The organism is Streptomyces sp. NRRL F-525 (assembly GCF_000716605.1).
Classification (GTDB): Bacteria; Actinomycetota; Actinomycetes; order Streptomycetales; family Streptomycetaceae; genus Streptomyces.
The window spans coordinates 170,047-226,177 of the sequence record NZ_JNXE01000012.1; the positions used below are offsets into that span (position 1 = coordinate 170,047).

Genomic DNA, 56,131 nt, shown 5'->3' on the forward strand with positions numbered 1-56,131 from the left:
TGACGAACTCGCTGAACAGTTCGCCGTCGAAGATCGCTTCCAGGTCGAACTCGACGTACGACGTGGTGGCCAGCGCGTTGGAGTCGCGCAGCAGGCGCAGTTGGCGGCCGTTGGTGAGCAGGGCCCACAGGTGGGCGTCCGTGCGGTTCAGTGCTTCCTGCAGCAGCGACTGCGGAGCGGGGGAGCCGGCGCCCTGACGCTTGTCGAGGGAGGCGTTCCAAGTCACCACGTGGACAAGGGTGTTGTCGCGGCGGTGGCTTACCGGGAATGTCTTTGTGCCGTCGTCGGCCGCGATGCCCCCTTCGCCCACCTCGGCGAGATGACCGAATCCGAGTGCCTCGAACAGCGGCTTCACCCAGTTGGCGTCGGCGTAGCCGGTGCTGTCCGGGCGGACAGATGCCTCCGGCTCGGCGGGCAGCTTCTCGCGGAGTTCGCGCCACAGCGACTTGAGGTCGTCCCATTGCCGCTCGGCCTGATCGCGTACCGAACGGGAGCCCGGGATGCGGTAGTCCGCCGGTGCGAGGCCCTTGAGGTCCTTGGTGACCTTGCCTTCGGAGATCCGCACCAAAATGTCGGCCGGCAACAGCCCCCCGACCGTGTGGACAGCGGTGAACACCTGGTGGCGAGTGGTGGCGGACATCAGGTGGACACTCCCGGGGCGATCGCGACGGCAGGGGCGGCGGTGGTGGGCAGGTAGACGTACACACCGAGCACGTCGGCGGGCTTCTGGGCCGTCACGGACAGACCGCGGACGATCTCACCGGACGCGGCCCGCACCCGGCGGTGCGATGCGTCCAGCTCGACGGCCAGCTCCTCGCCGTACGCCGCCAAGTGGTCGTTAACACCGGGGAGTTGACTGAGGACCCGGGTCATCGTGCGTTCGCCGAAGTACGGGTCCGTGCTGATGGACGCCTTCGCGTCGAGCAGTTCCGCCGCCCGCTCGGCGGGCAGCCACACGGCGTTCTTCGCGGAGCCCTCGAAGGCCAGCAGCCGGGCGTCCTCCGCGACGACCTGCCGGTCGCCGTTGCGGGAGGGGAGTGTCAGGTGGAAGCGGTAGCGGACCAGGAGCAGAGTCGTCATGGTGCCGACCGCGTCCGTCGTGACCACACCGCAGCGGCGGGCCGGGCGGGCACCCGGTGCGTCCTTGTCCAGAGCCGCGTTCAGTACGTGGGCGGCGAGTGCGCCGACCACCGGGTCGGTGCGGACCAGTGCCGCCTCGCCGCGGGTCACGGCCGGATCCGTGCGGAACGGGATCGGGCGGTCCTTCTCGATCACCTCGGCGCCTATGGCCGGCGCGAGCGCATCCTGTAGACCGACGGGTGTGCCGCCCACCTGCGCGGTGAACTCCTCCCCGGTGCCGCGCAGTACCGCGCCCAGGGCTTCCAGCGACTCCCGTACGAACGTCGTGATCTCGCCCGCACCGCCCAGCGCCTCCCGGATCGAGGTGACCTCGCGGGCCACGTCCTCCGGGTGGATCGAGCGCTGTGCGAACAGCGAACGCGACTTCTTCTCGCGCTCGGCCGCCGAGTTCCAGTCGCTCTCCACCTTGCCCGTCGCCGTGTCCAGGGCCTCGGAGCCGAACAGGGTGTCCTGCTGGCCCTCCCGCCCACGCATCAGCAGCCATTCAACGATCGCGTCCGTGACGCCTGTTGACAGTTCGTCAGGGATGGAGACGGAGATGCCGAGGTCCTTCTTGATCTGGCGGTGCTTCTTGATCAGGACTTCGAGGACCTTGCCGTCGATGCCGTTGTCGTCGCCGTAGATCGTGATGACGCGGACCTGGTCGCGGCGCTGGCCGTACCGGTCGACACGGCCCTCGCGCTGGTCGTGACGGGTCGGGTTCCAGGCCAGGTCGTAGTGGACGACCGCGTCGAAGTGGTGCTGGAGGTTGACGCCCTCCGACAGGCAGTCCGTGGCGATGAGGACGCGGCGCGCGGCGGCGTCCTCGCCCGCCTCGGCGGCGAGCGCCTCGATACGCTCGATGCGCTGCTGCGGGGAGATCGTGCCGGTGACCGCCTTGACGACGGTCTTCGCACCGAGCGGGCCGCGCTTGCCGCTGTCCTTGTCGTTCTCCAACTGGTCGGCGAGGTACTCGGCGGTCGGGATGTAGCGGCAGAACACGATCGGGTTGTGGCCGTCCGCCAGCAGAGCCTTGAGATGCTTGATGAGCGCCTTGAGCTTGAGATCCTTGGTCGGACCCTCCAACTCCTGCGCCCGGTCGGCGAGTTCGCCCAGACGGGAGCGCGGGTCGTCGTCCTCGGTGATCTCCGCGCCGGGGGCGACGTCCATCCCCTCCATGGTGTCGCTGTCGGCCGCGTCGCTGGTCAGCGGTGCGCCCAGCTTGTCGGCCTCCTCCGCCGACGCGGCGACCGCCGCCGCCGAACGCGTCCGCAGGGTCTTCGCGGCAGCCCGCGGCGACGACACCAGCGACCGGAGAAGAGCGATCGCCGACCACCAGGCGATCCGTGCCTCGCGCTTGCCCTGACCGCCCGCCTCCTCCACGCGCTCACTCGCGTACGCGATCGCGTCGTCGAGCAGGGCCCGGTACTCGGGCGACAGCTTGTACGTCTCGTCCTTGAAGTACCGGTCCGAGGGGAACGCGGTGCGCTCGGCCAGCGAGTCGTCGCTGAGCCCGTCCTCCTTGGTGAGGTACTGCCGTACGTCCGCCCGCTTGCGCGCCACGAAGTGCTGGGCCAGCAGCCGCCTCCCGGACTCCGACTCCAGGCTCACCGAGGCGAGTTCGGGTTTGACCAGGCCCAGCAGATTGCGGAAGGCGGACTCCTTGCCGCTGTGCGGGGTCGCCGTCACCAGCACGAGATGCCGGGTGGTGTCCTCGGCGACGCGGCGCAGCAGCTCGTAGCGAAGCTGGTTCTGGGAGTGCGACGACGTGTCGTCGGCGGCCACGCAGGTGTGCGCCTCGTCCACGATCACCAGGTCGGGGCAGTGACGTACGAAGTCGTCGCGGTGGCGCGGGGATTTGATGAAGTCCGTCGAGACGATCACGTGCGGGTACTTGTCGAAAAGGGACTGGCCCAGGTCCAGGCCCCGTTCGAGGCGCGAGACTGTCGAGGAGAGCACCAGCTCCGCGTCGATGCCGAACTTGGTGCGCAGTTCCTGCTGCCATTGCTCGGCGAGCGCGGGCGAGCAGAGCACGGCCAGGCCCGTCGCCTCGCCCTGCGCCAGGAGTTCGCTCGCCACCAGGCCCGCTTCGATCGTCTTGCCGATGCCGACGTCGTCCGAGATCAGCATGCGGACGGTCTTCTGCCGCAGGGCCATCAGGAGCGGTACGAGCTGGTAGGCGCGCGGGTCCACCGCGATGCCCGCCAGTGAGCGGAATGGGCCCGCTCCGGAGCGGAAGCCGACGCGCAGCGCGGTGCGGAGCAGACCCGCCGCGAGTTGGTTGCCGAGGTCGGCGGGCTCCGGCGGCGCGAACCTGGCCTCGTCCACGGTCTCGAAGGCAGGGAACACGGCGGCGATGTCGTCGTCCGAGCCGCCCAGCGGGCGCAGCACCAGCAGATCGGGCTTGCTCTCCGGGAGCACCACCCATTCACGGCCGCGGGCCTTCACCAGGGAACCGGTGGAGTATTCGTGGGGCATGTCGGTCAAATCCTCTGGGAGGGCGGGTCAGCCGGTGGCGGGGGAGCCGAAGTACTGGGCATGGGCGGTGGCGATGGCGTCCCAGTCGCCGCCGTGCGGAAAGCGGATGACGTCCCAACTGGCGTTGAACAGGCGTTCCTCGGCGTCCTCGTCGCGCAGGGCGTCCTGCTCCCGCGCCGGTGAGTCCACGAAGACGGCGACGCTCACGCCGGGCAGCCGGTACACGTAGTCGGGCATCGCGTTGGCCTCGGTGAGGAAGGTGCCGGTCTCATCCGGCGGCCGCAGCCCGCGTGCCTTGGCCCAGCCCAGGAAGTCTCCCTTGGCGGCGAGTTCGGAGGCCGACGACTCCACGGTCGTCGGCGCGGCGGGAGACGCGGCGAGCAGGCGGCGGTACTGCTCCGAGCGCGACTCGCCGCGGGCCTCCCGCCGTGCCGTGGCCGATGCCAGCCGCACCAGCAGGTGGGCCACCGTGTGCCGGTTGACAAGCGCGTGGTTGAGCTGGTTGCCGTACGTCAGCAGGCAGTCGTAGCAGCCGAGCGCGCAGGCTCGGCCGGGGCGGTGCTTCTCGCCGCCCTCGTCGTCGCCCTGAGCGCTGAAGTGACAGATCTCCAGGGCTCGTTGGGCCGCCTTCGCCAAGGCGTCGTCCTCCGCCTGGAGGCGGCGCAGTACGCCCGCACCGCCCTCGGCTGCCTCGGTGAACAGGATGCGGCCACGCGGTCCGTCGTCCGGCGGCAGCAGCTCGCTGGACAGCTCGGCGTCCTCCAGCTCGAACGCGGCCTCGATGCCACGCTCCAGCGCGTACATCAGGGTCAGTGCGATCGGCTCCGGCAGCGCTTCGTCGAGGGTGAGCACGAGGATGTTGCGGCGATCCTCCACGTATGGGATGACGCGCTTCTTGCGCCGCCGCTCGTTGCCGTCTGTGTCGATCACCGGCAGTTCGCTGGAGTCGCCGGACGCCTCGGAGGCGTCCTTGTCGTTCATCCAGCGTCCGTCTGTCAAGTCCAGCCAGTAGCCCGCCGGTTCATCGCTCTTGGCGCGCACCCTGCCGGTGTTGGTGATCCGGATCGTCGCCGAGTCGCCGTACGCGAGCTGGGCGACCCGGCCTCCGGAGGCGTCGGTGACCGACGCCTCCAGACGGCCCTTGTCGGCGGCGTCGCGCTTGTGGAAGCGGTACGACGTCTCCAGCTTGAAGCCCGCGCGGCGACGCTCCTCCTCGTCGGAGGAGATCCGCTCGCGGCGGGTGGTGTACACCGTGTGCAGGTGCAGCAGGCCGTAAGTCGCCGACCCCAGCGGTTCGTTGCAGAAGCCGCAGCGGTCCTCGCGGTCCTCCGGAGGATGGTGGTAGCCGCAGTGCGCACAGCGGCGGGCCTCGCCGGTGGTCAGTTCTCCCGTGGAGTCCGGTGGCAGCTGGATGCGCGTCACCTGGTAGCGGGCACCCTCGTGGTAGATCAGGGCACCCGGGCCGAACTCGCGGATCGCGAGGAACCGCGGACGCTGCAGGTAGTCGCCGTCACCGCGGCGCCGGCCGATCGTCGGGATGTACGCGGCGAGCGGGAGGCGCGGAAAACTGTAACCGGGGAGGAAGCCCTCAGAGGCCAGGTAGCGGTACGGGTTGAAGTCGGAGAGCACGGACTTGTTGTCGACGCTCTCGTTCATCAGCAGGTTCAGCTGGGTCCACGCCTCGCGCTGGCGGGTGTTGGCCCGCCTGCGGTCCCCGTCCGTGAGGCCGTAGTCGATACGGCGCTCACTTTGGGTGTAGTAGTCCTTGAGCGCAGCACCGAACAGCCTGCGCCATCGGTCGAAGGCACGGTCGAAGCGCTCCTGTACCGAGCGGACCTTGTCCTGGATCCAGTCGTCGTGCCACCAGGTCGTGTCGGCGAACTTGGGGAGCAGCGGGCCGAACACCCGCAGTGCGGCGTCGATGGTGCGGCGCCGGGCGCTCTCGTCGAGGGAGGCGGCGAAGACGTCCGGGAGGAGTTCCAGGGTTGGTGTCACGTGTGCACCGCTGTCCGGAGCAGGCACCTCAAGGACATCGGACATGGCTCGGCCCAGCTTGAGACCCGCCTCGGCGATCCAGATGCCCTGGAGGTGGGAGAGGACCAGATCCTCGTTGGCCAGATCCAGACGGGGCGGGGCAACCGCGCCCGCCACCATGCGATCCGAGCGGCGGAAGTAGTACTGGTCGTGACTGTTGCCGGTCGCGCAGTACGTGGTGACCAGCGCGGGCTGGCCGCTGCGCCCGGCCCGGCCCGAGCGCTGTGCATAATTCGCGGGTGTGGGCGGGACGTTGCGCATCATCACCGCGTTCAGTGAGGAGATGTCGACGCCCAGTTCCATCGTGGGGGAGCAGTACAGGAGCTTCAACTCGGCCTTGCGGAAGGCCTCTTCACGCTCCTGCCGGTCCGCGGGAGAGACCTGGGCGGTGTGCTCGCGTGCGAACAGACCGGACAGCGCGCCCGCCGCGTCCTTGTACAGGTCCCGGAAGAACGTGTTCACGCGTGGGCCGTCGCCGCTCTGGTACGTGCGCGTCAGCGGGTCGTGGGTCCCGGTCTCACCCCTGCCCGCGCGCCATACGAGCGACTGCGCGGCCACCCGGTAGCCCGTCGCAGAGGCAACCGTGGACCTGCGGTAGCGGCCCGCGTGCTGTGGGGCGACCTCCACCTCCTTCACCAGGCCGGCCTTGGTCAGCACCTTCAGCAACTCCACGATCACCAGCTGGAGATCGGCCTGGTCGAGGTCTTTGAAGGAACGGTCCGAGCGCCCCAGGTACTTGCCGAATTTGCCGCGTGCCGACAGGAACAGTCCCGATCGGTCCATGCCCGGACGGGACGGATGCGGATACGCGGTACCGATCCGCGGCTTGTCGGCAGCCGACAACAACCACGGGTCGACGAGCCGTTCCTCGCTCGCCCGCTGCAACGAGTCGAAGACGTCGTCGCGGAAGTACGACACGTCGATCGCCAGTGACCGGCGCATCTCGTTGAGCAGTGCCTTCATGATCTCGGCCCGCAGGGCCGGGTCGGCGTCACGCAGCGCCGCATGGCTGGTGGCCCACCGATCCTGCTTGGCCGCCACCCATTCCAGGTCCTCGTAGTCGATCTCCAGCAGGCCCGTCTGCTCCAGGTTCGGCATCGTGATACGCCAGCCGCGTTCAAGATCCAGATACAGCCGGAAGGCGATCACATCGCGGAGCGTCCGGGCCGCATTGCGGGCCAGCGACGGCGGCAGATCTGCCTCGCCTGTGTAGTCCGCGGGGTCGATGGCGAGCGCGTTGGTCACGGTCGACGCCAGCTCCTCGTGGTGCAGGCCGTCGTCACCCGAGTCCAGAGCCGCCCGGTACAGAGCCCCGCGTAGCTGCGTGATCTGCACGAAGTCGTTGAAGTGACCAGCCTGGAGAGAGGCGTCCTGACGGTTGTCGACGAACGTGAGGAGTTTGCGCGCCTCCTTTTCCAGAGCCTCCTCGGGCACCGACTTCAGCGACCGTACGACCGACGCCGAGATCAGCGAGGTCGCGGAGGAACGGCCCTCCTGGTCCAGCGTCGCCAGCTTCGCGAAGTCCCGGCCGCGCGTCTGCTCGTAGGCGACCCCGCAGTGCAGACAGAAGAGGAAGGGGGACGGGATGAACGCGGCTTTGAGCTCGCCCCGGCCTTCGTGGCCAAGGGGGTCGACAGTGACGGCGCGGGGCACCCGGTCGCGGTACGACTTCTTCACGACCTCCTGGCCCTTCTCGTCCAACTCCAGCCAGGATTCGGGCAGTCGGCGATCGTCCACGGCGTACTGGAGGGCGGCCGGCCACTCCCGTTCATGGTCGACGTACAGATAGCCGTCGCCCTGCCGCCCGCCCGTCGCGGAGGTGTCCCGGCGTGCCTCGTACCGGAATTCCCCGTCCTGCTCGGTCCGCCACACGGTCAGATACTCCTGGCCGCACTCCCGGCAGAACGCGAGCGGCATCAGCAACTTGCCGCTCTTGTCCGGCTTTTCGAGCTGGTAGGAGCGAGTGAGGTAGCGGGAGAGCTTGTCCTCCAGGGTGACGTACACGGTGTCGCCCTTGGAGAGGAACTGGTGCAACCGGAACGCGAACAGCGGTCTCTCGGTCACCGGGTGGCGGGCCTGCGAACCGGCTTCCAGAGTGGCGCGGATCGCCTTGGCGCACAGCTCCTCGTCGACCCCCGACTGCTCGTGCAGCTCAGCCGCCGCGTCCTCGATCCGCGCGGGCTTGCGGCGTACGAGCTGTCCTGTCGTCTCGTCCGTGGCCAGGCCGAAGCGGGTCTCGATCCAGCGGGCCAGCGGATCGCGTACTAGATCGTCGTACGCGCGCGGAGCGGCGGGGGAGCCAAGCCGCTCGGCGGGTACGGCGTCGGGTGCGTTGTCAGTTGCCCGGACGAGGGTCTCGCCGATGACGTGCTCGGGCCGGACCGACGTACCGAACAAGGTGCTCGCCACGTCGGCGACGACCTTCTTCTGGTCCTCCACCGTGCCCTCGGTCGACATGGTGGCGGACGTACCGATGCACTGCAGGTCCTGTGCCTGGCATGCTTCGCGGACGCGGCGGATCAGCAGGGCCACGTCGGCGCCCTGGCGGCCGCGGTAGGTGTGGAGTTCGTCGAAGACCAGGAACTCCAGGCCCCGCGCCATGCTGATCAGGCTCGCCCGGTCGGCGGGGCGGGTCAGCATCAGTTCCAGCATCACGTAGTTGGTGAGCAGGATGTCCGGCGGGTTGTCGCGGATCTCCTTGCGCTTCTCGTCGTCCTCCTGCCCCGTGTAACGGGCGAAGGTGACCGGCTCGCGACCCGCGCCGTACCCGTCGCGCAGATACTTCTGCAGCTCCTTGAGCTGGCTGTTGGCAAGCGCGTTCATCGGATACACGATGATCGCCCGCACCCGCTTGCGGGCATCGGGTCCTTCGGCGTCCCGCTCGTGCAGCACCTTGTTGACGATGGGCACGATGTAGGCGAGCGACTTTCCGGAGCCCGTGCCGGTTGTCAGTACGTACGACGCACCGGATCCGGCGGCATCGAGGGCCTCACGCTGATGCTGGTGCAGCGTCAGCGGACGCCCGTCGGGGACGGTACCGCCCTCGGTCTTCTTGGCCTGGAAGATGCGGGCGCACTCGTCGTGGAGCACCTTCTGCCCGGCCAGCTCCGCCACCGTGCCGCCACTGTGGAAGAAGGGGTTGAGCGACAGCCAGGGGTTCGGCCACTGGGACTTGTTCTCCAGGTCCTCCTCGACGAAGGCGGCGATCCGCTCGTCGCGGATCACGGTGCCGCCCTTGGTGAAGGAGTGGTAGTCCTCGATGAGCTTCTCGTGGATGCCGAAGACATCCATTCCGTTGGCGGAAGCGGTACCGGGCGAGGCCATGGGCACGGGCGCCGGACGTTCGGGCGTCCGGGTGGCCGCGGAGGCGTGGAGAGGGAGGACCGGGTCCATGGCGGCCCAGTGCGGCAGCTGCGAGGCTTCCTCGCCGACGAGGGCGAGCGGCAGCAGTGCGTCGCGGACCGCCACGGCGTCCGCCGGGCGGTCCGCGGGGTCCTTGGCCAGCAGACGGTGAACGAGGCGGGCGAACTCGACGGGGATCGCACTGCGGATCGCGGCGATGGGCGTCGGGTCCTCGCCGGTGTGCTTGCGGGCGAGTTCGTAGGGGGATTCGCTGGTGAACGGCGGTACCCCGACGAGCATCTCGTACAGCACACAGCCCAGCGCGTAGAGATCGGCGGCCTGCGTCACCTGCTTGGCTTCGAACTGCTCGGGAGCCATGTAGCGGGCCGTCCCGACGCTGACACCCGTGCTGGTCAGCCGGGCCTCGTCCGGGTCGTCGACGACGCGGCCCATGCCGAAGTCGAGGACCTTGACCGTGCCGCCCTGGGTGAGCATGACGTTGGCGGGCTTCAGGTCGCGGTGCACGATGCCGGCGGTGTGGGCGGCGGAGAGGCCGTCGGCGATCTGGGCGCCGATCGCGGCGGCCCAGGAGAGAGGAAGCTGCGGCTCCTCCGCGATCAGATCGCGCAGCGTCTCCCCGTCCAGGAGTTCCATCGCGAGATAGGGGAGACTGCCGTTGTCCGCGGCGATACCGCCGGCGATCAGCCGCGTGAGGTTCCGGTGGCGCAGTCGGCGCATGATCCGCACTTCGCGATCGAAGCGCTGAACAGCTTTGGGATCTCCAGCTGTGTCGATCTGGATGCCGGTGCGGCGGCGCAGGATGGTCTTGACGGCGACGGCGCGGTCGGGGGATCCCTCGGCGGCCTGAAGATCCTCGGCCTGGTGGACCTCCCCCATGTTGCCCCTGCCGATGACGCGCCCGATACGGAATCTGCCGTCGACCAGCTCGTGGCTCACTGCCGCTCCTTCTTCCTCTTTGCCCGGCTCCATGACGGAGCTCGCCCCCTGACCTGCTGACGCACGGTCCATCGTGTCAGAACGGAGAGTGCAACTTCCGTCACTGTACACGAATTGGAGGATTCGATGCCATGTGCACATCTGTTGACATCGTCAACGCTCTATCTCTATCGTTGTAGGTGAAATGAGCCTGGGGGCGCCATGAGAGCTCAATCCATCGGCGGGGCGGGCGTTTTCGGTGTGAAGGCCGCCCTGGTCGAGCTGCTGACGCAGCTTCGGCATGCCGCGGTGAACGGTGTCGTGCCGGAACATGCCTTCGCCGAAAGTGTGCGCACGCTGGAACTCGGCGACGCCGAGCGGGAGCGGTTGCGGGACGAGCTGGCCCGAATGGGGCTGCTCGTGCAAGGAGTCCACGTGCACACAGACGCGGACAGTGCCAGCGCGGAAAAGGTTGCACGATTCCGTGAAGAAAATATGTTCCCTCGTGTTCATGCGGTGAGAGGGTTGCTGTCGCGTTACGCCGATGCCGAGGGGTACGTGACGGCACGGGCCGTGGACGGTGTGGCTCGGCTTGCTGGGCTCGATGCCAATGAAGCGGTGGCACTGCGCGCCGAAGCCCGACTGCGTCCGACGGCTGTTGTGGCAGAGGAGCAGCCGGAAGAGCTGGAACCAGCGGGGGCTCCCGAGCCGTTGGGGCCCGCAGGGCTGCAAGCAGCGCGGGAAGCGGGAGACTTGGCTGCTGCAGAGGCTGCAGCACTCGCCGTGTTGGAGGAGGATCGCTTCCGTCGGCGGCCCGAGGATCATCTCCTGAGCGCCGAGGCGGAGGTGGGTCTTGCCGTACTCGTACGGGGTGGCCCAAGCCGCATCGGGTGCGAGCCGGAGAAAGCCGAGCTGAGCGGCTTGCCTCCCGACGACATCAGAGTCGGTGCGCGGAACTGCCTGGTCGTTCACAACCAGCGGCTCGCGCACTCGATTCTGCGCGGCTATCTGGAACAAGGGCTGGAGTACGACGACTTGTTCCAGCACGGGGTGCTGGGTCTGATGACCGCGGCCCGGAAATTCGATCCGACCAAGGGGTACAAGTTCTCGACGTATGCCACGTGGTGGGTTCGGCAGGCGATCACCCGGGCCGTTGCGGACGAGGGCGCTGTCATCCGGATCCCGGTTCATATGCACGAGCAGATCCGCAAGGTGGCAAGGGCGGAACGGACCTTGAACGGGCTGGGCAAACCGGCGAGCTCGGCCGACGTGGCAGTGCTGTGCGACATCAGCTTGGCGAAGGTCGAGGAGGCCCGGCGGCTGAGTCGGCGTACTGACTCCCTTGACCGTGTTGTCGGCGATGGGGTGACCCTCGGCGACTTCGTTGGGTTCAGGCGCCCGCTGCCGTCGGTGGAAGGCATGGTGCTGAACATGCTGGACGTGGAGGAGGCCCTGGCCGTCCTGGACACGTTTTCCGGACGTGACCACCGCATTCTCGTACGGCGCCTGGGGCTGGACGGGGACGAACCGTCGACGCTGGACGAGTTGGGCCGGGAGTTCGGAGTGACCCGGGAGCGGATCAGACAGATCGAGTCCAAACTTCGTCCGGTACTCAAGGAGAGACTGCGGACGGCCACACACTTTGAAGCCGACAGAGTCCCCCAGGGCGAGGATGCGCAGGAGGGGCGCCACCGCAATGGAGTCGGCGTCGTCAGGGCCCGGAACCAGGCCCGTCTACGGGTGGCTGCGGGCGCGGTCGCGCAGCCGAAGAATCGGGAAGTCGCAGTCTGCGCCGATCCTGTACCGGAATCGGCGCCTGTCATCGACGTGGAGAGTGCGCCACCGGTCCCTCTTTCGGAGCCGGACGCTGTGACTGCGGCGCATGCTGCGCTGGTTGCCGTGCCTGAGCCGGGTTCCGGGGCCGAGAGTTGCGCGGCAGAGCGCTACACCTGCGATTGGGAAGAAGCCCGGCGGATGACCGAAGCCCCCGTCGGCGACGTGAACTGGCTCGCGAAGTACGCGCTGACGGCTGTGGGACATGTGCAACTCGCCGTGCTGCTCGGGCAGTCCGCGACCGACGCTGTGATGCGCAGCTTCCAGGTGACGGAGACGGTCGACCCTCCGGTAGTGGCGTCGCTTGAGGTGCTGCGGCGAGTCTTTGATGCGCTGATCGAGTCCAGGCACAGGCCCGAGGACTTCTTCGAACGGCCCGCCGAGGTACTGGTCGGCACCACGCCCCGTGCCTATCTGGCGGCCAAGCCCTTGGTGTACGCCGAGTCCCGACTCGCAATGCGTGACGCGCTGCGGGAGTTCATGACCGAGATGCCCCGGAAGCCGGACCCGGCCATGGAGACGGAGCACGCTGTGGAAGTGGACGGTCAAGAGGCCGCTGCCGAAGCGAGCCTGACTGAAGTCCGGCGTGCGCATGAGGCGTACGTCGAGCAGTTGCGCCAGGAACACCGACAGCAGCTCGACGCGGAGCGCCAGACCGCTGCCCTCCGGATTGCCGCCGCGGGAGTGGACGCCGAGGCTCAACTTGACGCCCTGGAAGATGCGTTGTTGCTCCGGATGGACAAGAGCCTGCTCCGCCGTGAGCGTTCTGCCCTTGCCCAGGCCGAAGAACGGATCGCGTGTTCGGAGGCAGTGCACCGTGAGGCGTACCAGACAGCGATGCAGCGCGCCGACGGGGCGGAGAAGAGGCTGAGGCAGTATCGCGAAGACGCCGAAGCGCACATTGCGGCCCTCGAAGTCCGGCTGCGGCAGTCCGAGTCGAAGCTCGCCCAGCAGGACCAGGAGGTTCGCGCGGCTCGTCAAGAGGCCCAGGACGCCGAGCAACGTGCCGCCCAGCGCATCGCCAAGACCGAGCGCGATGCCTGGGCCCGCATCACCGAACTGCAGGAGGAGCTCGCCGTGGAGCGCGGAGTTGCCAACGGCCCGTCCTGGCTCCGCGACCACCGGCGCCCTTCCTGATCCGCACACCGCTCGGCTCCCCGCATCCCCGTTGAGGAACACCATGGATCCCAGACAGGAACTCGTCGCCTACTTGCAGCGGCAGCTCGTCGGTCCCGCTCAAGGAGAGCACGAGACGCTCGACGCCCCGCCCGACCGGCAATATCTCATGGGCACGCTGTACCCCCAAGAAGCGGACATGCAAAGGCAGTTGGACTTTGCTGCCGAGGAGTTGGAGGGCGTCGGCATGGAAGGCGAGGCTGAGGACACCGCCCCCGCAGCTGATCCAGTGCCTGAGTCCAACGCCTGGCTGCCCTCGTCGCTCGGCTTCAGCTTCTACACCGACGCCACCACCGTCGAGATCACCTGCACGGGTGCCCGCTACCAGACCCACGCCGCCACGGGCGAACGCGGACGGCACTGGGTACGTGTCCCGCTTCCTGCCGAAACCCACACGCTCGGCCCGGACCGTGACCACGTACCTGTCCTTGACGGCCGCGCCGAACTCCGGCTCCGACGACGCGCGTTCGGCACCGGCCACCTCATCACGGTCGCCCTGGTCAACACCGCTCGCCATGAACAGGCTCTCGGCAAATCTGCTCAGTGGGACCGAATGCTGTTCCAGGTGGGGCTGGAAGCACGGCCAGTGGACGGCGGCATCCGCCAGTACCCGAGTGTCCGGCTGGCCAGCCGCGACCTGGAGGAACAGGAACTGCGCCTGCAGTACGAGCACGTGCAGACCCACGCTGTCGGCCACGGATGCGCGGTGGCGGAACACTACGACGACGAAGCGCACCGGGTGACCGCACTCAGCGCGGCCGTTATGCCGCAGGCCGAGGCCAGTGGCGTCCGGGCCGCCGGCCTGAGCGGAACTCCGGTACTCGACGTACTTCATCTCGCCGACCCCAAGATCTCTGTCGACCAACTCCGCGAGGAACTGGGGGAGTTCGTCGCCGACTACCGCGCATGGTATGTAGGCCAGTTGAACAAGGCCGTCCCCGACTGGGGTCGTGACGCCGCCGACCGCATCCTGCGCCGTATCCGCGGCACCGTCACCCGGATCGAATCGGGTGTGCGCACTCTCTGCGACCCGAGCCGCCCTGAACTGCTGCACGCCTTCCGCGCAGCCAACCGCGCCATGGCTCTGCAGATGCGCCACTCTGCCCCCGACCTGGCGGGCACCCGCCGACCTCGCCGCGTTGCGGTACCCGTCGATCCGGCGCCGGACCCGGCTGCCGCCTGGCGCCCGTTCCAGCTGGCGTTCTTCCTGCTCGCTCTGGACGGGGTGGCTGATCCCCGGCACACGGACCGTGCCACCACGGACCTGATCTGGTTTCCGACCGGCGGCGGAAAGACCGAAGCGTATCTGCTGCTCGCCGCCTTCGAGATGGTGCTGCGCCGGCGCGAACCCGACGGAGGCGGTACCGCAGTCCTCAGCCGCTACACCCTCAGCCTGCTGACGACCCAGCAGTTCCAGCGTGCGGCAACCACCGTCTGCGCGCTGGAGACGCTGCGCCGCGCCGACCCGGCCACGTATGGACGCGAGCCTTTCTCGATCGGTCTCTGGGTGGGCGAGACCACCACCCCGAACACCTATGAAAAAGCCCGCGCGGCATTCGACGACGTACGTGCGGCAGCCCGGCCGGACGACGTCTTCATCCTCGACCGCTGCCCGTGGTGTGGCACTCGGATCCTGCCCGCCCACAAGTCGCCGGACATCGGGGACTACGGAGTACGTGCCGCCGCGGACTCGTTCGCCTTTTTCTGCCCACGCGACGAATGTGCCTTCCACGACGAACTGCCCGTCGCCGTCGTGGACGAGCAGCTCTACGACCACCCGCCCACCTTCGTGCTCGGTACGGTGGACAAGTTTGCCCGCCTGGCCTGGGAGCCCCGCGCCGGACAGCTGTTCGGCGCAAGGAGCGGAAACCGGCCGCCTTCGCTCGTCATCCAGGACGAGCTGCATCTGCTCACGGGTCCGTTGGGCACCACCGTAGGCCTGTACGAGGCGGCAATCCTCGGCTTGTGCACCACATCCGACGGCACGGGACCCAAGGTCGTGGCGTCCACAGCAACCATTCGCCGCTCCGGCGAGCAAGTCCGGGCCCTCTACGGCGGTGGGGTCCAGCTCTTCCCACCCGCCGGGCTCGACGCCCGCCACTCGTACTTCGCGGAACCCGACACATCCAAACCCGGCCGCCGTTACCTCGGTGTCATGGCCCAGGGACACACATCGGGCCGCGCCGTCGTGGCCACCACCGCCGCCATGCTCCAAGGGGCGTGGGAGCTGCCGGAGGAACATCGGGACGCCTACTGGACACTGGTCGCCTACCATCACAGCCTCCGTGAACTCGGCCGCACGGTCACCGCCGCGGCTGACGACATCCCCGCGCAGCTCGCCGGGCTCGCATCAGGCGCAGGAACAAGGGAACTGGCTGACCATCAGGTACAGGAGCTGACCAGCAATCTGCCTCGCGCAGAGCAGCCCGTCCTGCTCGACCGTCTGGAGAAGCGCTGGGACGAGAAGGAGTCTGTTTCCTTCCTGCCCTGCACGAACATGCTGTCCGTCGGGGTCGACGTGAAGCGGCTTGCACTGATGCTCATGCAGGGACAGCCCAAGACGACCGCCGAATACATTCAGGCCACCAGCCGCGTAGGTCGGCACTCCGTACCGGGCCTCGTCGTCACCTTCTTCAACGCCACCCGCCCGCGCGACCGTTCGCACTACGAGACCTTCGACGTCTACCACCGCTCCCTCTACCGGCACGTCGAACCGACCAGCGTCACCCCCTGGTCCGTGCCTTCCCGCGCCCGTGCCCTGCATGCCGCGCTTGTCATCCTCGTGCGACACCGGCTCGGCCTCGCCGCGGAGAACCAGGCAGGACAGGTGATCGACCACCTTGCCGAAGTCGAGGCGGTGACCGAGGAGTTGGCCACTCGTGCCGAAGCCTGTGAACCGTTCACCGGTGACGTCGTACGGAAGGAGCTGGCGGACCTCATGGCCGTCTGGGAAGACGCCGCACGCGAGGCCCGCAAGGACGGCCGGGAGCTGTACTACCGCAGCCAGGGAAAGGGGCAGTCCAACCTCATCAAAAGCTTCGAACAGCGCTACGGACTGTGGGAGACACCGAATTCCATGCGCAATGTCGACCGGGAATGCCAGGTGATGGTGAAGGGGGCAGACCTGTGAGCCGCAAGCTGCGGGTGCGCCAGTCGCAGACAGTGGTGCCCTTCGGAGTCGGAGCCGTCTTCGACATCCAAGGTGAGTCGTTCGTCGCCACCGGCATCGGCGACTGGCCGGGAAGAAGCCGGCAGAAGGTGGAGTCGCCCCGGCTGGCCTCACGGCTCGGGGTGACCGGCTTCTATGCCGCTCCCGCGACAGCCAACGACCGTTACGACACCCCGGACGCGCCCGGCGTGCCGTACATCCGTTTTCCGTCCTGGCTGTTCTGCGGTGCGTGCCGGCGCATGAAGCGCTGGCGCATCGCTGACGAGAAGCCCGGACAGGCACCGCGCTGCCCCTCCTGCTCGCAGGGCCGGACACTCGCGCCCATGCGGTTCGTACAGATCTGCGCGGCGGGGCATCTCGGCGACATCGACTGGTGGTTCTGGGCTCACTCGCGGCGCGAGGCCGCTGAGAGACGTCAGTGCGGCGAGCGCGAGAAGCTCCGCTTCCTCGTCTCCGAGCGTGCCTCCGGACTCGAAGCGCTCTCTGTCAGCTGCTCCGCCAATGGATGTGGCGCCACACGCGACCTGCTCGACATCCTCGGCACACACGGCATGCGCTGCTCCGGACGCAACCCGTGGCAGCGGACGAACGAAGCCACGGAATGCGTCAAGCCGGCACAAGTGGTGCAGCGCACAGCGGGGAACCTGTATTACCCGGTGATGCACTCAGCACTCGACATCCCGGAGACAGACGTAGGCGTTCATGACGATGACGCGCTCGCCGAATCCGTACGCCAACACGATCTGTGGGTGCCGTTGTGCCGCGATGCGCGGAAGCCGCGAGCGGCCATGTTCCGGGAGGTGATCCTGGAGGACACCGGTGCCGACGAAGAACTTCTGGACGCCCTCCTCAGCGAGGAGACGGGGCAAGGTACCTCGGTGCCGGGCGATGCGCTCGCAGCCCCGGCCCGGCCTGACCTGAGCCGAGAGGAATGGGCCGCGTTCACCGTGCCCACCCCTCCGGCGACGCGTGACTTCGCGCTGCGCGAGACCACCCTCGGTCTCGCTGGTGAGACCGAGGACCCGTGGGCGGGACTACGGCGCCGTTTCGGACGGATCGTCCTCGCCGACCGGCTGCGTGAGGTACGAGCCCTGTCGGGTTTCACCCGGGTCTCACCTGACGCCACGGTCGTCCCCGCGGACACCACGAGGCGTTTGAAGTGGTTGCCGGCGGTGGAGGTCTTCGGTGAAGGGATCTTCCTCACCCTGGACAGGCCCGAACTGGCAACCTGGGAGAATGATCTGAGGGTGCGCCAGCGAGTTGCAGGCATGCGCGCGGATCTCGACCGCTCCTTCCAGAAAGACCGTCTGGAGGCCCTGACCGGACCTGAACTCGCCCCCCGGTTCGTCCTTCTGCACACCCTGGCACACCTGTTGATCCGTCAGCTCTCCTTCGAATCCGGATACACCACGGCGAGCCTTCGCGAACGGATCTACGCACGGCCCGAACAGGACCAGTACGGCATCCTCATCTATACCGCCGCGGGAGACGCGGAAGGAACCCTCGGAGGCCTCGTCAGGCAGGGCGAACCCCCACGCTTGGCGGAGACCCTGCTACGGATGACGGAGGCGGCGGCCTGGTGCTCGGCCGACCCTCTCTGTGCCGAACACTCCGGCCAGGGCTTCGGGAACCTCAACCGTGCCGCCTGCCACGCCTGTGCCCTTCTTCCGGAGACCAGCTGCGAGGCCGGCAACGCCCTGCTCGACCGAGCCCTGGTCGTGGGTGGCGAACTCGTGCCCGGCTATTTGGAAGCGATTGTTGCCGCTGCCCGTGCGGCCGCGGTGACCGCGCTGGAGCAGCCATGACAGTCACCTACCTGGGCCTTTCGCCGGAACAACGTGCCTGCCTCGATGACCTCCCTTTCGATGGCAGCCATCTTGTCAGCGGTCCGCCCGGCAGCGGCAAAAGCATCCTGGCTGCCCAGCGGGCCGTCATGCTCGCTCTCACGGGCACCCCGGTGACTTTGCTGACCCGCTCCAACCTTCTGAAACAGTCCCTGGCCGCGGTGGTCCATGCATTGGGCCCGTCCGATCGCGGTGTACGTGTGACAACCGCACACGCGTGGCTCACCGACTGGTGCGGCGGAAAGGTTTCCCGTACCGACGACGGTTGGTACGACTGGGCGGCGTGCTATGAGCGCGCCGCGGAGCACGGTCCGCTACCCGATCTCACCCTCGTCGTGGACGAAGGCCAAGACTTGCCACCGGAGTTCTACCGCCTTTGTCGACTGCTCCAGGCGCATGTGACGGTGTACGCCGATGAGTGCCAGCGGCTGACCGACACCAACTCCACTCTCAGCGAGATCGCCCAGCGTCTGGGCCGGTGCACGCGTCTCGAACTCGACGGGAATCACAGAAACACACGCCAGATCGCGATGTTGGCTGCCCACTTCCGCACAGGAGCTGGAATGCCGGCCCTCCCCGAACGCGAGGGGCCACCTCCGAGACTGCACAACCTGCCGCACCGTGGCGCCGTTGACCTGCTCACTCTCCTGGCGGAAAGGCATCCCCAACAGAGCATCGGTGTGATCGTGAACTCGACCCAGGCCCAGTTCTCGCTGCTCGGCAGTCTGGAGCGCAGAGCACCGCGGCTCAAACCGCAGTTGTACACCTCCCGGGCCCGGCCGGGGCAAAGCCGTTACCGCACGCTGGACCTCAGCCGGCCCGGAATCGTGCTCGTCCACAGGGCGAGCGCCAAGGGGCTTGGGTTCGACACCGTTGTCATCCCCGACACCCATACGGACGCGGCGGTAGATCCCACCTCGGCCGCCCTGCGCATGACGTATTACGTTCTGGCCACCCGCGCGCGACGTGAACTCCACCTTGCGTACGAGGGCGACACCGAGCCGCCTCTGTGCGCACAGGTTGGGTCCGGCTATTTGCTGCGCGGCTGACGGAAGCCTTGGGCGAGTGGCACCGGGTCCGGCAATGGCCTGAGTGTCGTGACGTGTTGGCCCGGGGTGACGGCTTGACCGGAACGGTGGGCTTCGACAGCACGAGCGCGTTGGGCCACGCCTTCTGTGCTGGAGCCGGGACCGACGCGTGGGCTCGGTTGTGACTGAAGGGTGAAAGGCCTCGGGGGCTCTTCACCCCGCCGTCATGCTGTGAACTAGGTCACAGCCGCCTCCGCTCCGGACCACTCGCCCCGTAACCGCACTCCCACCCCCGGCGTCCCCCGAACCACCCTCTCCCCCTCGCCTCACCCTGGGTAGTCAGCCAAAACGTCTTTGTGGCCGAGGGGTTGGGGGTGAGGGGGTTCGGATTGTCTACGCGCATAGTGTGCCGAGTGGCCTAAACCTGTTGCCCTGGCGGGTTTGTGGGGTCCCTTGACCCGGGTGGGATGGCTCGGTTTCATACCTATCCAGCTGTGCGGGGGGCTCGGGCGCCCGTCGTGAGATCCGCAGGGTGTCCTTGGCGTTCCTGGCGTGCCGCGCCGTCAACTCCCCAGTGTGTGCAGGCGTGTTGACGTGTCTGCCGGCCCGTCCCGATACGTCGCGCGCCACCCCGGAAAGGAAAAAGCCGGTGTCGCAGTTGTTCACCGCAGCTCCCCTTCTCTGCCGTGCCGTCGGGTGCCGGTGGGCGAGGTGAGCCGGCATCGGGGTACGGCCGCACCGGCCGAGGCGGGAGCCGGAGGCGGGCGGGGGCGCAGTATCCGGGCCTCGCTCATCACGCTCGCGGTGGTGCCGGCGACGGCGATGGTCCTGCTGTGGGTCAGTGGTTCGTACGCGCTCTTCGACCAGTGGAACAACTCCAACGACGTCGGACAGGCGGCGAAGACCACCTACGCCCTGCAGCCCGCGGTCGGCGAGTTCCAGAAGGAACGGCAGCTGACGGTCAGCCTGTTGGCCTCGCACGGCAGCCCCGCCGCCCTGGCGGCGCAGCGGCGCCGGACGGACGCCGTGCTCGCCGGGTTCCGCAAGGCGGACGCCGCCTCCGCCGGGGCCGGATCGGCCCAGTACCAGGCCCAGTTGGCCACCGTACGGAAGCGGCTCACCGGGCTGACCACCGAACGGACCGCGGTCGACGACGGGAAGACCACCCGGCAACAGGCCTACACCGTCTACTCCGACGCCGTGTCCTCGGCGCTGAACCTCTTCGGGATGCTCAGCACCGACAGCGGCGACGCGGCCACCGCGGCCGACGCCAGTCACGCGCTGGCGTTCCTGCGCGGCGCCGAGGCGCTCTCGCAGGAGGAGGCGATCCTCAACGGGGTCGCCGCGTCACGGAAGTTGAGCGTCCAGGAGCGGTCGGCGCTGGCGGCCGCCCAGGCCGTCCGGGTCTCCGTGCTGTCCAACGAGGTCGAGCCCTACCTGCCCGCCGAACTGGGCGCCGAGATGGGCAGGACCATGGGCGGTCAGGACTGGGCCGCCATGACGGCCTTCGAGAAGACCGTCGCCTCGGCGTCCGCCGCGCACGACGGCACGATCGCCGTGCCCGCCGTCCCGGCCGCCCGCGCCGCCGCCCCGGGGCGCGTGTCCGGCGCGGTGCAGGCCGTGGAGGGCCAGTTCCTGGTCAAGGTCACCCAGGACTCCGCGCACCGGACCCACCAGGTGCTGGTCAAGGCGATGCTCGGCAGCGCGCTGGCGTTCGTGGCCGTACTCGCCGTGGGCCTGCTGTCCTGGCGCATCACGCGGTCCCTCATCGGCCGGATGTCCGGGCTGCGCGCGGCGACCCTCGAACTGGCCGAGGAGAAGCTGCCCGAACTGATCACCCGGCTGCGCACCCAGGGCAAACGCGCCGAACTCGACGACCTGCCCGAACTCGACTACGGCACCGACGAGTTGGGCAAGGTCGCGGAGGCCTTCAACAGCGCCCAGCGCACCGCCGTGAGCGTCGCGCTGGAGCAGGCCGCGCTGCGCGAGGGGGCGCGGCTGGTCTTCCACAACATGTCCCGCCGTATCCAGCTCCTCGTGCACCGCCAGCTCACGGTGATCGACTCCATGGAACGCAAGGAGCAGGACCCTCAACTCCTCTCCGATCTCTACCGCGTCGACCACCTCGCCACCCGGATGCGGCGCAACGCGGAGAGCCTGACCGTGCTGTCCGGCGCGTCCCCCCGGCGCCGCTGGAAGCAGGCGGTGCCGCTCGCGGAGCTGCTGCGCAGCGCGGTGTCCGAGATCGAGGGCTACACCCGGGTCGTGGTCGAACCCCTGCCGCCCATCGCGGTGTTGGGCCCCGCCGTCGGCGACACGATCCACCTCATGGCCGAACTCATCGAGAACGGCGTGACGTTCTCGCCCCCGCACACCGAAGTCCGGGTCCGCGCACTGCCGGTGGCACAGGGCTACGCCGTCGAGGTGGAGGACCGGGGGCTCGGCCTCTCGGCGGACGAGTACGCGGCGGCCAACGAACTCCTGCACCACCCCAAGGACTTCAGCTTCACCACCCTCGGCGAGGACCCCCGCCTCGGCCTCTTCACCGTCGGCCACCTCGCCCAGCGCCACGGCATCACGGCCAGCCTCCAGGCCTCGTCGTACGGCGGCTCGCTGGCCGTCGTCGTCGTCCCGCACGCCCTCACGGAGTCGGCGGCGGACACGGTGCCGCCGACGCTGGACGCGCGGGCGGAGCGGCATCTGGCGTCGGTCGCGGGGTCGTTGCCGGAGTCGGGAACCGGTTCCGGGACGGGTTCAGGGGCGGGTTCGGGCAGTGGCTCAGGCATGGGCATGGGCTCAGGTATGGGAATGGGCCTGGGCGGCCCGGGTGCGGGCTCGGCCGGCGGTACGGCCACCGGGCCGGTCACCGGTTCGGGGCGCGGCGGGGTGACGGCCGGCGGTATGCCGATGCGCACCCGCACGCGAACCGCGCCCCACACCCAGCCCCAGCCCGCACCCCACGGCCAACCCCAACCCCAACCCGCACCCCACGCCCAGCCCGCGTCCGGCCCGGCGGCACAGGGTGCGCAGTCCGCGGCCGCCGCTTCCCCCCGCGGAGCCGTGCCCTTCCCGCACCCTCGTACCGCCGGAGGGTCCGGAACTCCCTCCGACCCCCACCCGGCCGCCCCTCCCACAGGCCCCCGCACCGGCGGTCCCGGTTCCAGCCGGCTCCCGCGTCGCGTGCGACAGGCCCATCTCGCACCGCAGTTGAGAGAGCGGCCGGACGAGGCGGACGGCGAGCGCGGGGCCGGGCGGGAGGCCGAGCGGCGCCCCGAGCAGGCCCGGTCGATGCTGGCCGCGCTGCGGGACGGAACGCGCCGGGCCCGCGAGCAGGAGGACGTGCCCACGCCCGCCTGGCCCTCGTCGCTGCGCGGAGACACCCCCTGGCCGAACTCACCGCGAGGAGACGCCCCCCGCCCCGCGTCCCCGTCGGCGGAAGCCCCCGCGCCCACCTGGAACACGGCCCCGCCCGAGCGCCGTCAGTTGCCCACCCGTCCCCGTCCGACAAGGAACACCCCATGACTGCGCCCAACACCACGCACGGCGGACTGGCCTGGCTGCTGGACAACCTGATCGAGCGGATCCCCGAGACCCTGCACGCCATCGTCCTGTCCGAGGACGGGCTCCTCGTCGGCTCCTCCGAACGGCTCGCGCAGGAGGACGCCGAGCAACTCGCCGCGATCTCCTCGGGAGTTCACTCGCTCGCGCTGGGCACCAGCCGGCACTTCGGCGGCGGGCGCGTGCAGCAGACCGTCATCGAGATGGACGACCTCTTCCTCTTCGTCACCACCGCCGGCGGCGGCGCCCGCCTCGCCGTCCTCGCCACCTCGCAGGTGGACGTCGGCAACGTCGGCTACGAGATGACCATGGTCGTACGGCAGGTGGGGCAGTTCCTCAGCGCGGCCCCGCGGTTCCCGGAGTACAGCGGCGCGCCCTTCGCGGGTGAGCATGAATGAGACATTGGTCCGAGGAAGACCCGTGGGAGGACGAAGACCCCGCGCTGCTCGTCCGCCCGTACACGGTCACCGGCGGCCGCACCCCGACCTTCCACTCCGGCATCGAGCTGATCACCCTGATCAGCACCGTCCGGCCGCCGACCCGCGACCAGCGCCTCCAGCCCGAACAGAACCGGCTGCTCGCGCTGTGCCGTACGCCCACCGCGCTGGTGGAGGTCGCCGCCCGGCTCGATCAACCCGTCGCGGTCATACGGGTGTTGCTCGATGACCTCCTGGACAACGACCTCGTCTCCGTCTCCCCGCCCGCCGCGGCCGGTACCCCCGACGCCCGTTTCCTCCAGGCAGTGATCGATGGCATACGCAGAATCTGACCGCCGCGCCACCACCGTCGCGCCCAACGCCGCCACCGCCAAGATCCTGGTCGCGGGCGGCTTCGGCGTCGGCAAGACCACGCTCGTCGGCGCGATCAGCGAGACCACGCCGCTGCGCACCGAGGAACTCATCACCGAGGCCAGCGTCGGCGTGGACAACCTCGCCGGGGTGGAGCAGAAGACCACGACGACGGTCGCCATGGACTTCGGCCGGATCACGCTCAGTTCGGCCCTTGTGGTCTATCTTTTCGGCGCCCCGGGGCAGGACCGCTTCTGGTTCATGTGGGACGACCTCTCCCGCGGCGCGCTCGGCGCGGTGGTCCTCGCGGACACCCGCCGCCTGGAGAACTGCTTCCCCTCCGTCGACTTCTTCGAGCACCGCGGCATCCCCTTCGCCGTCGGTGTCAACTGCTTCAACGGCCGCTGCGAGGAGGACCCCGAGGAGATCCGCGCCGCCCTCGACCTCGCCCCCGACATCCCCCTCGTCCTGTGCGACGCCCGCGACAAGGAGTCGGTGAAGACGGTCCTGCTCGCCCTCCTCGAACACGTCATGCGGGGGCTGGCGGCGGAGGCGTCGGCATAGCCGCACGATCAAGCGGTTCTACGGTCATGAAGGCTTCGTCGCCGACACGGCCGTCGCGGTCAGCGTGCCGTCGCACTCCGCGAACTGCCCGTCGTCCAGGGCGACTTGGTGTGCTCCCGCACCCGGCAGCCCGATCACCATCGTCGGATAGATCACCGGCGCCGAACCGGACTCGCAGTAGCCGTCGCCCTCACCCTGCACCTGCACGAAGGTCAGCTTCAGCCAGGCCTGGGCGCCGGGGGCGAGCTTGACGGGGGAGGCGGTACCGACGGGGGTGACCTGGAGGGGGACGTTGAGCTCCGGGGAACCGTTCGCGGCTCCGGCGACGGTGGGGTGCCCCTGGAGGACGCAGGTCTTGCCGCCGGTGTTGGTGAACCGGACGATCGCCGCGCCGGTCCCGGTGCCGGAAGGACGATCGGCGGCTTGATAGGCGGTCGCCTTCAGAGCGGTTGCCGCACAGGCCTTGACCGCGGTTCCGGTGGAGATGGGGGAGGCGGTCGCGGTCGGCGCATCCGACGACCCGTCGGACCCGCTCGCGGCGTCGCCCGGCTGACACGCCGTCATCACCATCGCCGCCGACAACGCGGCCACCGCCAACACGGCCCTACGGATGCTGTTGTTCTCCATGACGTCCCCCGAACTGGTTGTGCACGGGCCGGACTTCGCCGGCGCTCGCGGAGGGAGACAGGTCCGCCGCACCCGGAGTTCCGCCCGCGCACCACCTGTGACGGAACGGTGACGCTCAGTCGAAGCTGGCGAAATAGGCCGCCGCCATGTCCTCGTCCCCGTGCCCCTGCGCCGCCGCCCGCGCGAACCGTTCCGCGCCCGCGGCCGCCACGTCCAGCCGTACGCCGTTCGCCGCGCCCGCCTGCACGATCAGCCGGGCGTCCTTCTCCGCCGTGGTGACCGCGAAACTCGCCGGTGTCAGTTGGTCGTTGAGGATGGCGGCCGACTTGGCGTGCAGGTAGCCCATGTCGAGCGGGCCGCCCGCGATGAGGTCGAGGAAGTCCTGCGGGTTCACATCCAGGCCCTTGGACAGGGCCAGCGCCTCGCCCGCCGCGTTCGTCACCGCGAGCACCCAGCTGTTGGCGACCAGCTTCAGCCGGGTCGCCGTGGCCGCCGCGCCGTCCTCGCCGACCCACATCGTGCGGGCGCCGACCGCGTCGAAGACCGGGGTCACCGTCGCGCGGCCGGACTCCGGGCCCGCCGCCAGGACCGTGAGCTGACCGGCCTCGGCGGGCTGGCGGGTGCCGAGGACGGGGGCGTCGTAGAAGACGAGGTCGTGGCGGTTCGCGAACTCGGCCAGTTCGCCCACCGATTCGAGGCTCGACGTCGTCGACTGCACCCACGCGGCGCCGGGTCGCAGGACGGGCGCGGCCTCGCGCATCACGTCGAGGACGGCGTCGCCGTCGTAGAGCATCGTGAGGATGACGTCCGCGTCGCGCACGGCGTCCGCCACCGTGTCACGGACGTGCGCGCCGTCGGCGGACAGGGGCTCGGCCTTGGCGCGGGTGCGGTTCCAGGCATGCACGGTGTGACCGGCCCGGGCGAGATTGCGGGCCATCGCGGCGCCCATGATGCCGGTGCCCAGGACGCCTACGGTGAGCTTCTCGGTGGTCATGACTCGGCTTTCGTCCTCGACGGTGTTGTCGAGGACCACCCTGCCAGGGTGACGCGCGCCCGGCCTCCCGGCGGGGCGCGCGGCGCCCGTCAGCCCGTGACCGTGAACCAGGTCGAGCGGGACTTCTGCCACTCCTCGTGAGTGAGGTCCTTCGCCTCGGTGCCGTCGCCGTAGAGGTCGGCCGCGCCGTCGTCGGTGATCAGTTGGGCGCGGGCGCCCGCGGCCGTCAGGTCCGGTACGTCCACGACCGCCTCCCAGGCGCCGGGGTCGGTCGTCGGCAGGTCGCGCAGCTTGACCGGCCGGTCGGCCGCGTTGCCGGTCCAGGAGTAGAGGGCGTACGGGTCGGAGTTGTCGTCGGCGGCCCAGGAACCGGCGACGATCAGGTACTGGTTCGCCGCGTTCTTGCGGATGTCGCGCACCGAGAGGCCGCCGAGGTCCAGCTCGATCGGCGTGCCGAAGGTCGCCGCCGTGCCGTTCGCCACCACCTTGTCGATGTTGGTGACCGGGACCAGGAGCGCCTTGCCGCCTGCCACCGCCGGAGCGAGCGGCGCGCGGAAACCGAGGTACGCCGTGGTCGTGGAGCCGGGCGCGAACTCCAGGCCCTCCACGTTGAACCCGTCGATCTCCTTGGGGACTTGACCGTCCGCCGTGCCCGCCGCGAAGCCGTACCGGTTGCCGTTCGCCTTGTCCCACGCCACCAGGTTGTCGCGCAGCTTGCCGTACGAACTGCCGTAGGACAGCGCCGTGTTGGCACCTGTGCCGGTCACCTTCGTGGTGAAGACCGTGTTCCGGGCCGACTTGTACTCGCCGTCCTTGTTGTTGCCCAGCGAACCGGTCCAGTAGATCGTGTCGCCGACGCGGGCCGCGCCCTCGATGTCGATCTCCTTGGACACGTCGATGTCGTCGCTGAAGTCCCAGGTCTTCACCGGCGCGCCGGACGCCGAACGGTCGTACAGGCGAAGGACGTTGGACTCGTCGTCCGCTACGACGACATAGCCGCCGCCCACGTCGACCGCGGCGGAGGCGTCGCTGGAGCCGGTGAAGTAGCGGGTGTCGGCGGGCTGTTGGACCGATGCCGAGGCCGCGTAGTGCAGGGTCTTCGTCGCCGTCTTGCCGCCCAGGCCCGTGACCTTCACCGTCAGGTCCGTGTAGCCCTGCGCGGCCGCCGCGACGGCGAGTTGGCGGGTGGCGCCGGTGCCGGAGACGGTCACCGCGCTCGTCGGTGCCACGGACGTCTTGCTGCTCTTGCTCGCCGCGACCGTCAACGCGCCGACGTCCGCGCCGCTCTGAGCGACCGTCACCTGGACCGTCGGGTCGCCGACCGCGCCCACCGCGCCCGACAGGTACGTGGCCGAGAGGGAGATGGTCGGTGTGCCGTAACTCGCCGCGTGCGCCGGGCTGTTGCCGCCCAGGCTCAGGGCGGCGAGGGCGAGGCAGCTGCCCGCCACGGCGACCGTCCTGCGCCCGCTGGTGAAAACGTAGTCCTGCACTGGGACCCCTTCGTCGGCTCGGTGTCGACGAGAAGGCTCAGCGGACTTCACCAACTCCGCGGGGTGTGGGCAGGTCCTGGGGGTGAACAACTGCGGACGGGCCGAGGGAGCGCTCCATCACCCGGGCCAGGTGACGGGTGAAGACCTCCTGCGTGTCGGGGGTCAGCATGCGCAACGCCACCAGCGCGGTGATCACGACGTCGCACAGTTCCGCCTGCACGTCGTCCCAGGTGTGGGTGACGCCCTTGCGCTGGTTCTGGCCGGTCGCCCCGATCACCGCCTCGGCGACCTCACCGACCTCCTCGGACAGTTTCAGCATGCCCAGGAGCAGGCCCTCGCGGCCGCCGAAGGGCTGGCCGGCCTCCACCCAGGTGCACAACTCGTCGATACCGGACCAGAGTTCGGGGGACTGGTCGTTCTGCTCGCTCATGGGCCCAGCCTGCCATCACCGACCCACTCGTCCGCCCCACTCGTCACTCGTCGAACAGCGTCTCCTGCCCGAACTCCGCCGCCTCCCGCACCCGCCTGTTCCGCAGGCCCACCACCACGGCCGTGGCCGCCCCCGTCACCGCGAGCGCCGCCGGGACCATCCAGCCCCGGTTCACCGCGTGCCCCAGCGCGTGGTCCAGGGAGAGGCGGCCCGGGCCCGTGACCGCGAGGCCGGCCGCGGTCAGGGCGAGGGAGGCCGCGTACTCGTAGCCGCCGGCCGCCGCGAAGAAACCGTTGGGCGCGTGCACGGCGGCCGCTCCCGTCATCGCGCCGGCCGCCGCCGCGCCCGCCGCCGGGGTCGCAAGACCCAGCGCGAGCAGCGCGCCGCCGCCCGCCTCGGAGAGGCCCGCCAGCACGGCGCTCTGCTTGCCGGGGGAGTACCCCATCGCCTCCATGGCCGCGCCGGTGCCCTCGATCCCGCCCCCGCCGAACCAGCCGAACAGCTTCTGCGCGCCGTGCGCGGCCAGCACGCCGCCGGTACCCAGCCGGAGCAGCAGCAGGCCCAGATCTTGTCGGTCGTAACAGGTCACGGTGACTCCCTGAACAGGCGGCGGGGACGGTCCCTCCACCGTCGCACCCCGGGTGCCCGGCGGGCGGATTCGCGCGGCCGTTCGGGTGGCGGGGTCCCGGGAACGGTGTGAGTCTGACCGGCATGACGATTCAGCCAGCCAAACTCAGCGATCCCGCCGTCCGGGCGTTCGTCAGCGCCGTCAACGCCCACGACCGCGACGCCTTCCTGGCGCTGCTCGCGCCCGACGCGACGATGGCGGACGACGGCACCGACCGTGACCTCACCGACTGGATCGACCGGGAGATCTTCTCCTCCCACGGCCACATGGAGGTCGACCGGGAGTCGAACGGCGGCCGGGCCCTCGTCGCCAACTACTCCAACGACACCTGGGGCGAGATGCGCACCGCGTGGCGTTTCACGGTCGGCGACGACGGCAGGATCGCCCGCTTCGAGACGGGCCAGGCCTGACCGCCGTAGAAAACCCGCCGTGGAAAGCCGAAAAGCCCTTGCCCTGAAGTGCGCTTCAACTCCTAGTGTCCACAGGCATGGAGACCAAGTCGAACATCAGGACCCTCGGACGCAGTGGCATCGACGTGAGCGCTCTCGGCTTCGGCTGCTGGGCGATCGGCGGTGAGTGGCAGGACGCGAGCGGGCAGCCGCTCGGCTGGGGCAAGGTCGACGACGAGGAGTCCGTACGGGCGGTCCGGCGCGCCCTCGATCTGGGCGTGACGTTCTTCGACACCGCCGACACCTACGGCGCGGGGCACAGCGAACGCGTCCTCGGCCGCGCGCTCGGCAAGCGCCGGGACGACGTCGTCCTCGCCACCAAGTGGGGCAACGTCTTCGACGAGGACACCCGCACCCTCACCGGCTCCGACGACTCCCCGGAGTACGCCCGCCGCGCGCTCACCGCGTCCCTGGAGCGCCTGGACACCGATCACATCGACCTGTACCAACTCCACCTGTCCGACGCCGACTTGGAGCGGGCCGCCCAACTCCGGGACCAGTGCGAGGAGTTCGTACGGGAGGGCCTGATCCGCGCCTACGCCTGGAGCACCGACGACCCGGCCCGCGCCGCCGTGTTCGCCGAGGGGGAGCACTGCGCGGCCGTACAGCACGCGGCGAACGTGTTGCAGGACGCCCCCGAAATGTTCGCCCTGTGCGAGGAGTTGGGCCTGGCCAGCATCAACCGCAGCCCGCTCGCCATGGGCCTGCTCACCGGAAAGCAGGCGCCGGGGCGGGAGTTGGAGGCCGGCGACATCCGCAACACGCCCCCGGCGTGGATGCAGGGCTTCAAGCAGGGCGCGGGCGCCGACGAGGACTACGTGGCCCGCGTGGAAGCCCTGCGCGAGATCCTGACCTCCGAGGGCCGCACCCCGGCCCAGGGCGCCCTCGCCTGGCTCTGGGCCCGTAGCCCCCGCACCGTCCCGATCCCCGGCTTCCGCTCGGTCACGCAGGCCGAGCAGAACGCGGGCGCGATCGCCAAGGGGCCGCTCACCGCGGGGCAGTTGGCGGAGGTCGACCGCGTACTCGGGCGCTAAGCGGCCCGACGGGACCACGATGCTGTCGGCGAGTCCGGCGCAGCAGGGTACCTAGCCGAAAAAGTGTGACACTTCTGGCGAAAGTGTCACACTTTTCGGAGGTACATGGCCCCGGCCCGCTGGCGGGCGCGACGGCCTGATTGTCGCGGGCCTGGCTCAGTAACCCTGGTTGCCGTGTTCCGCGTACTGCTGCTGAGGTGCGAACTGGCCGCTTCGGCCCTGCTCGGTCAGCGTGATCTGGCCGGCCTTGATGGTCGCCAGGCGCGGCGCGCGGCGGGCGATCGACGAGTCGTGGGTGACCATGATGAAGGTCAGCCCGTACTCGTGCCAGAGGCCTTCGAGCAGGCCCATGATGTCGTCGCGGGTGCCCTCGTCGAGGTTGCCGGTGGGCTCGTCGGCGAGGAGGACCTTCGGCTTCTTCACCAGCGCGCGGGCGATCGCGACGCGCTGCTGCTGGCCGCCGGAGAGTTCGGACGGGGCGTGCTTGAGGCGGTCGCCGAGGCCCACCGAGGTCAGCGCCTCGGCCGCCCGCTCGCGGCGCTCGGCCGGCTTGACGCCGAGCGGGACGAGGGCCGTCTCGACGTTCTCCTGCGCGGTGAGCGTCGGGATGAGGTTGAAGGACTGGAAGATGATGCCGATCTTCTCGGCCCGCAGCCGGGTCAGCTTCGCCTCGCTGATGGTGGCGAGGTTGACGCCGTCCAGCTCGACACTGCCCTCGGAGGGCCGGTCCAGGCCGCCGATCATCTGCAGCAGCGTCGACTTGCCGCCGCCGGTGGGGCCCTGGATGACGAGCTGGTCGCCGTCCTCGATCGTGAGGTCGACGCCCCGCAGCGCCTCGACCGTCTCCTTGCCCCGCGAGTAGCGCTTGGTCACGCCGGTGAGCTTGTACATGGGATCTCCGTCGATACGTCTGTGAAGAAGAGGGTCGGGGCGCCGCCGCCCGGGGGGAACGGTGGCGGCGCCCCGGTTCAGGGGGTGCGGCGCGGTCGGCTACGACACGCTGCGCAGCGCGTCCGCCGGACGCATCCGCGACGCACGCCAGCCGCCCATCGCGCCGGCGATCAGGCCGCCGGTGACGGCCAGGCCCACCGCGAGGGCGATCGTGGTCAGCGAGACCGGCGCGTTCAGGGCGATCTCCAGGGTGTTGGAGGTGGCCTGCTGGCCGGGGCCGCCTTGGCCGCCGCCACCGGGGCCGCCGCCCATGCCGCCACCGCCGGTGGAGGTGGAGCCGAGCTGCGCGGTCAGCTTGGGGCTGATCGCGGTGACCGTGTAGGCCGCCAGCAGGCCGAGGGCGATACCGAGACCGCCGCCGATCAGACCGTTGACCATGGACTCGCCGACGACCTGCCGGGTCACCTTGCGGCTCGGCCAGCCGAGCGCCTTCAGCGTGCCGAACTCACGCACCCGGCGGGACACCGCCGAGGAGGTGAGCAGCGCGGCGACGAGGAACGCGGCGATCAGCACCGCGATCGACAGCCACTTGCCCACGCTGGTCGCGAGGTTGGAGGCGGTGGACAGCGAACCGGAGACCGTGGACGCGAGGTCGGCGGAGGTGGTGACCGTCGTACCCGAGATGTTCTTCTGGATGGTGGTCTTGACGGCCGAGATCTGCTTGGAGTCGGTCGCCTTGACGTAGATCGTGGTGACCTTGTTCTTCGAGTCGCCCAGCGTCTGCGCCTGCTTCAGCGGGACGTACACGTCGATCGTGGACTCGCTGCTGTTGGGCGTCGCGATGCCGATGACGGTGAACTTGGTGCCGGAGATCGAGAAGGTCGAACCGACCTTGTACTTCTTCGACTTGGCGTACGACTTGCTGACGACCGCGACCTTCGCGTCGGTCTGCGCGGTCGTGAAGGTCTTGCCGGTGGTGATCTTCGACGTGGACAGCGGGCCCAGCGTCTGGTTGGTGACGTCGATACCCGCGACCGAGTACGAGTTCACGTTGAAGTTGGCGCCGCCGCCCTGCACCTGGGGCTGCCCGGTGCTGGTGCCGCCGCCCGTGCCGCCGCCGGGGCCGCCCTGCTGCGAACCGGAGGAGGAACCGGACGTGGTGGAGGACTTGGCCTTGCCCTGGGTGAAGGAGCCGTCGACCTTGGTGACGTTCAGGGTGAGCGCGCCGACCGCGGCGGACACGCCCTTCTGCGAGCCGACCTTGGTGACCAGGGAGGACGCGAGGGCCTGACCGCCCTGCGTGTTCACCCGGTCCGAGCTCTGCGAGCTGCTGCTGGAGGAGGTGGCGCCGAACTTGAAGCTGGGACCCTGCGAGCTGCCGGCCTTGGGGGCCGACTGCGCCTTGGTCACGGTCATGTCAGTTCCGAGACCGTAAAGAGACTTGAGGACCTTGTCCTGAGCCTGATTCATGCCGGCCGACACCGAGTTGACGGTGATGACCAGCGCGATACCGAGCGCCAGACCCATCGCGATGACCAGGGCCGCCTTCTTGCGACGGCTCAGCTCGCGCTTGAGATAGATGCCAAACATCCCATTCCCCAAAGGTTCTTGGCGCCCGCTGTGGGCGCGGCCACAAGCTATGGAGGAACCTTTGAGTCGACCTGAGTAAAGGATGTGTCTGGCCTGAGAAAAAGAGGCCCGAAATCAGAATTGCGTCAGACAGCTCATTCCTAAGCTGCCGAGGGCTTCCTGCCAGGAAACCCCTGTTCAATGGCTTGCTGGCATGGGCCGTCGATCATCCTTTCGACGCCTCGCGACGGACCCCGCCGTGCACGCCCGCCCCCTCATTTTGTACGGTCCCGGGATGCGCGATTCCTCTCGGCTCACCCGGCGTGCCGCTCTCGGCCTGACCGCCGCCGCTCTTCCTCTGGCGGCGGCGACCCCCGCGTCCGCGGCGACCGCGATAGGCGGTGAGCGACTGGCCCGCGACGGGATCCAGGCCGGCGACGCCTCCACGCTGCCCAAGAAACTCACCGCCCGCGCCTGGCTGATCGCCGACCACAAGACGGGCGAGGTGCTCGCCTCGTACCGCGCGCACCAGCGGCTCGCGCCCGCCTCCACGCTGAAGATGCTGTTCGCCGACACCGTGCTGGGGAAGTTCGAGCGGACCCGCACCTACCGGGTCACCGACGCAGACCTCGCCGACGTCCCCTCCGGCTCCAGCCTGGTCGGTGTGAAGCCCGGAATCCTGTACAGCGTCCACCAGTTGTGGCAGGGCGTCTTCCTGCGCTCGGGCAACGACGCCGTGCACGTGCTGGCCCACATGAACGGCGGGATCGCCGCGACGGTCGCCGAGATGCAGGCCAAGGCGAAGGACCTCCAGGCCCTGGACACGCACGTGGTGAGCCCGGACGGCTTCGACCACCCCGGCCAGGTCTCCTCGGCGTACGACCTCACGCTCTTCGCCCGGCACGGGCTGCACGACGACGACTTCAGCGCGTACTGCTCGACCCGGACCGCGAACTTCCCGGCCGGCGGCAAGAAGACCTTCCAGATCCAGAACACCGACCGCCTGCTCAGCGGCGCGTACGGCCTGCGCCCGTACCCAGGGATCATCGGCGTGAAGAACGGCTACACCAGCCACGCCGGCAACACCTTCACCGGCGCCGCCACCCGCGGCGGCCGCACCCTCCTGGTCACCGTGATGCACCCCGCGAACGGCGGCAACGAGGTCTACAAGGAGACCGCCGCACTGCTCGACTGGGGCTTCGGCAAAGGGAGTTCGGCCCGGGCGGTGGGCACGCTGGTCGAGCCGCTGAGCGAGGGCGGGGCCACCGCGAGCCCGACGCCGTCGGGTGCCAAGGGTGCGCCGGGAGCCTCCGGGAGCGCCGCCTCCTCCTCGTCGGACGGCGCCTCGCCCTGGCCGATGCTGGGCGGCGCGGCGGGGGCGGTCGCGGTGCTCACGGGCGGCGCGTTCGCGCTGCGCCGGCGGCGGGCGGCCGTAGCGGCGGCCAAGTCCCAGGAGCTCGACGGGAGTTGATGTGACGCGACAGCCGCTCCACGGTCCGGTGCGTAACCCGCGGTCCCACGCGGGCTCCACCCCCACCCGGGCCGTGGAACGACTGTCGCCTCTCCCCCCTCGGATTGGCCTGCGGAACCAAGAGCTCCGCCAGTGCGGAACCCTTGTGCTCCAAGTGTGAAGCTTTGATGGAGAGAGTTGAGCATAAGTCAGTAACCGGCCGCAATGGTACGGACGGTCAAATTCCGTTTGTGCAACTTGCCCTAGCCGCGCCCGACATACGGCATCGCGGTCGCCAGCACCGTCGCGAACTGCACGTTCGCCCCCAGCGGCAGCTCCGCCATGTGCCGAACGGTGCGCGCCACATCGGCGACATCCATCACCGGTTCCGGGGTTACCACCCCGTTGGCCTGCAGCGCACCGGTCTCCATCCGTGCCGTCATGTCGGTCGCCGCGTTCCCGATGTCGATCTGCCCGACCGCGATCGAGTACGGCCGCCCGTCCAGCGACAGCGACTTGGTGAGCCCCGTCAGCGCGTGCTTGGTGGCGGTGTAGGCCACGGACTGCGGCCGAGGCGTATGAGCGGAAATGGACCCGTTGTTGATGATCCGCCCGCCCTGCGGCACCTGCTCCTTCATCCGCCGGTACGCCGCCTGCGCACACAGGAACGCCCCGTTGAGATTGGTGTCCACCACATGCCGCCAGGCGTCGTACGACAACTCCTCGACCGGTACCCCACCGGGCCCGAAGGTCCCCGCGTTGTTGAACAGCAGATCCACCCGCCCGAACCGCTCCACGGCCGCGTCGAACAGCCCGTCCACGTCCTCCGGCCGCGCCACGTCCGTCGCCACGGCGAGGGAGGCGCCCTCAGGCACCAGCGCGGCGGTCTCCTCCAGCGGTTCGGCGCGGCGGCCGGCCAGTGCCAACGACCAGCCCGCGCGCAGCAGTTCCACGGCGACCGCGCGCCCGATGCCGGATCCGGCGCCGGTCACCACGGCGATCTTCGACGATTCCTCAGCGTTCATGGCCGCAGCCTACGAGTCACCCCTCCTGCGGGTACCGCACCCCGATCCGCTCCCGCACCGCGTCCAGCGTCCGCATCACCGCGAGGGTCCCCTCCAGCGGCACCAGCGGCGACTCGGTCTCCCCGGCCCGCACCGCCCGCATCACCTCGGACGCCTCGTGGCGCAACGTGTTGCGCGGCCCGTCCGCCGGGTCGAGCACGAACTCCTCGGGGTCGCGCCCGTCCCGGTGCAGCACGAACCGCTCCGGGTGGAAGAAGCCGTCCGGGATGTCGATCCGCCCCAGCGATCCGGTCACCGACGCCGAGGTCCCCGTACCGCCGACGATCGAGCAGTGCAGCGCGGCCAGCGCCCCGCTGTCCCAGGAGAACAGGGCCGCCGTCTGCAGATCGGCACCCTCGGGGGAGAGCACGGCCGACGCCTTGACGTCCGTGGGCTCACCGAGCAGCAGATGCGCGAACGACACCGGGTACACCCCGAGGTCCAGCAGCGCGCCCCCGCCCTGCGCCGGATCACGCAGCCGGTGTGAGGGCGGAAAGGGCCCCGCGAGCCCGAAGTCGGCCTGGATCGTGCGGACTTCACCGATGGCACCATCGTCGACCAGCGACTTCAGCCGACGTACGAGCGGATTGCAGTACATCCACATGGCCTCCATCAGGAAGCTGCCACGCGCCCTCGCCAGTTCCACGAGCTCGGCGGCCTCGCGGGAGTTCAGGGTGAAGGCCTTCTCGACGAGCACGTTCCGCCCGGCCTCCAGACAGAGACCGGCCGCCGTGCGATGCGCCGAGTGCGGGGTGGCGACGTAGACGACATCGATGTCCGCGTCGTTCGCCAGCGCGTCCCAGCCGCCGTAGGCCCGCTCGATCCCGAACCGTTCCGCGAAGGCCTTCGCCGAGGCCTCCGTGCGCGAGGCCACCGCGACCAGCTCGGCGTCCGGCAGATCGACGAGCTCCGCCGCGAACGCGGCCGCGATCCCACCCGTGGCCAGGACTCCCCAGCGCACCCTCTGTTCCGTCATCGCGGCCCCACCCTCGCTCACCAGACCCTCGGCACCCTGTACGAGCTGAGAGCATAGGTGGCGGATCACTCGGAGAGGGAGGGGCACATGCCCGAGCAGGGGGCGCAGACGCCGGCCGTGCCGCAGTCCGCCGTACCGTCGTCACCGTCACCGTCACCGTCATCGCTCAAGGCGACCCGTCGCGCGGGCCTCCTCATGATCCTCGTCCTCGGCGGCCTCACGGCGACCCCGCCGCTGTCGATGGACATGTACCTCCCCGCGCTCCCGGCGGTCACCCGCTCCCTGCACGCACCCGCCGCGACCGTCCAACTCACGCTCACCGCCTGCCTCGCGGGCATGGCGCTGGGCCAGCTGGCGGTGGGTCCGATGAGCGACAAGTGGGGCCGCCGACGCCCACTGCTGACGGGCCTGGCCGTCTACGTCGTCGCGACCGCCCTGTGCGCGATCGCGCCGAACGTCGAGTCCCTGGTCGCCTTCCGACTGGTCCAGGGCCTGGCGGGCGCGGCCGGAATAGTGATCGCGAGGGCGGTCGTACGCGACCTGTACGACGGCGTGGCGATGGCCCGCTTCTTCTCCACCCTGATGCTGGTCTCCGGGGTGGCACCGATCGTCGCGCCGCTGGTGGGCGGCCAGATCCTGCGGGTCACGGACTGGCGGGGCGTGTTCGTGGTCCTGACGTTCGTCGGCATGGCGCTCGCGGTCCTCGTCTGGACCCGCCTCCCCGAGACCCTCGCCCCGGCGGACCGCCACGCGGGCGGCACGGCGGAGGCCCTGCGCGGCATGCGCGCCCTCCTGGCCGACCTCCCCTTCACGGGCTACATGCTCACGGGCGGCTTCTCCTTCGCCGCGCTGTTCGCGTACATCTCGGCGTCCCCCTTCGTCGTCCAGGAGATCTACGGCGCGACCCCGCAGACCTTCAGCCTCCTCTTCGGCATCAACTCGGTGGGCCTGGTGGCAGTGGGCCAGATCAACGGCAAGCTGCTGGTGGGCCGGGTCTCGATGGACAAGGTCCTGGGCGCGGGCCTGGCGGTGGTGGTGCTGGCGGCGACGGCGCTGCTGCTGATGGCGACGGGTGTGTTCGGCGAGGTGGGCCTGGTCCCGGTGGCGGCGGGCCTCTTCGTCCTGATGTCGGCGATGGGCGTGACACTCCCCAACGCCCAGACCCTGGCGCTGATGCGCACGCGCCACTCGGCGGGCTCCGCGTCCGCGCTGCTGGGCACGTCGTCCTTCCTGATCGGCGCGGTGGCGTCCCCGTTGGTCGGCATCGCGGGCGAGCACACGGCCGTCCCGATGGCGGTTGTCCAACTGGTGGCCGCACTGGTGGCGGTGGCCTGCTTCGTGGGAATGTGCCGTCCTTGGAACACACGTACGACCGCGGAGGGAGTGGGGAGCTGAGCGCCCCGAGACTGCGCAACGACACCCCGGAAAAGGCCGGCCTCGACCCCGAGGAACTCCGCCACCTGATCCGGCAGGCCCACGACCTCACCACCGGCGACCGCCCCTGGGCGGCGGGCACCGTCGTGGTGGCCGGCCGCGGCCCGGTGATCGCCGTGGAGGAGGCGGCGGGCTGGGCCGTACGGTATTCGGCCTACGACCCGGAGACCGACCGGGGCGTCGAACTACCCCCTGCCTCCCGCGTCCCGACGACGGTCGACACCCCCTTCGACCTGGCTTCCGTGACCAAGCTGTTCACGGCGGTGGCGGCGATGCAGCAGATCGAGCGGGGCACGCTGGGCATCGACGCGAGGGTGGGCGCGTACCTGCCGGACTTCCGGGCCGCGGCCCGCCACGGCATCACCGTCCGCCAGCTCCTCACCCACACCTCGGGCCTGCGCCCCGAACTCCCGCTCTACGACTGTGCCGACGACGCCGAACGCCTGTCGATGCTCCGAACGGAGGCGCCGGTGGGGGAGCCGGGCGAGTACGTCTACTCGGACCTGAACCTCCTCCTGCTCCAGTTCGTCCTGGAACGCATCAGCGGCCGCACGCTCGATGTCCTCATCCACGACGGCATCACCCGCCCGCTGGGCATGACGTCCACGGACTTCGGCCCGTGCCCCGGCGCGGCGGCGACCGAGGACCAGCGCCGGCCGTGGGCCAAGGTGGACCGGGGGATGCTGCGGGGTGTCGTCCACGACGAGAACGCGTGGGCGCTGGGTGGCGTGGCTGGTCACGCGGGCCTCTTCTCGACGGGGCGCGACCTGGCGATCTTCTGCCGCACGTTGCTGGCGGGGGGTTCCTACGGCCCGGCCCGCATCCTGGGATCCGACTTCGTGGAGCTGCTGCTGACCCCGCCTGGGCTCGGCTTCGGGGTCGATCAGGCTTGGTTCATGGGGGAGTTGGCGGGGCGGGGGGCGGTGGGGCACACGGGGTTCACGGGGACGTCGGTGGTGCTGGATCCGGCTACCGACACGTTTTTGGTGTTGCTGGCGAACACGGTGCATCCCCGGAGGCGGGGGGCGGACAGTGGGCCGCGGGCGGCGGCGGGAACTCGGGTGGCTCGGGCGGTGAGGGGCTGACGCCGGGTTCTCCGGTGGCAGGGTGGGGCGGCGTTTTTGAGCCGAGCTCTTCATCGCCCCGCCATGGGTGGTGGGTGGGCATAGGCCTGGGGGTCTGGGGGCGGAGCCCCCAGGGACCTCGGCTGGAACTCCGGGGCACTTAGAATCGGCGGGTGGACGACCCCGTGGCCCCGGCCGAAACCCTCCGTACCGCACTGGCCCGCCTGCTCGACGGGCTTCCGCCCAGGCAGGCCTCCGGGGCTGTGGAGCGGTTGATCGCCAATTACAGGGGGGCCACCCCGACCGACGCCCCGATCCTGCGGGACCGCGCGGACGTGGCGGCCTACGCGGCGTATCGGATGCCGGCGACCTTCGAAGCCGTACGTTCCGCACTGGACGCCTTCGCGGACGCCGTACCCGAGTGGGCCCCGGAAGGGCACGTGGATGTAGGCGGCGGGACCGGCGCCGCCATCTGGGCCGCGGCCGCGACCTGGGACGGTGACCGCCCGGTGACCGTCCTCGACTGGGCCGAGCCCGCACTCGCCCTGGGCAAGGAGATCGCCGCCGCCAACCCGGCACTGAGCAGGGTCAGTTGGCAGCGCGCCCGCATCGGCTCCGCGCTCACCCTCGACCCCACCGACCTCGTCACCGTCTCCTACGTCCTCAACGAACTCACCGCCCCCGACCGCACCGCCCTCGTCGACGCCGCCGCCTCCGCGGCCCAGGCGGTCGTGATCGTCGAGGCAGGCACCCCCGCCGGTTACGCCCGCGTCATCGAGGCCCGGGACAGACTGATCGCAGCCGGTTTCCACATCGCCGCCCCCTGCCCCCACAGCGCCGCCTGCCCGATCACCCCCGGCGAGGACTGGTGCCACTTCTCGGCACGGGTCAGCCGTTCCTCCCTGCACCGCCAGGTCAAGGGCGGCTCCCTGCCGTACGAGGACGAGAAGTTCAGCTACGTGGCCGCCGCCCGCTTCCCCGTCGAACCCGCACCCGCCCGCGTCGTACGCCGCCCGCAGATCCGCAAGGGCCAGGTGCTCCTCGACCTCTGCGAGACCGACGAACAGCTGCGCCGCACGACGGTCACCAAACGCCACGGCGACCTGTACAAGGCGGCACGGAACGTGAGCTGGGGAGACCCCTGGCCGGAAAAAGCGTGACACTTCCGCCGAAACTGTCACACGTGTGTCTCGTCCCACCCACCCCGGATACGAGGTCCCGCCTCTCAGGGCGCAGGATGGTGGGACCATAGGGGAAGTTCTCCGCACAACGGCAGGGCACGACGGCAAGACGGCAAGGCGACAACAGCAGGGCGAGGAGATAGATGAGCGCGACGTTCGGTGGCCGGACCGGTCGGCAGGGCAAACTCTCCTCGTGGCTGCGCGGACGCCGCCCGCAGGAGGCCCCCGACGACGGCAGCGGACGCGAGGCGCTGCTGCTGGCCGCCGCCGAGGCGGGACTCCCGCTCGCGCCCGCCGCGCACCCCGCCCCGGGCTACCGATGTTCGTGCGACCGTGTCGGCTGCCCCACCCCGGCCCGCCACCCCGTGTCGTTCGCCTGGCAGACGCAGTCCACCACCGACCGCGCCCAGATCGAGCGCTGGGCCCGCCACCAGCCGCAGGCCAACTTCATCACCGCGACCGGCATGGTCAACGACGTCCTGGACGTCCCCCTCGAAGCGGGCCACGAGGCGCTGGAGCGGCTGCTCGCCGCCGGTGTCGAGGTCGGCCCGGTCGCCGCGAGCGACGACGGACGGCTCCTCTTCTTCACCCTCACCCGCGGCACCCCCGAGGACGAGGACGAGTGGTGGCCGTGCGAACTGGACTGCCACCCCGAGACGATGGACGAACACCCCGGCCTGCGCTGGCACTGCCGCGGCTCCTACGTCCTCGTCCCCCCGGCCCAACTCCCCGGTGAGAACCAGTCGGTTCACTGGGTACGCGGCCCCGAGCACCCCCTGCCCGACCCGCTGACCCTCCTCGAAACCCTCACGGACGCCTGCGCCCGCCATGCCGGCGCGGAGCCGGACCACGCGAACTCGGCCTGGCCGCTGGGCCGTTGACCTCCTGAGGTCAGCCGCCCTGCGCCGAGGTCAGCCCCTCGATCCGCCCCAGCACCGACACCTTCCCGCCCCGCTTGGGGTCCAACGCCACCTCGTTGGAGATGAGTTGGAGGGTGAGGGACTGCTCCACCTCACCCGTCGTCAGCGCCTGCACGTCCTTGTTCTGCGTCGGCACCGAGGTGCCCTCGGCGGCGGTCTCCTTCTGGAAGTACCGCGTGGTGAAGAACACCAACGCCCCGCCGTCCGCCGTACGCAACGCCAGCGGCGCGTAGTCACCGCTCGTCAGCGGCTGGTCGAGGAACTGCACGGCCAGCCCCGGCTTGGTGGCCTTCTCCCGGTCCGCCCGCCACCCACTGGTGTGCGCGCCGTCCGCGAAGGCGGTCCCACCACTCTTCAGATACGTCGCGTAGCTCTGGCTCAACTCGCCCGGCGCGACGGCCAGTTCGCCCGAGTCCGCCGGTACGGCCTCGGCCCAGCCGTCCTTGTCGGTCCTGAACTTCGGTACGGCACTGGGCGCGAGCAGCGTCAGATACGCCACCTGCCAGGGCTCGGCGAGGTCGTTGCGCGTGAAGACCAGCAACCACCGGGCCGCGCCACCCTTGTTGGCGGCGGCGTCGGCCACGAACCAGCGCGGCCAGCCGGCCTTCTTCGGGATGGTGAACTTCGCGTCCGTCAGCTCCAGCGGCGAGTGATTGGCGTTCCCGGACGGCGAGTTGGTGTGCCCCGCCTTCAGGCGTGCCGCGTCGATGTCACCGAGCGCGCCAGTGACATGAGCGGCGTCCAGGGAACTGTCGTACGCCTTGTCGGCCGCGTTGTACGCGGTCGTGAACTGCTGGAGCGCCGTCGCGGCCTCGGCGCGGGTGGTGGCTGGCAGCACCTCCCGCTCGCCGTGCACCACCACGCAACCGCTCGCCGTCAGCGACAAAGCGGTCACCGAGGCCGCTATCAGTACGCGCCGGTCAAGCCTGCGGAGCCTTCGAGGGCTGCGATCCCTGCTCATCAGGTGTCTTCACCTTCCCCTTCCCGGAGGCGAACCCTACCGGGGCGAAGAACAGGGCGAGCGTGGGGACCAGGTACAGCAGCCACACCGTGATCTGCAGGACGGTCGGGTCCGGCTGGAAGTTGAAGACACCCTTCAGGAGGGTGCCGTACCAGCTGTCCGGCGGGATCGTGTCACTGATGTCGAACGCCAGCTTCGTCAGCCCCGGAAGCCAGTCGGCCTCCTGCAGGTCGTGGAAGCCGTACGCCAGTACACCCGCGGCCACGACGACCAGCATCGCCCCGGTCCAGGTGAAGAACTTCGCGAGGTTGATCTTCAGCGCCCCGCGATAGAACAGCCACCCCAGGAACACCGCCGTGGCCAGCCCCAGTCCTACGCCGACCAGCGGACGCGGGGTCCCGTCGCTCGCCGCGTGCACCGACGCCCACACGAACAGCGCGGTCTCCAGCCCCTCGCGGCCGACGGCGAGGAACGCGGTGGCGACCAGCGCGCCCGTGCCCATCGCGAGCGCCGCGTCCAACTTGCCGTGCAGTTCGGTCTTCAGGTGCCGGGCGGTGCGCCGCATCCAGAACACCATCCACGTCACCAGACCGACCGCGAGGATCGACAGGGACCCGCCGAGCGCCTCCTGCGCCTGGAACGTCATCTCCTGCGAGCCGAACTCGAGCGCGCACCCGAAGCCCATCGCGATGAGGACGGCGACGACGATGCCGATCCAGATCGGCTTCAGCGCGTCCCGCCGGTCCGTCTTGACGAGATAGGCGATCAGGATGCAGACGACGAGACTGGCTTCCAGCCCCTCGCGCAGACCGATCAGATAGTTCGAGAACACGGTCTACGACTCCTTCGCGTCCTTGGAGAACAGCGTGCTGCCCCACCAGTCGTCCTTGTCACGGACGCCCGGCGGAACGGCGAAGACCGCCGAACCCACGTGCTGGATGTACTCGTTGAGCGCGTCGGACGCGGACAGCTTCCGCTGCAGCGGGATGAATCCCTTGCGTACGTCACGCTGGTAGGCCAGGAAGAACAGGCCCGCTTCGAGACGGCCGAGACCGTCGGTGCCGTCGGTGAAGGAGTAGCCCCGGCGCAGGATCGTGACCCCGCTGTTGGAGTCGGGATGCGCGAGCCGCACGTGCGCGTCGGGCTTCATCGCCTTCAGGAACGGCGCGTCGTGCTCCTTCGCCTTGCCGACCGGAGCGCCCTCGCCCTTGTCCCGCCCGAACACGTCCTCCTGCTCCTGGAGCGAAGTCCGGTCCCAGGTCTCGATGTTCATCCGGATCCGCCGGGCGACGAGATACGAACCCCCGCTCATCCAGGCCGAGTTGGCACCGCCGTCACCGTCCCCGACCCACACGAACTTCTTCAGCCGGTCCGTCTCGGTCCCCGCGATGTTGCGGGTGCCGTCCTTGAACCCCATGAGATTGCGCGGGGTTTGAGCCCCCGGGGTCGTGGACGACGTCTTCCCGAAGCCCAGTTGGGACCACCGGATGGCGACCTTGCCGAACCCGATCCGGGCGAGATTGCGGATCGCGTGCACGGCGACCTGCGGATCGTCCGCACAGGCCTGCACACAAAGGTCCCCGCCCGTACGGGACTTGTCGAAGTTGTCGCCGGGGAACTGCGGCAGATCGACAAGGGCGTCAGGACGACTGCCGCTCAGCCCGAAGTGGTCGAAGAACGAGGGCCCGAAGCCGATCGTCAGCGTCAGCCGCGAGGGCTTCAGCCCCAGCGCCTCACCGGTGTCGTCCGGCGGCGCCTCGGCGAGCCCGCCGTAGGCCCCGTCACCGACCGCGTGCCCACCGGTCATCCGGCGGGCGGCGGCCGTCCAGTCCTTGAGCATCCGCACGAACTCGGCGCGGTCGTCGGTCTTCACGTCGAACGCGGCGAAGTGCAGCCGGTCCTGCACGGGCGTGGCGATGCCCGCCTGGTTGGCGCCGTGGAAGGCGACCGCGGCACCGGTGTCGGCACCGGCCGGATCGACGTCGTCGCCGACCCGGGTCATCGCCACCGCACCACCGGCCGCGACGGCGCCGAGCGCGAGCCCGGCACCGCCCCATCCGATGAGCGAACGGCGGGAGGGGGAGTCCGATTTCGGGGTCTCGGTCATGGCCACGCCCTACTTCACGACGGCGGCGGCGAGCTTGGACAGCGGCTCCGCGAGAGCGTTGACCGCGTCCGACAGCTCCTTGCGCTGGTCCGCGGTGACCTTGTCGTACGACACGAAGCCGTCCGAGGTCGAGGTCGAGCGGTACTTCTCGAGCAGCGTGTTGAGCGCCGCGAACTGCTTGTCCAACTCGGTGGTGAGGGCCGCGTCGTTCTTCTGCGCGACGGGCTTCAGCAGCTCGTACGCCTTCTGCGCGCCCTCGACGTTGCCCTTGAAGTCGCTCAGGTCGGTGTGCGAGTAGCGGTCCTCCTCACCGGTGACCTTGCCGGTGGCGACCTCGTCGAGGAGTTCCTTGGCGCCGTTGGCCATGGAGGTCGGGGTGATCTCGGCCTTGCCGACGCGCTTCTGCCAGTCCTTGAGATCGGTGACCAGTTCGGCGGCGAGGGCCTTCTGCTCGGCACCGATCTTCTTGTCGGTCCACAGCGCCTTCTCCAGCGCGTGCCACCCGGTCCACTTCTGGCCCTTCTCCAGGTCGTTGACGCGGGTGTCGGTCTTGGGGTCGATGTCCCCGAACGACTCGGCGATCGGCTCGGTGGCCTCCCAGCCGTAACGGGAGGGCGCGTAGGCGTTCTTGGCGGCGGTGAGGTCGCCCGCCTTGATGGCGTTCGCGAAGGTCTCTATCTTCGGGATCGTCGCGTCGGCCTGCTCCTGCGCGTACTCGCGGTAGGCGGCGACGGCGGCGTCCAGCTTCGGGTCCCGCTTGGCGACCGAGCCCCCGGTGACGGTCAACTTCTGCCGCACACCGTGCCCCTTCATGCCAGGCCGGCAGGCGATCTCGTAAGACCCCGCCTTCACCTCGGCGGTGAGCGTGTACTTGGTCCCCGGCCCGATGTTCTCCTTCTCGGAGACGATCCGGTCGTCCGGGAAGAGGATCTCGACCTCGGTCGCCTTCGAGCCGGTGTTCTCGATCTTCAGCGTGACCTGCCCGGCCGGGATCGACTTCGCGGAGGTCGTGCACTTGGAGTCGGCCGCGGTCACCTGGATCGCGTCCCCGTCCTTGGCGTCGCTCTTCGCGGTGCACGACGTGACGGCGGTCAGTGCGGCCGCGGCGGCGACGGCGGTGGCGACGGGAAGTCGGACGGCACGCATGCAGGCTCCAAACGAGAGGGTGTGACCGGGTGATGCCGTGAGGCAGTGTGGTGAGGCTGCCCTAACTTACCTGAGGCTTACCTCAGTCATACCCGTCCGGTCCGGTATTCACTGCCCACAGAAAAATCACAGACACGGCTTGATCTCGCTGGCGGAAAACGGATGCCAAGGGACGGTCAAGAGTGGGTCAAGCGGGCCGTTTCGGTGTCACTACGACCGCCCCCGTGCGCGGATGCGGAAACACCTCGACCGCCTGGTCATAGACGTCCGACAGCAACTCCTCGGTGAATACGGCACCCGGCGGCCCGTCGGCGGCGACACGACCGGCGCGCAGGATCGCGACCCGGTGCGCGTAGGCGGCGGCCAGCGCGAGATCGTGCAGCACCACGACCACCGCGTCCCCCGCGTGCGCCCTTTCCCGGCACAGCCGCAGGACCAGTTCCTGATGCCGGAGATCAAGCGCGGCGGTCGGCTCATCAAGCAAAAGCACCGGCGCCCGCTGGGCCAACACCCGCGCGAGCGCGACCCGTGCCCGCTCCCCACCGCTGAGCGCGGAGAACGGCCGCAGCGCAAAGCCCGCGACCTCCGCCCGCGCCATCGCGTCCGCTACGGCGACCTCGTCCTCGGCGGGGCTGGTGGCATGCGGCGCCCGCCCCATCCGCACGACGTCCTCAACCGTGAACGGAAAGGAGAGCGCGGCCGCTTGAGGAAGCACGGCCCGCCGCAGGGCGAGTTCGGGCGCGGACCACTCGGTGGCGGCCCGCCCGTAGATCCGGACAACCCCGGAGGCCGGCACCAGATCCGCGGCAAGGGCCCCCAACAGGGTCGATTTCCCAGCCCCGTTGGGCCCAACAAGCGCAAGCACCTCCCCGGCCCGGACAGCCACGGACACACCGTGAAGGACTTTGCGCCCACCGAGTCGGACGTGCAGGTCCTCGGCTTCGGCGAGGAGGTCTCCCGGTTCGGCGGGGGAAGGGGGTGCGGGTCGGCTGCGGAGGAGTCTCATACGCGGCCTCCTTGAACGGAAGGGACGAGGACGGTCCGGCACCGCCGAGATGCTCCGCGGGGGCTGAACGCCGTTGCGGCGGAGGGCAGTTGGCGGGCGATGGAGAGGCGGCGGAGGCGGAACGGGGTTGCGGAAAAGCGCAGGCCGGCGTCAAAGGGGCGCGGGGAACTGCGCGACCAGCCACAGATGACCCGCACCCCCCAACGCACATCCAGTGGCAGTCTCGACCGGGAAACGGTGGAGGGTTCCCGGCACCCTGGAGCAGCGGTAACGGGGGCGGCGTTGAAGGGGCGCGGGGAACTGCGCGACCAGCCACCCACGGCCCGTACCTCCCAACGCACATCCCGTGGCACTCTCGGCCGGGAAGCGGAGGAGGATCCCCGGCAACCTGGAGCAGCGACCGGCAAGGTGTTCCGGGGAACCTGGCTCACGCCCAACCCCCCTGCCTGCGCCGCGTCCTCCGCAGCAGCCAGAAGAAGAACGGGCTGCCGAGAAGAGCCGTCAAGACGCCGAGCGGAAGTTCCGCCGGGGCGGCAACCGTGCGGGCCGTCAAATCCGCGGCCAGCAACACCAGCGCGCCCAACAGCGCGCTGGCCGGGATCAGGAAACGATGACCCGGCCCCGCCGCCATGCGGAGCAGATGCGGCACGACCAGCCCCACGAAGCTGATGATCCCGGACACGCTGACCGCCGCCGCCGTGAGAAGCGCGATGACCAGCACCAGGACGATCCGGAGCCGCTCGACGTCAACTCCCAAGTGACGCGCGGGCCGTTCACCGAGCGCGAGGAGGTCGAGCCGCCCGGCATAGAGCGGCGCGAGGGTCAGCCCCAGCACCGCACACGGAAGGATCGCGAGAACCTTCGGCCAGGTCGCCTGCGAGAGCGAACCGAGCTGCCAGAAGGTGATCTGGTTGACGGCAGCCGTGTCCGCGAAGAACAGGAACAGCCCGATCAGCGCCCCCGCGAACGCGTTCAGCGCGATCCCGGTGAGGATCAACGTCACGACCTCCGTACGCCCGCCCGAGCGCGACATCGCGTAGACGAGCAGCACCGTGGCCAGCCCCGAGACGAACGCCACCGCCGACACCGTCCACGTCCCCAGGAAGTCCAGCCCGAACGCGATCACCGCGACCGCCCCCACCGCCGCCCCCGAGGACACCCCGATGACCCCGGGTTCCGCGAGCGGATTCCCGAACACGCCCTGCATCAACGCCCCCGCACACCCCAGCGAGGCCCCGACAAGCAGCGCGAGCACGATCCGCGGGAACCGCACATTCCACAGCACGGACTCCGGAACACGGTCCAACGCCCGACCACCGAGCCCGAGTTGATGCTGCACCGACGCCAGGACATCCCCGGTCGGAATCGGATACGCGCCCAGCCCCGCAGCCACCGGCACCAGCACGAGCAGCGCGACCACCAGCCCGACGGTGAGCATCCAGCCCGTACTGCGCTTTCTCCGTACGGGAGTTGCCGCGACGCCAGCCTCAACCCCCTTCTCCAGCACGGTCATTCGCTCCCGCCCCCGTACAACTGATCCACCAGCGACTTGAGCACCTGATCGGTGCGCGGCCCGTAGTTGAGGAGCACCCCGTCCTCGATCGAGACGACCCGCCGGTTCATCCCGGCCGGGGTCTGCGCGACACCGGGGATCTTCACCAGCCCGTCGACGCCACCGACCGACTCAAGTCCCTTGGTCATGACGAGAATCGCGTCGGGCGCGGCCTGTGCGAGCGCCTCGGTGGTGATGGCGGTGAAGTCCTTCTTCAGCCCGGATTCCGCACCCGCGTCGACCGCCCCGGCCGCCTCCAGGAGCGAGGTCGCCCCCGACCCCTTGCCGCCGATCAGATACACGGACGCGGACCCGCGCAGATACAGGAACGCGACCCGAGGCTTCTCCTTGTGCCGCGGAATCGCCGTGCGTACGGCGGCGATCCGCTCCTCGGAGCGCTTGGTCAGCTCCTTCCCCGCGGCCGGTACACCGAGCGCGTCGGCCACCGCCCGGATACGCGGACCGACGTCGGCCAGCCCCTTCGCCGGGTCGACGACGAGGACCGGAATGCCGGCCGCGCGGATCTGCCCCATCGCCTCGGACGGTCCGGTGGTGGTCTCCGCGAGGACGAGATCGGGCTTGAGGGACAGCACACTCTCCGCCGAGACGTCGTGGTTGCGGGTCACCAGGGGGAGTTTCGCGGCCTGTTGGAAGGTCGCGGTGATGTCCCGGGCCACGACCCGGTCGCCCAGCCCGAGCGTGAACACGATCTCGCTGAGGCTGCCGGAGAGCGGGACGATACGCCGCGCGTTCTGGACGGTGACCTTCTTGCCGTCGGCGGACCGGACGGTGACCGGGAGTTGGGGGTCCGGGGCGTCGGTCAGCGGCTCCACGCGCTTGGCCGGTGCGGAGGCCTTCGCCGAGGCGCCGGCCGCGGACGTGGCCGCGCCCCCGCATCCGGTGAGCGTGAGCGCGAGCACGGACAACAGTGCTCCCGCCAGTCGTGTGCGCAAGCGTGGCACGGTCCCGTCCGTCTCTCTCGGCATCTCTCGATATCTCTCGGGCACTGTCGTTTCAGGTGAGGAAAGCTTAGGTTAGCCTTACCTTTGTTCGCTACCGGCAGTCGTCAACCGGAGGACCCACCCATGCCCGCGCGCCTGAAAGCCCTGGTCACCGTGTTGTGCGCGGCGATTCTGGGTGCCCTCCTCCCCGCGGCCCTCGCCCACGCCGAGAGCCGTACCGTGCAGGGCGGTCGGCTCGACTGGGGCATCAAGTCCTCGTTCCAGAGCTATGTCACCGGGCCCATCGCGAACGGGAGTTACTCCCTCACGGGCGGCGCGGCGACCGTGGGCAGCAGCCAGTTCCGCTTCCCCTCGGCGACGGGTTCGTACGACGGCTCGACCGGCGCGTTCCGCTCGTCCTTCGCGGGCGGGGTGCACTTCGTCGGCCACAAGAAGACCGACGGCAGCTACGAACTCGACCTCACCCTGAGCCGCCCCACGGTCCGCATCTCGGGCTCCACCGGCACCCTCTACCTGGACATCACCAGCAAGGCGAAGGGCACGGGGGCGGTCACGACGTCCTCGCAAGTGCCCTTCGCCTCCCTCGAGTTGGGCGGCATCGACATGAAGGGCGGCGGCAACGCGGTCGTCCTCAACAACCTGCCCGCCACGCTCACCGCGCAGGGCGCGAAGTCCTTCGCCGGGTACTACACGGCCGGTACGGCACTGGACCCGGTGAGTCTCTCGGCGGACGTGAAGGCCGCGGCCACGAAGACCGCCACGCCCACCCCGACACCCACCAAGTCCGCCGCGAAGAGGGAGACTTCGAGCGGTGCGATCGCGGACGGCGCCGTCGACTGGGGCGTGCGCCGCACCTTCCGGGAGTACGTGACCGGGGACATCGCCAAGGGCAAGTGGACGTTGTCGGCCGGAGCCGAGGACGGCGGCGCGCTCTTCCGCTTCCCGGGCGGTGAAGGGACGTACAAGAACGGGGAGTTGACGGCCTCGTTCAAGGGCGCGGTGCGCTTCGCCGGCGCGGAGGGCCTGGATCTGAAGCTGAGCGGTGTCCGGGCGACGGTCGAGGACGGCAAGGGCACGCTCTACGCCGATGTCACCGGAACCGATGGCACGGGCGCCGACTTCACCGGCAAGAAGGTCCCGCTGGTCACCTTCACCGCCAAGGATCTCAAGGCGGCCAAGGGCCTGGTGAAGGTCACCGAGGCCCCCGCGAAACTCACCGCGCAGGGCGTGAAGGCCTTCGGCGGGATGTACCCGGCGGGCACGGCCATGGACCCGGTGTCGGTGGCCGTAGCACTGACCGACGACGCGAAGTTGCCCGCGCTGCCCGACCTCGGCACCACACCCACGGCGAGCGAGACCCCGGAGGAACAGTCGGCCCACCCCTCGGTGTCCGCGGAGCCGGTCGCCGACAACTCCGGTGGCGGCAACGGCAGTTCGGCCGCGCTGCCGATCGGCCTGGCGGCCGGTGCCGTGCTGGTGGCGGCAGCGGTGTCGGTGCTGATCGTCCGCAGGCGCCGCGCCAGTCCGGCGGCAGCCGAAGCCACCACATCCGAAGCGGACTAACCCCCTTACCCGGTCCGCCAGTTGGTGGACCTTGCCCCCGAACTCAAGGAGAACCACGGCCATGCCCGTCAGACGCCCCCGACTTTCCTTCGTCCTCGCCGCGGCCGTCGCGACCGCCGCCGCGTTCGGTGCCACGGCGCTCGCCACGACCACCGCGTCGGCGGCCGAAGTCCCGCTCAGCGGCTACGAGTTGACCTGGGGCATCAAGCAGTCGTACCGCACCTACGTGAGCACCTACGCGCAGGGCTCCTTCACCGCCACCGACGGCGCCTCGCAGGCCGCGAACAACGGCGCGTTCACCTTCACCGACGGCACGGGCACCTACGACACCACCAGCCACGCCGTGCACCTGACCTTCAAGGGCACCGTCACCGCCAAGTCGACGCTGCACGGCTTCGTACGGGAGATGTCCGACTTCCAGTACGACAGCGCGGCGGGCACCCTCACCGCCGACCTCGTCGCGGACGGCGGCACCAAGCAGCAGGACGTGACGCTCGCGACGGTCGCCGCGCCGACCAGCCAGAACCTGACGGACCTCGCCACCACGCTCACCGCGGCGGCGGGCACGTTCCTCGGCAGCGACTCGTACGCGAACGCGGCCGGCGATCCACTGTCGGCGGTCAAGCCGACAACGACGACGTCCCCGACCCCGTCCAACTCGTCGACGGAATCGGCGTCCCCGTCCCCGTCGCCCACCCCCACCAAGACGGCGACCCCCAGCGCGACCCCGTCCACCACGCCCTCCGACAGCGCGAGCCCCTCCGACACGGCCTCCCAACCGGCCGCCACCAAGGGCGAGATCGCGGACGGCAAGCTCGACTGGGGCGTGAAGGAGTCCTTCCGCTCCTACGTCGTCGGCAGCGTCGCCAACGGCAAGATCACGACGTCGGACGGCGCGACCCAGGCAACCGGCAACGGCGTCTTCACCTTCACCGACGCGACCGGCACCTACGACACCGACGCGGACACCCTCTCCGCCGCCTTCGAGGGTGCGGTGAACTTCAAGGGCCATGAGGACAACGGGACTTACGGCCTCGACCTCACCTTCACCGACCTCAAGGCGACCCTCGACAACGGCTCCGGCGAACTGACGGCGGACGTGACGAGCCTGGGCGAGAAGTCCGAGGACGTGGTCCTGGCCGACCTGAAGGCGGGTTCGACCGACCTCACCGCGAAGAACGACGTCATCACCCTCGACGACGTCACCGCGACCTTGACCGCGGCCGGCGCGAAGGCCTTCGGCGGCTTCTACCAGACCGGCGCCGAACTCGACCCCCTCGACCTCTCGGTGACCCTGACGACGGACGCGACCCTCCCCACGGACGGCTCGTCACCGACGACCGGCACGGGCACCAGCTCCTCCGGCAGTACCGACAACTCCGGTACGACGGGCTCGACTTCGGGCGGCGGCGTCACCGGCTCCACCACGGGCAGCGTGAACGGCTCCCTCGCGTCGACCGGTTCCGAGATCCCGGCGGCGGCCCTGGGCACGGCGGCCGCGGTGACCGTGGCGGCGGGCGCGGGCGTGGTGTTCGCGATGCGCAGGCGGCGTACCGAGGCGTAGGACGGTGTCCCCGTCGCGCGGCGGATCGGGTCGCGAGGCCGGCGGGGACGGCACCCTCTCTGTGAAAGTGTGTCACTTGTACGCATAAGTGACACACTTTTTCGGGATACCCCTCTCCCGTCGGCGGTCCCGCCACCTGGGATGACCTCGCCGCCCGCGCGGTGTTTGAATGCCCCCGTGACTGACTACGACGTACTGCGTGTCTTCTGCGGACCCAGCGGCGGATACGGCAACGAACTCGGCGTCGTCCGCGAGGGTTCCGTCATGCCGGACCCGGACGAGCGGCAGGTGTTCGCCGGGAAACTCGGCTTCAGCGAGACGGTGTTCGTCGACGACCCCGAGCGCGGAGTCATCGACATCTACACCCCGACCACGCGCCTGCCCTTCGCCGGCCACCCCTGCGTCGGCACTGCCTGGCTCCTGGACATACCCGAACTGGTCACCCCGGCAGGCATCGTGGGCGCCCGGCTGGACGGCGAGTTCAGCTGGATCGAGGCCCTCCCGGTGTGGGCCCCACCGCGAACCCTGCGCCAGTACGCCACCGCCAACGAGGTCGACGCCCTCCCCGTCCCCCCGCCCGGCGAGTGGATCTACGCCTGGGCCTGGGAGGACGAGTCCGCGGGCCGTATCCGCGCCCGTGCCTTTCCCGGCCGGGACGACGGCATCCACGAGGACGAGGCGACAGGTGCGGCGGCACTCCTGCTGACCGACCAGCTGGGCCGGGCTCTCAACATCACGCAGGGCGCGGGCTCTCAGATACTCACGGCTCCGCAGCCCGGGGGTTGGGTGGAGGTCGGGGGACGCGTGTTCCTGGAGCGCTGAACGCCTCCGCCGGAAGACCTCGTCAGTCCAGCACGAAGCCGATCACCGGATCCTTGGTGACGCCCGTGTGCAACTGGTCGACGGTCACCGGGGAGGCGAAGCGGTAGGTCGAGGGTCTCCGTGGTTCCGGGCCTGACGCGGTTCGTGACCTGGAGGGTGTTCGCCGTGGTGGGCAGGCTGACGAGGACGGCGCGGGAGCTCATGCGGAGCGCGATCCATTCCGCCCGGTTGTTCCGTACCTGGACGCGCACCCTTCGCCGACCCGCAGGGGCGGGCCTTTCCAGGGCCGTGGCGGGAATCACCAGCCCTGACGGCGTCGATCCGTACCTCGATCCCCGCACAGGCGACCCAACTCCCGTACGGCGCACGGACAGCGAGGCGTGCCAGGGGCGTGGGCGCCTGGCCCGGCGCGTGCAGGACCGGTTTGCCGGCCGTGCGCGGCTGCTCGCCGTAGGACCGGCACAGGTACAGCACGTCGGCATACGACTTGGTGGGCAGCGTCGAGCCGCGGAGCAGTTCCGTCTCCAGGATCTGCCGGGCCGCCCCGATCGTCTTCCGCACGTCCGGCAGCGAGGGGACCCACAGCCAGCAGCCCGCGATCGCCACATCCGCCAGCGCCTGACGGTGGGGCGACCTCATGTGCTCGGCGATGCCGTAGGCATGGACGAACTCGCGGCGGGCGTCCTGGATCAGTCCGCGGCGGTCCCGCGCGCTCCGCCAGGTGTCGGGCAGGTCGCGCACATATCTGCGTCCGGCGGCCATGTACTCCTCGAACTCGCGCCCGGGGATGTCACCGACCTGCTTGCCGACGGCGTCGATCTTCCGCCCCAAGACATCGAATCCCTGGCCGAGTTGCTGGAAGCCGGACTCCTGCCGGGTCGCCGTGGAGACGAGGACGTCCACGACCTGACTCGCCGCACCGGCCCAGACCGCGTTGTCCATGGCCTGACCGGCGACCAGCTGGGCGACTGCCGTGCGTGCCACGAGTGCGCCCAGCGCGATCGCCAGTTCCATGGCCATGTCGTGCCTCCCCCGAGGACCACTCCGTGCCTTCGAGTGTAGGGAGTTCGGCGCGGTTCCGGCCCCCGGTGACGCTCACGCCGACAGCGGGAACTCCTCACCCAGCGCCCGGAAGACCCCGGTGTTCAACGCGAACGCCCGCTTGCACTCGGCCACGATCCGCTGCTTCTCCAGGTCGTCGACCTGAACTCCGTCCAGCAGCTCCCGATACCCCCGCTTGAACGCCGCCGGGTTCCCGATCCCCTCGAACACATAGAACCGCACCCCGTCCCCCTTACGGGAGAACCCCCACGTCCGCTCCGCCTTGTCCCGGATGATCTGCCCGCCGGAGAGATCCCCGAGGTAACGGGTGTAGTGGTGGGCGATGTACCCGGCCGGCCACTCCTCGGCGCACTCCCGCACCCGGTCCGCGTAGGCCCGCGTGGCGGGGAGCGCGGTCAGCCCGGACCGCCAGTCCGCACCCCGCAGATGCGCGAGGTCCCGCTCCAGCGCCGGCAGCCGGAACAACTCGGGCTGGATGAACGCCCCGGCCACCGGATCCGCGGCGAGCCGCTCCGCGCCGGTCTCCAACGCCTCGTAGACGAACCACAGTTGCTCGGTGTACCGGGCGTACGCGTCCACGCCCAGCCGGCCGCCGAGCAGATCGCTCATGAAGGTGGAGGTCTCGGCCTCCACGTGCTGTTCGTGGGACGCGGTGCGGATGACTGTCGAGAAGGAGTCCATGGGCCCTATCCTCTAAGGCAAGGCTTACCTAAGTCAACAGGTTGCCGACACCCTGTCGGTAAAAGCGTACAAGAAAAACGGCCCGCCCCACGAGGGAGCGGGCCGCCATGATCCTTGAGGGGTCATCAGGGCAGCGTGAGAACCTCCGCGCCCGTCTCCGTCACCACCAGCGTGTGCTCGAACTGGGCCGTCCGCTTCCGGTCCTTCGTGACGACCGTCCACCCGTCGTCCCACATGTCGTACTCATACGTCCCCAGCGTCAGCATCGGCTCGATCGTGAACGTCATCCCGGGCTGGATGACCGTCGTCGCGTGCGGGCTGTCGTAGTGCGGGACGATCAGGCCGGAGTGGAACGACGAGTTGATGCCGTGGCCGGTGAAGTCCCGGACCACGCCGTAGCCGAAGCGCTTGGCGTACGACTCGATGACCCGGCCGATGATGTTGATCTGCCGGCCCGGCCTGACCGCCTTGATCGCGCGGTCCAGGGACTCGCGGGTGCGCTCGACCAGCAGCCGGGACTCCTCGTCGACGTCACCGACCAGGTAGGTCGCGTTGTTGTCGCCGTGCACCCCGCCGATGTACGCGGTCACGTCGAGGTTGATGATGTCGCCGTCGCGCAGCACCGTGGAGTCCGGAATGCCGTGGCAGATCACCTCGTTGAGCGAGGTGCACAGGGACTTGGGGAAGCCGCGGTAGCCGAGCGTGGACGGATAGGCGCCGTGGTCGCACATGTACTCGTGCGCGACCTTGTCGATCTCGTCCGTGGTCACCCCCGGCGAGATGATCTTCGCGGCCTCCGCCATCGCCCGCGCGGCGATCCGCCCGGCTACGCGCATCGCCTCGATCGTCTCGGGGGTCTGCACCTCCGGCCCGGTGTACGGGGTCGGCGCGGGCTTGCCGACGTACTCGGGGCGACGGATGTTTCCGGGCACGGGACGGGTGGGGGAGAGCTCCCCTGGTACGAGCAGCGACTGGCCAGACATGCCAGCGAGTCTAACCAGCGGACATGGGGGAACATGGCCGTAGGGAAAGGAGCCGTTGATGGCCCTGTTCAAGAAGCGCACGGTCGGGAAGCCCGGCGAGTGGTACTACTGCCTCGAACACAAGAAGGTCGAGGAGGGGCCGGAGTGCCCCGCCAAGGACCGGTTCGGGCCGTACGCCACCCGCGCCGAGGCCGAACACGCGATGGAGACGGCCCGCGAGCGCAACCTGGAGTGGGAGAACGACCCCAAGTGGCACGACGCGGCCAAGGGGAACACCGACGACTGATCAGGCCCCGGCCGGGGATGCCGAGGGAGAGGGCGGGGGAGTCGTCGCCGCGCGCCGCGCCTTCAGCCGTAGCGCGTGCTCGTCCGTCCTCGCGTCGTACGACATCAGCTTCGGCAGTCCTGCGGCCAGCAGCCCCACCGCGCCGACGCACATCAGCCCGCCCGCCCACACCGAGGTCCGCACCCCGGACAGGGCGGCCATGCCACCGGATCTGACCTGGCCCAGCTGCGGGCCCACCGAGTAGGACAGCAGCTCGATCCCGGCGAGCCTGCCGCGCAGCTCGTCCGGGATCGTCTGGTTCCAGATGACCCCGCGGAAGATGCCGCTGACCATGTCGCACCCGCCCGCGACGGTGAGGAACAGCAGCACCAGCCACACGTTCCCGACCGCGCCCGCGCAGGCGATCGCCGCGCCCCACAGCGCGGCCGCCAGCACCACCATCCGCCCGTGCCGATGGACCCGGGACGTCCACCCGCTGGTCACACTCACCAGCAGGGCACCGGCCGGGACGGTCGAGTACATCAGCCCCAGCGCCCACGGCGCGTGCAGATCGTCCGCGAGGAACGGCAGCACCGCGAGCGGCATCGCGAAGAACATCGCCGCGAGGTCGATGGCGTACGTACCCAGGAGTTCCTTGCGGCTCCAGGCGTACCGGGCGCCCTCGGCGATGGACTTCAGCGACGGCTTCCGCGCCTCGTGGGCGCCGGGCGAGGCGGCGATACGGAAGATCAGGACCACGGATATCGCATACGTCACCGTGTCCGCCGCGAACGCGTACGGCAGCCCCGCGAACGCCACGACCACGCCCGCCACCGCCGGTCCGGTGACCCCGCCGACCGTCCAGCGCAGGGAGTTGAGCGCGGACGCGGCCGTCATGTGCTCGTGCGCCACGATCCGCGGCCACAGGGAGTCCAGCGCGGGCCGCTGGATCGCGCCGAGCACGGAGGTCAGGGCGGCGATCACATACAGCGGCCACAGGGCGGGCCGCGGCAACAACGAGTTGACCAGCAACGCCCCGCACAGCACGCCCAGTCCGACCTCGGTCCACACGATCAACTTCCGCTTGTCCCACGCGTCGGCGAGGGCGCCTCCGTAGAGCCCGAACACGATGAGGGGGACCAGTTCCACGGCTCCGACCGCGCCCACCGCCGCGGCGGAGCCGGTGAGTTCCTTGATCTGCACCGGGAGCGCGACGAACGTCAGGAAACTCCCGAAGTTGGAGATCAGACCCGCCAGCCAGAGTTTGCGGAAGTCGGCGGAGGCGTGCCAGGGGGTCAGGTCGGGGAGAAGCGCGCGGAGGCCTGTGGGGGGTTCGGCGGGGGGATCGGTGCTGTCGGTCACGAGGGGCAATGGTCGGGGTGGGGGG

Annotated in this window: 42 protein-coding genes (1 of these 42 cut by a window edge); 19 read left to right on the plus strand and 23 right to left on the minus strand. The window is 69.8% G+C overall.

Annotated features, from left to right (window positions below; all coding sequences use genetic code 11):
• The 3 genes in view from OO69_RS19260 to OO69_RS19270 are tightly spaced (at most 27 nt apart) and all read right to left on the minus strand, a layout consistent with a single transcriptional unit that may run on beyond the window.
• On the minus strand, positions 1 to 640 hold the beginning of the coding sequence (locus OO69_RS19260; RefSeq protein ID WP_033281926.1) for an Eco57I restriction-modification methylase domain-containing protein. The gene continues 3,491 nt to the left of window position 1, outside the view; only the first 640 of its 4,131 coding nucleotides appear in the window; its start codon is at positions 638 to 640; its stop codon lies off the left edge, out of view.
• Positions 640 to 3,597, minus strand: coding sequence for a helicase-related protein (locus OO69_RS19265; protein ID WP_033281927.1), 2,958 nt, complete (start codon positions 3,595 to 3,597; stop codon positions 640 to 642). The genes OO69_RS19260 and OO69_RS19265 overlap by 1 nt, the downstream gene beginning before the upstream one ends.
• A gap of 27 nt (positions 3,598 to 3,624) precedes the next feature.
• A complete protein-coding gene (locus OO69_RS19270; RefSeq protein ID WP_033281928.1) occupies positions 3,625 to 9,930 on the minus strand; it encodes a protein kinase domain-containing protein in 6,306 nt (2,101 codons plus the stop codon).
• A gap of 201 nt (positions 9,931 to 10,131) precedes the next feature.
• Between OO69_RS19270 and OO69_RS49485 the strand changes: the two genes are divergently transcribed.
• The 8 genes from OO69_RS49485 (at position 10,132) to OO69_RS19310 (ending at position 23,869) form a co-directional block, all read left to right on the plus strand.
• Positions 10,132 to 12,879, plus strand: a complete 2,748-nt coding sequence (locus tag OO69_RS49485) for a sigma-70 family RNA polymerase sigma factor (RefSeq protein WP_234444478.1) — start codon at positions 10,132 to 10,134, stop codon at positions 12,877 to 12,879.
• Between the two features lie 43 nt (positions 12,880 to 12,922).
• Complete coding sequence (locus tag OO69_RS19280; protein ID WP_033281929.1) at positions 12,923 to 16,048, plus strand: helicase-related protein; 3,126 nt, start codon at positions 12,923 to 12,925, stop codon at positions 16,046 to 16,048.
• Complete coding sequence (gene drmB / locus OO69_RS19285; protein ID WP_234444479.1) at positions 15,976 to 17,892, plus strand: DUF1998 domain-containing protein; 1,917 nt, start codon at positions 15,976 to 15,978, stop codon at positions 17,890 to 17,892. The genes OO69_RS19280 and drmB overlap by 73 nt, the downstream gene beginning before the upstream one ends.
• Positions 17,889 to 18,980 carry an AAA family ATPase gene (locus tag OO69_RS19290; RefSeq protein ID WP_033281931.1) on the plus strand — a complete coding sequence of 364 codons (1,092 nt, stop codon included), beginning with the start codon at positions 17,889 to 17,891 and terminating at the stop codon, positions 18,978 to 18,980. The genes drmB and OO69_RS19290 overlap by 4 nt, the downstream gene beginning before the upstream one ends.
• Before the next feature lie 690 nt (positions 18,981 to 19,670).
• On the plus strand, positions 19,671 to 22,481 hold the full coding sequence (locus OO69_RS19295; protein WP_158713405.1) for a nitrate- and nitrite sensing domain-containing protein: 2,811 nt from the start codon (positions 19,671 to 19,673) through the stop codon (positions 22,479 to 22,481).
• Positions 22,478 to 22,915 carry a roadblock/LC7 domain-containing protein gene (locus OO69_RS19300; protein ID WP_033281933.1) on the plus strand — a complete coding sequence of 146 codons (438 nt, stop codon included), beginning with the start codon at positions 22,478 to 22,480 and terminating at the stop codon, positions 22,913 to 22,915. Before OO69_RS19295 ends, OO69_RS19300 begins: the two co-directional genes overlap by 4 nt.
• Positions 22,912 to 23,286: a DUF742 domain-containing protein gene (locus OO69_RS19305; RefSeq protein ID WP_033281934.1), complete on the plus strand. Its 375-nt coding sequence runs from the start codon at positions 22,912 to 22,914 to the stop codon at positions 23,284 to 23,286. The genes OO69_RS19300 and OO69_RS19305 overlap by 4 nt, the downstream gene beginning before the upstream one ends.
• Positions 23,267 to 23,869 carry a GTP-binding protein gene (locus OO69_RS19310; protein WP_033281935.1) on the plus strand — a complete coding sequence of 201 codons (603 nt, stop codon included), beginning with the start codon at positions 23,267 to 23,269 and terminating at the stop codon, positions 23,867 to 23,869. The genes OO69_RS19305 and OO69_RS19310 overlap by 20 nt, the downstream gene beginning before the upstream one ends.
• A gap of 24 nt (positions 23,870 to 23,893) precedes the next feature.
• Here the strand turns inward: OO69_RS19310 and OO69_RS19315 are convergent, their stop codons facing one another.
• The 5 genes from OO69_RS19315 to OO69_RS19335 all read right to left on the minus strand — a co-directional run bounded on the left by OO69_RS19315 (position 23,894) and on the right by OO69_RS19335 (position 27,999).
• A complete protein-coding gene (locus OO69_RS19315; RefSeq protein WP_033281936.1) occupies positions 23,894 to 24,496 on the minus strand; it encodes a DUF4232 domain-containing protein in 603 nt (200 codons plus the stop codon).
• Between the two features lie 115 nt (positions 24,497 to 24,611).
• Positions 24,612 to 25,490, minus strand: coding sequence for an NAD(P)-dependent oxidoreductase (locus OO69_RS19320; protein WP_033281989.1), 879 nt, complete (start codon positions 25,488 to 25,490; stop codon positions 24,612 to 24,614).
• Between the two features lie 89 nt (positions 25,491 to 25,579).
• The gene (locus OO69_RS19325; RefSeq protein WP_033281937.1) at positions 25,580 to 26,980 is read right to left on the minus strand and encodes a hypothetical protein; all 1,401 of its coding nucleotides are present in this window, start codon (positions 26,978 to 26,980) and stop codon (positions 25,580 to 25,582) included.
• 37 nt (positions 26,981 to 27,017) lie between these two features.
• A complete protein-coding gene (locus OO69_RS19330; RefSeq protein ID WP_033281938.1) occupies positions 27,018 to 27,410 on the minus strand; it encodes a MazG-like family protein in 393 nt (130 codons plus the stop codon).
• 43 nt (positions 27,411 to 27,453) lie between these two features.
• A complete protein-coding gene (locus tag OO69_RS19335; RefSeq protein WP_033281939.1) occupies positions 27,454 to 27,999 on the minus strand; it encodes a DoxX family membrane protein in 546 nt (181 codons plus the stop codon).
• 122 nt (positions 28,000 to 28,121) lie between these two features.
• Here OO69_RS19335 and OO69_RS19340 point away from each other — a divergent pair, with 122 nt between their 5' ends.
• Both OO69_RS19340 and OO69_RS19345 read left to right on the plus strand, forming a co-directional pair.
• Entirely contained in the window at positions 28,122 to 28,448 is a 327-nt protein-coding gene (locus OO69_RS19340) for a nuclear transport factor 2 family protein (protein ID WP_033281990.1), read from the plus strand.
• Positions 28,449 to 28,525: 77 nt separating this feature from the next.
• Positions 28,526 to 29,521: an aldo/keto reductase gene (locus OO69_RS19345; RefSeq protein ID WP_033281940.1), complete on the plus strand. Its 996-nt coding sequence runs from the start codon at positions 28,526 to 28,528 to the stop codon at positions 29,519 to 29,521.
• A gap of 156 nt (positions 29,522 to 29,677) precedes the next feature.
• Here the strand turns inward: OO69_RS19345 and OO69_RS19350 are convergent, their stop codons facing one another.
• Together OO69_RS19350 and OO69_RS19355 are read right to left on the minus strand one after the other, a co-directional pair.
• Positions 29,678 to 30,412 carry an ABC transporter ATP-binding protein gene (locus tag OO69_RS19350; RefSeq protein ID WP_033281941.1) on the minus strand — a complete coding sequence of 245 codons (735 nt, stop codon included), beginning with the start codon at positions 30,410 to 30,412 and terminating at the stop codon, positions 29,678 to 29,680.
• Between the two features lie 99 nt (positions 30,413 to 30,511).
• Complete coding sequence (locus OO69_RS19355) at positions 30,512 to 32,002, minus strand: ABC transporter permease (protein WP_033281942.1); 1,491 nt, start codon at positions 32,000 to 32,002, stop codon at positions 30,512 to 30,514.
• A gap of 274 nt (positions 32,003 to 32,276) precedes the next feature.
• Here OO69_RS19355 and OO69_RS19360 point away from each other — a divergent pair, with 274 nt between their 5' ends.
• On the plus strand, positions 32,277 to 33,452 hold the full coding sequence (locus OO69_RS19360; RefSeq protein WP_033281943.1) for a D-alanyl-D-alanine carboxypeptidase family protein: 1,176 nt from the start codon (positions 32,277 to 32,279) through the stop codon (positions 33,450 to 33,452).
• Between the two features lie 242 nt (positions 33,453 to 33,694).
• On the opposite strand, the gene OO69_RS19365 is transcribed toward OO69_RS19360, so the two are convergent.
• Both OO69_RS19365 and OO69_RS19370 read right to left on the minus strand, forming a co-directional pair.
• Positions 33,695 to 34,456: an SDR family oxidoreductase gene (locus OO69_RS19365; RefSeq protein ID WP_033281944.1), complete on the minus strand. Its 762-nt coding sequence runs from the start codon at positions 34,454 to 34,456 to the stop codon at positions 33,695 to 33,697.
• A gap of 16 nt (positions 34,457 to 34,472) precedes the next feature.
• On the minus strand, positions 34,473 to 35,471 hold the full coding sequence (locus OO69_RS19370) for a Gfo/Idh/MocA family protein (RefSeq protein ID WP_033281945.1): 999 nt from the start codon (positions 35,469 to 35,471) through the stop codon (positions 34,473 to 34,475).
• A gap of 87 nt (positions 35,472 to 35,558) precedes the next feature.
• On the opposite strand from OO69_RS19370, the gene OO69_RS19375 reads away from it, so the two are divergent.
• From OO69_RS19375 to OO69_RS19390, 4 genes are all read left to right on the plus strand, one after another.
• Entirely contained in the window at positions 35,559 to 36,866 is a 1,308-nt protein-coding gene (locus OO69_RS19375) for a multidrug effflux MFS transporter (protein ID WP_033281946.1), read from the plus strand.
• Positions 36,818 to 37,990, plus strand: a complete 1,173-nt coding sequence (locus tag OO69_RS19380; protein WP_033281947.1) for a serine hydrolase domain-containing protein — start codon at positions 36,818 to 36,820, stop codon at positions 37,988 to 37,990. Before OO69_RS19375 ends, OO69_RS19380 begins: the two co-directional genes overlap by 49 nt.
• Before the next feature lie 152 nt (positions 37,991 to 38,142).
• The gene (locus tag OO69_RS19385) at positions 38,143 to 39,129 is read left to right on the plus strand and encodes a small ribosomal subunit Rsm22 family protein (protein WP_033281948.1); all 987 of its coding nucleotides are present in this window, start codon (positions 38,143 to 38,145) and stop codon (positions 39,127 to 39,129) included.
• Between the two features lie 164 nt (positions 39,130 to 39,293).
• Positions 39,294 to 40,031 carry a bifunctional DNA primase/polymerase gene (locus tag OO69_RS19390; protein WP_019064331.1) on the plus strand — a complete coding sequence of 246 codons (738 nt, stop codon included), beginning with the start codon at positions 39,294 to 39,296 and terminating at the stop codon, positions 40,029 to 40,031.
• A 10-nt stretch (positions 40,032 to 40,041) separates the two neighbouring features.
• Here the strand turns inward: OO69_RS19390 and OO69_RS19395 are convergent, their stop codons facing one another.
• The 7 genes from OO69_RS19395 to OO69_RS19425 all read right to left on the minus strand — a co-directional run bounded on the left by OO69_RS19395 (position 40,042) and on the right by OO69_RS19425 (position 47,828).
• Complete coding sequence (locus OO69_RS19395; protein WP_078652479.1) at positions 40,042 to 41,031, minus strand: hypothetical protein; 990 nt, start codon at positions 41,029 to 41,031, stop codon at positions 40,042 to 40,044.
• Entirely contained in the window at positions 40,991 to 41,863 is an 873-nt protein-coding gene (efeU, locus tag OO69_RS19400) for an iron uptake transporter permease EfeU (protein ID WP_033281950.1), read from the minus strand. The genes OO69_RS19395 and efeU overlap by 41 nt, the downstream gene beginning before the upstream one ends.
• A gap of 3 nt (positions 41,864 to 41,866) precedes the next feature.
• Positions 41,867 to 43,138, minus strand: coding sequence for an iron uptake transporter deferrochelatase/peroxidase subunit (efeB, locus tag OO69_RS19405; protein WP_033281991.1), 1,272 nt, complete (start codon positions 43,136 to 43,138; stop codon positions 41,867 to 41,869).
• Positions 43,139 to 43,147: 9 nt separating this feature from the next.
• Positions 43,148 to 44,284, minus strand: coding sequence for an iron uptake system protein EfeO (efeO, locus tag OO69_RS19410; protein WP_033281951.1), 1,137 nt, complete (start codon positions 44,282 to 44,284; stop codon positions 43,148 to 43,150).
• A 187-nt stretch (positions 44,285 to 44,471) separates the two neighbouring features.
• Complete coding sequence (locus OO69_RS19415) at positions 44,472 to 45,290, minus strand: heme ABC transporter ATP-binding protein (protein WP_033281952.1); 819 nt, start codon at positions 45,288 to 45,290, stop codon at positions 44,472 to 44,474.
• A 427-nt stretch (positions 45,291 to 45,717) separates the two neighbouring features.
• A complete protein-coding gene (locus OO69_RS19420) occupies positions 45,718 to 46,803 on the minus strand; it encodes a FecCD family ABC transporter permease (RefSeq protein ID WP_033281953.1) in 1,086 nt (361 codons plus the stop codon).
• Positions 46,800 to 47,828 carry a heme/hemin ABC transporter substrate-binding protein gene (locus OO69_RS19425; RefSeq protein WP_051801119.1) on the minus strand — a complete coding sequence of 343 codons (1,029 nt, stop codon included), beginning with the start codon at positions 47,826 to 47,828 and terminating at the stop codon, positions 46,800 to 46,802. The genes OO69_RS19420 and OO69_RS19425 overlap by 4 nt, the downstream gene beginning before the upstream one ends.
• A 99-nt stretch (positions 47,829 to 47,927) precedes the next feature.
• Here OO69_RS19425 and OO69_RS19430 point away from each other — a divergent pair, with 99 nt between their 5' ends.
• The 3 genes from OO69_RS19430 to OO69_RS19440 all read left to right on the plus strand — a co-directional run bounded on the left by OO69_RS19430 (position 47,928) and on the right by OO69_RS19440 (position 51,753).
• Positions 47,928 to 49,367 carry an HtaA domain-containing protein gene (locus tag OO69_RS19430; RefSeq protein WP_033281954.1) on the plus strand — a complete coding sequence of 480 codons (1,440 nt, stop codon included), beginning with the start codon at positions 47,928 to 47,930 and terminating at the stop codon, positions 49,365 to 49,367.
• A 61-nt stretch (positions 49,368 to 49,428) separates the two neighbouring features.
• Positions 49,429 to 50,931 (plus strand): HtaA domain-containing protein, encoded by a 1,503-nt coding sequence (locus tag OO69_RS19435; RefSeq protein WP_033281955.1) that lies wholly within the window; start codon positions 49,429 to 49,431, stop codon positions 50,929 to 50,931.
• Between the two features lie 177 nt (positions 50,932 to 51,108).
• Positions 51,109 to 51,753: a PhzF family phenazine biosynthesis protein gene (locus tag OO69_RS19440; RefSeq protein ID WP_033281956.1), complete on the plus strand. Its 645-nt coding sequence runs from the start codon at positions 51,109 to 51,111 to the stop codon at positions 51,751 to 51,753.
• 84 nt (positions 51,754 to 51,837) lie between these two features.
• Here the strand turns inward: OO69_RS19440 and OO69_RS19445 are convergent, their stop codons facing one another.
• From OO69_RS19445 to map, 3 genes are all read right to left on the minus strand, one after another.
• Positions 51,838 to 52,773, minus strand: a complete 936-nt coding sequence (locus tag OO69_RS19445; protein WP_033281957.1) for a hypothetical protein — start codon at positions 52,771 to 52,773, stop codon at positions 51,838 to 51,840.
• Positions 52,774 to 52,848: 75 nt separating this feature from the next.
• Complete coding sequence (locus tag OO69_RS19450; RefSeq protein ID WP_033281958.1) at positions 52,849 to 53,496, minus strand: heme oxygenase (biliverdin-producing); 648 nt, start codon at positions 53,494 to 53,496, stop codon at positions 52,849 to 52,851.
• Between the two features lie 125 nt (positions 53,497 to 53,621).
• Complete coding sequence (map, locus tag OO69_RS19455; RefSeq protein ID WP_033281959.1) at positions 53,622 to 54,479, minus strand: type I methionyl aminopeptidase; 858 nt, start codon at positions 54,477 to 54,479, stop codon at positions 53,622 to 53,624.
• A 58-nt stretch (positions 54,480 to 54,537) separates the two neighbouring features.
• Between map and OO69_RS19460 the strand changes: the two genes are divergently transcribed.
• Entirely contained in the window at positions 54,538 to 54,765 is a 228-nt protein-coding gene (locus OO69_RS19460; protein ID WP_033281960.1) for a hypothetical protein, read from the plus strand.
• Here the strand turns inward: OO69_RS19460 and OO69_RS19465 are convergent, their stop codons facing one another.
• Entirely contained in the window at positions 54,766 to 56,106 is a 1,341-nt protein-coding gene (locus OO69_RS19465) for an MFS transporter (RefSeq protein WP_033281961.1), read from the minus strand.
• Positions 56,107 to 56,131: the final 25 nt, after the last annotated feature.

Coding starts and splice junctions, on each gene's coding strand:
- OO69_RS19265 (WP_033281927.1), bottom strand. CDS start 3,597: ATGCCCCACGAATACTCCACCGGTTCCCTGGTGAAGGCCCGCGGCCGT.
- OO69_RS49485 (WP_234444478.1), top strand. CDS start 10,132: ATGAGAGCTCAATCCATCGGCGGGGCGGGCGTTTTCGGTGTGAAGGCC.
- OO69_RS19280 (WP_033281929.1), top strand. CDS start 12,923: ATGGATCCCAGACAGGAACTCGTCGCCTACTTGCAGCGGCAGCTCGTC.
- OO69_RS19290 (WP_033281931.1), top strand. CDS start 17,889: ATGACAGTCACCTACCTGGGCCTTTCGCCGGAACAACGTGCCTGCCTC.
- OO69_RS19300 (WP_033281933.1), top strand. CDS start 22,478: ATGACTGCGCCCAACACCACGCACGGCGGACTGGCCTGGCTGCTGGAC.
- OO69_RS19305 (WP_033281934.1), top strand. CDS start 22,912: ATGAGACATTGGTCCGAGGAAGACCCGTGGGAGGACGAAGACCCCGCG.
- OO69_RS19310 (WP_033281935.1), top strand. CDS start 23,267: ATGGCATACGCAGAATCTGACCGCCGCGCCACCACCGTCGCGCCCAAC.
- OO69_RS19315 (WP_033281936.1), bottom strand. CDS start 24,496: ATGGAGAACAACAGCATCCGTAGGGCCGTGTTGGCGGTGGCCGCGTTG.
- OO69_RS19320 (WP_033281989.1), bottom strand. CDS start 25,490: ATGACCACCGAGAAGCTCACCGTAGGCGTCCTGGGCACCGGCATCATG.
- OO69_RS19330 (WP_033281938.1), bottom strand. CDS start 27,410: ATGAGCGAGCAGAACGACCAGTCCCCCGAACTCTGGTCCGGTATCGAC.
- OO69_RS19340 (WP_033281990.1), top strand. CDS start 28,122: ATGACGATTCAGCCAGCCAAACTCAGCGATCCCGCCGTCCGGGCGTTC.
- OO69_RS19345 (WP_033281940.1), top strand. CDS start 28,526: ATGGAGACCAAGTCGAACATCAGGACCCTCGGACGCAGTGGCATCGAC.
- OO69_RS19350 (WP_033281941.1), bottom strand. CDS start 30,412: ATGTACAAGCTCACCGGCGTGACCAAGCGCTACTCGCGGGGCAAGGAG.
- OO69_RS19355 (WP_033281942.1), bottom strand. CDS start 32,002: ATGTTTGGCATCTATCTCAAGCGCGAGCTGAGCCGTCGCAAGAAGGCG.
- OO69_RS19360 (WP_033281943.1), top strand. CDS start 32,277: ATGCGCGATTCCTCTCGGCTCACCCGGCGTGCCGCTCTCGGCCTGACC.
- OO69_RS19365 (WP_033281944.1), bottom strand. CDS start 34,456: ATGAACGCTGAGGAATCGTCGAAGATCGCCGTGGTGACCGGCGCCGGA.
- OO69_RS19370 (WP_033281945.1), bottom strand. CDS start 35,471: ATGACGGAACAGAGGGTGCGCTGGGGAGTCCTGGCCACGGGTGGGATC.
- OO69_RS19375 (WP_033281946.1), top strand. CDS start 35,559: ATGCCCGAGCAGGGGGCGCAGACGCCGGCCGTGCCGCAGTCCGCCGTA.
- OO69_RS19390 (WP_019064331.1), top strand. CDS start 39,294: ATGAGCGCGACGTTCGGTGGCCGGACCGGTCGGCAGGGCAAACTCTCC.
- OO69_RS19395 (WP_078652479.1), bottom strand. CDS start 41,031: ATGAGCAGGGATCGCAGCCCTCGAAGGCTCCGCAGGCTTGACCGGCGC.
- efeB (WP_033281991.1), bottom strand. CDS start 43,138: ATGACCGAGACCCCGAAATCGGACTCCCCCTCCCGCCGTTCGCTCATC.
- efeO (WP_033281951.1), bottom strand. CDS start 44,284: ATGCGTGCCGTCCGACTTCCCGTCGCCACCGCCGTCGCCGCCGCGGCC.
- OO69_RS19415 (WP_033281952.1), bottom strand. CDS start 45,290: ATGAGACTCCTCCGCAGCCGACCCGCACCCCCTTCCCCCGCCGAACCG.
- OO69_RS19420 (WP_033281953.1), bottom strand. CDS start 46,803: ATGACCGTGCTGGAGAAGGGGGTTGAGGCTGGCGTCGCGGCAACTCCC.
- OO69_RS19425 (WP_051801119.1), bottom strand. CDS start 47,828: ATGCCGAGAGAGACGGACGGGACCGTGCCACGCTTGCGCACACGACTG.
- OO69_RS19430 (WP_033281954.1), top strand. CDS start 47,928: ATGCCCGCGCGCCTGAAAGCCCTGGTCACCGTGTTGTGCGCGGCGATT.
- OO69_RS19435 (WP_033281955.1), top strand. CDS start 49,429: ATGCCCGTCAGACGCCCCCGACTTTCCTTCGTCCTCGCCGCGGCCGTC.
- OO69_RS19445 (WP_033281957.1), bottom strand. CDS start 52,773: ATGGCCATGGAACTGGCGATCGCGCTGGGCGCACTCGTGGCACGCACG.
- OO69_RS19450 (WP_033281958.1), bottom strand. CDS start 53,496: ATGGACTCCTTCTCGACAGTCATCCGCACCGCGTCCCACGAACAGCAC.
- map (WP_033281959.1), bottom strand. CDS start 54,479: ATGTCTGGCCAGTCGCTGCTCGTACCAGGGGAGCTCTCCCCCACCCGT.
- OO69_RS19460 (WP_033281960.1), top strand. CDS start 54,538: ATGGCCCTGTTCAAGAAGCGCACGGTCGGGAAGCCCGGCGAGTGGTAC.